Raw genomic sequence first — 57,671 nt, 5'->3', positions numbered from 1 at the left:
TATCCTTATTCTATACAAGCTAACAATTGAGCACCATATGCCTTTTTCTCCAGGTACGCTCAACGGTTTGTAAAATCACCTAGAATCAATATGCAGACATCTACGAGACTATTAACAATCATGGAGTTGCGCCAACTACCACCAACGAGCCTACTTAACAAAGTGTGACGGTAGTCTCTATTGCTTTCTTTTACACCGCCTTAGCACTTTGACGGCGTTGCTATCTTGGCAAAATCAAATGGACTAATCTCTTTCTCTCGATTCGCATCCAGAAAATCAGCCCACCACTACAGTATCAGTCTACGCTCATCAAGATGCTCGGCCTTATGAATATAAGCCGCCCGCACAGAGTTACGCTCCAGATGGCTCATCTGCCGTTCTACTGTATCCCTCGACCACAATCCCGACTCAATCAACGAACTACACGCCATTGCCCTGAAACTGTGGCCGCAGACATCAGCTTTAAAGGGTCATAGCATGTCGGTAAAGTTCAGCCCAAGGCTCTTATTTCATCGAAACCAAAAAAATAAGTTCCCGCGAAAACCAACAGCGCCAGCATCACTGCTGGCACTGCCGGTCCCCTTCAGAAAAACCACATCAACCTAAGCACGACACCCAAACTCCCCATGCACCACATTCCCATCACGCTCCAGATTATCCATATAGTCCGCATACCACTGCAGCATCTCTCGCCGTCCATCCAGATACTTCGCATGGTTGTAAGTACCACGGATGCTGTTCTTATCCACATGGGCAAGCTGTGTCTCAATCCAGGCCGAGTTATACCCTTGCTCATGCAGGATTGTGCTCATGGTGTGGCGGAAACCGTGGCCAGTCAGTCGTCCCTTGTAACCCAATAGCTCGATGACCTGATTGATGCTTTCCTTGCTGATTGGCTTACGCTGATCGTTTCGGCCAATAAACACCAAGGGATAGCCTCCAGTGATCGGCTTGAGAGAGCTGAACAGTTCAACAACCTGCGTTGATAATGGAACAACATGCGGCCGCTTCATTTTCATCACTTCAACCGGTATGTTCCACAGCCCCTTGTCGAAGTCGATATCCTGCCAGCGCGCAAATCTCAGCTCCTGAGTTCTTACACCCGTCAGCATGATGATCTTGGTTGCAGTTTTAGTGATGACACTGCCTGTGTAACCAGATAGATCTTTGAGGAAATATGGCAGTTCCTGAGCCGTCAGGAAGGGGAAGTGCTCCTTCTTCGGCGTCGCCAAAGCACTAGCGAGATCGGGAGCAGGGTTGTAGTTAGCTCTACCGGTGATAATGGCAAAACGAAACACTTCTCCGCAGCGTTGGCGAACCTTACGCATTTTCTCCAGCGCCCCGCGTTTCTCCATTTTGCGCAGCGCTTCCAGCAACTCCATCGGCTTGAGATCGGCAATAGGCCGCTTGCCAATATAAGGGAAGATGTCTTTCTCGAAGGTATCAATGATTTCATCACGGTAGCGCAGTGACCAGCGGTCGGCCTTAGTCTGATGCCACTCGCGGGCGATAGCCTCAAAGGTGTTTTCCGCATTCAGCTTCTGAGCAAGCTTCTCGGCCTTTTTGGTTTCACTAGGGTCACCGCCTGCCACCAGGATCTTTTTGGCCGCATCGCGCTTTTCACGAGCATCTGCCAGTGAAACATCGGGGTAAACGCCAAAGGCAAGACGCTTCTCTTTACCGGCAACCCGGTATTTCATACGCCAGTAACGCGATCCATTCGTAGCCACTTCAACGTATAGCCCCCCGGCGTCACCTAAGCGGTACGGCTTATCTCTGGGCTTTAATGCCCGAACTTTTGCATCAGTTAATGGCATCGTTGTTTCCTCCTGAAAGCAAGAATGCTTTGACGGCCTGAGTTTGCTCCGGCGTAAGCGATAGGGTTTGTTTAGTTGTTTTGATAATCAGCCCACCGGGTTCGGTGAGCGAAAGCTGGAATGCTTGTTTGGCCCGTTCCTGGCGACGTTGTTCTCTCTCCAGAGTTTTATCAATCGCGGGATCATAACCATCATTGAGCTTCGCTCTGGCCTCTTCCCTTAACATGATGGCTTCACTAATCGTGACAGCAGGGAATGTGCCGAACGCCAGGCTCTTCTCCTTCCCGTCAATGCGGTACTTCAGACGCCAGTATTTTGAGCCTGTGGGCTTCACCAGCACATAGAGCCCCCTACCGATAGCAAATTTGTAGGGTTTACTACGGGTATCAAGTGACGCTATTGTTTGATTGTTAATGACTTTTAGCTGTTTTGGTGGCATGTAGTTTTACCCACAGTGGTCGGTGTGCCCAATAGTGCCCCCAGGGGCATATTGATACCAGTAGACTCCTGTTGACTCCGGAATACAAGGAAGGCTTGATACACAAGGGATTAACGGGGATTTAGTTGACGTTGGGAGAGTTCAGAAGAGGTCGAATGGCGGAAGATCACAGGAGTCGAACCTGCCCAGGACCGCTGGCGGCCCCAACTGGATTTGAAGTCCAGCCGCCCCACCGGGGACGAGGATCTTCCTCTGGAAACAGGAAGCAAGTCGCAGATTATAGCGCGAATCCCCCTAGCTGCTAAGAGGGAATTCAAGTTTCCGCGATCCCCTTCGTACACTTGCTCTCCCGCACAAAACTCCCGCCTTTTATCTGCTACCCTAGCCGAGCCCGGGTTATTAACCCGTACATTGCTGGAGATGCTATGACCAAGAAAGTTGCCGTCCTGCTGAGCGAAGGATTTGAAGAGGCCGAGGCGGTTATCGTGATCGACGTGTTACGTCGTATGGAGATAGAGGTAGAGCTGCTGTCCTGCCAGGATAGGCTGGAGCTGCGCAGCTATCACCAGATACGTATGTTTGCCGATGCTCTGTTGGAACGCCGCATGGACCAACTGTACGATGCCGTGGTGATCCCCGGTGGGCCGCAGGCTACTGCCGCAATGGCGGAAAACGAGCTGGTCGTGGAGTTTATCCGCCGCCACGATCGTGCTGCCAAGCTGATCTGCCCGCTGTGTTCTGCCGCTGCTCGCGTGCTGGCTGCCAACAAACTGCTGCAAGGCCGCCGTTATGTCTGTTCTGGCGATCTGCATCAGGAGATCGAAGATGGTACCTACGTGGCTGAAAGGGTTGTGGAAGATGGCAATCTGATCAGTGGCCAAGGGTTGGGGGCAGCGTTTGATTTTGCCTTCACCGTGGCCTACCGCCTGACCGGCGATCGCACTACCACGCAAGAGCAAGCCGTACATATCTATCACGAAAACTGGCAAGCCCCACAGGCAGTGCATTAATCGCTACTGCTGCTAACTAGGCGCGGCACAGTTTGCGTTTTCCGGCTCCGATGCCGAAAGCGAAAATTGTTACCGCGCTTTCTGTTTTTTACGGCTACTCCTCGCTATCTAGGTACAACGTTTTGATCCCGCTTTTGCTGCGTTTAGCGGCAACCAACGCATAACAATGACCTGTAACTGTTTTACCAGATTAGGCGAAGCCGTGGGCAGTAATACCACGATCTTCAGCACGCCGGTAAAAATCCCCCCTAACCGGCCCATCATTTTTGTTAACCACACAATAGAAGTGCGGGAATAAGCTGCATCTTTGGCGAAGATTATTCATATTGATAACAACGTGGCTATTTTTCTGAATTTTTCGGGGCAAACATATTCGACCGTAGGAGCATAGTTGGTTGAAATAATCGTGACATCACTAATACTTGTTCCCCTGTAGTGGTGGGTAGTACATAATTACACCATGCAATGCCTTCACGGGATCTATGCTAAAAAAGAGAGGGAATTCTTTATGGGTATGCCACAAACAAAATCTGAATTAATTTCATATCTTAATAAAAACATCGCTGAATCAATAAATGACCTGAATACAAGTTCGCCGGAGCTTGCCTCAGATAAATCAATGGAGGGATATTCGAAAAATAATAACGTCAGCTTAAAATCAGTATCGGAGTGAAATGATTATTATGAAAAAGAAAAACAACACGCCAACGCCCCACGATGCCACATGCAGACAGTTCCTGACCCAGCCAGAGGTTGCCCGTGATTTCATGGAACTACACCTCCCGGCAGAGTTACGTGCCATCTGCGACCTTAACACCCTGAAACTGGAATCAGGCTCCTTTGTGGAGGACAACCTCCGCCAGTACTTCAGCGACGTGCTCTACAGCCTGAAAACCACTGCTGGGGATGACGGTTATGTCCACGTGCTCATCGAACACCAGTCCACCCCGGATCAGCACATGGCTTTCAGGCTCATCAGGTACGCAGTAGCGGCCATGCAGCGCCATCTGGACGCGGGCCACAAAAAGCTGCCTCTGGTAATACCGATGCTATTCTATACCGGTAAGCGCAGCCCATATCCCTATTCCACCCGGTGGCTGGATGAGTTTGCTAACCCAGAGCTGGCCGGTAAACTTTACAGCACTGCTTTTCCGCTTGTCGATGTCACCGTCATCCCTGATGACGAAATCGCAGGCCATCGCAGCATGGCGGCTCTGACACTACTGCAGAAGCACATTCATCATCGGGATCTGGCAGAACTGGTGGATAGGCTCGCTCCCATCCTACTGGCCGGATATCTCTCTTCATCCCAGGTAGTATCGCTGGTACACTATATTGTACAGGCGGGCGAAACGTCAGACGCCGAAGCCTTTGTACGCCAACTGGCACAGCGAGTGCCGCAACATGGGGACACACTGATGACCATCGCACAACAGCTTGAACAGAAGGGCATCGAGAAGGGTATTCAGCTTGGTCGGCAGGAAGGGCATTCAGAAGGCGAGCGCGATGCTACACTGAAAATTGCCCGTACCATGCTGCAGAACGGTCTCGATCGCAACACCGTCATGAAAATGACCGGTCTGACTGAAGACGAGCTGGCACAGATCCGCCACTAATCTTATTAGAACAATGTTCTAGCCTTGCTGTCGGACCTTGCCAGTAGTCTGAATAGTCGCAAAGGGACTATTTTATGGTGGGACTATTACCTGATGATATAGCAAGATTTGACAAATAACGGCGGTATGAAGAATTGCCGTGTAGTCTCACCGCCAGGATATTACAAAAAATTGAACGTAACGCATTTAATTAAAATGAAAAACTAATACTGGCAGGGTCTTATATCTCCCGAAAAGGGGTGATTCGCTGTATTTTATTTGTCACCGTCATAAAAAGCCTCCCCACCAAGGAGAAGGCTTAACGATAAAGGAGAATTTTACGGCTGTAGCAGGGCTTTCACATCCAGCAAAATAAACTCGTTATCATCCGCCACGTTGGGTTCGCGGCTGGAAGAGAATGGGAAGTTATTGTCGTTCCCCACGATGATATGGCTGCCATCCACCACATCGACATTCTCGATAGTGAAGAATGGGAAGGTCAGCACGCTGTTATTCAGCGGCTTGCGCGCCAGCTTCTGCGGGTCCTGAATGTTCAGCAAATCGATGTACGCCAATTTTTCTACCGGTTTGCCGACGTTGGCGTCGGAAAACGCTATTTTGTAGACCCGTTTGAATTTGGCGATCTGGCTGAAGCAGTTATCCGTTGGCGCGCCTGCCGCACAGGCTTTATCGGCGGTGCCTTCACCATTATCACGTTCGATCACCAGCCCGTGGGTGGCGTCGATCATATTGAAATCACCAATGGCGTTCTGATTGTCTTCCAACACGTACTGCCAGCTACGGCCAGTCCATGCCTGCAGTTTGACGTCAAATTCCAGCACCCGCAGGTAGCGTTTGCCCGCCGCGTTCTCAAACTGTTCGCCGTCCCACAGCGCCCCTTCCAGCAGGGGATACAGCTTGCTGCCATCCGGTGATACCGCCATTCCTTCAAAGCCCTTGGAGCGCGCGACCTGGAAGTTCTGCTTGCCGTCCGGCGCACCTGGCAGCGTCAGCGTCGGGTTATCCGGCGATTTCACTACCTTGCCGTCAACCTGGGTATCAAACACCGCCAGCACCTTGCCGTTCAGATCCGCTTTAATCAGGTAAGGGCCAAATTCGTCGCCGATCCATAGGGTATCGTCGGTAAACTGGAAGCTTTCCGGATCGAAATCGCTGCCGGTCAGGTAACGTTTGTCGGTGCTTTCATTGACGATATGGAACGGGACTTTTTTATCGGGATCGTGCAGGAACAGCGTTTTTAGCGGCGTTACCGTGCCTTCCTTGAAATCGATACGGTAATGGTTGAGATACAGCATGGCGTCCGGCGAGTTGGCTTTGCCACCAAAGCCGTTATCGGTCAGCACCCAGTAGGTGCCATCCGGCATATGTTTGATACCGGAGTGCCCTTGCAACGGCTGGCCATTGATGGGTAGCCCGATGCCGGTCAGCCGATCGGCAGATTTCCCCGCTACGCTGCCCAGTTCGGTGATGCGTTTACCGCTGGTGTATTTACCGCTCTGTTGCAGATCGATTGGTGCATCCTGGGGGGCCGTGACGCTGGACTTCACCGGTAATACGGCGTGCCCGGCCAGCACGGCGGGGACTTCCTGAGCCTGCGCCCATAGCGTGGTGCTGAATGCCAAGCAACTGGCCAGCAGTGCCAGGCGGGAGGGTAATTTATGCATATTATGAATTCCCTGGTTATGGTTTTGCCCAAAAGGTAAAAAGCAACGCCACTATAGGGAGCCGTAATGACAGAAATATTATCTGCCGCGTGACACCTTGTCAGCCCCTTCTCCAAAACCAAACCCAACGTTTTGAGCCAGCGGGGCGTTTAGCAGTCTCCAAACGTTTTAATAGCCGACCTCCCCATAACGATCGCGGTGCTCTTTGGGTGTCATGTCGTAGCCTTTCTTAAACACCGAATAGAAGTACTGCAGCGACGGGTAGCCACATATCTGTGAAATTTCGTTGATCGACAGTGACGTCGCGGTGAGCAAATTACGGGCGCGCTCGAGCTTCTCTTGGTGGATGGCATTATGGATCGTCTGGCCGGTTTCATCCTTGAAGCGTTTTTCCAGATTGGATCGCGACATTCCCACCGCATCCAGTACCTGCTCCACCTTGATCCCCTTGCAGGCATAGTGGCGGATATAGTGCATGGCCTGGATCACCGCCGGGTCGCGCAGTGAACGGAAATCGGTAGACCGCCGTTCAATCACCTTCACCGGCGGCACCAGAATGCGCTGTAGCGGCAGCTCGCGCCGATCAAGCAGTTGATGCAACAGTTTGGCGGCACGGTAGCCCATTTGCCGCGTGCCCTGAGCCACAGAAGACAACGCGACGCGTGACAGATAGCGCGTCAGCTCTTCGTTATCGATACCAATCACACAGAGCTTTTCCGGTACCGGGATCGCCAAATGTTCGCATACCTGTAGCAGGTGGCGTGCCCGTGCATCGGTAACGGCAATAATCCCGGTCTGCGGCGGCAATGTCTGCACCCAATCTGCCAGGCGGTTCTGGGCGTATTGCCAGTTCTCCGGCGCGGTTTCCATCCCCTGATACACTACCCCCTGATACTGTTCCGCCGCCACCAACTGGCGGAAAGCCTGCTCACGCTCCTGCGCCCAACGCTTCCCCCCCTCCACCGGCAGGCCATAGAACGCAAAGCGGTTCAGCCCTTTTTCTTTCAGGTGCATAAACGCCGCTTCCACCAGCGCATGGTTATCCGTGGCAATGTAATGCACCGGTGGGTAATCTTCCGCACGATGGTAGGAGCCACCAACGCCGACAATCGGCACCTTGACGTTTTGCAGCAGTTGCTCAATATCCCGGTCGTCGAAATCGGCGATCACGCCGTCACCCAGCCAATCTTTGATGTTGTCGATACGGCAGCGAAAGTCCTCTTCGATAAAGATGTCCCAGTCACTCTGCGACGCCTGTAAATACTCGCCAACGCCCTCCACCACCTGGCGGTCGTACACTTTATTGGCGTTAAATAACAGCGTAATACGATAGCGCTTCTCGAACATACTCACCTCGATAACCTTTCACTCCCTGAACCATATCGCCTATTCCCTATACAGGATGGCGCCTATTTATAGGTTCATTTTATCTTTCGTTTGTGACTGTCATCACGTTAGCCATTTTTCATAACCTTAAAAACAAAATGCGGAATAAAACTGCTACCCCATTAGCGCTATCGTAACCTCAACATGAATAAACCCGGCAAGGTGAGGTAGTGTGATGGAAGAGTATAACTTTGATAACAAAATATCACGCGACGACGCTTTCAGTGCCAAATGGAATGGTAAACAATACTCAACATTGTATCCCACCATTCCCCTTTCGGTGGCCGACATGGATATTCCCTTACCGGAAAAGGTAATAAACCGGCTCGCTCATCTCAGCCAACAGGGAATATATGGTTATACCTTACTCAGCCCAGACTGGGAAGAATGCGTGGCGCAATGGATGCTGCGTCACTACCAGTGGCCCATCAACCCGCAGCACGTGGTGTTTTGCCCCCGGGTCATTCAGGCCGTCTCGCTCTACCTGCAAAACTTTACCCATGCTGGCGATGCCATCGTCAGCCTGACGCCTGCGTACCATCCGATCAGCAATGCGGTCGTGGTCAACCAACGCCAATTACTGGAAAGTGAACTGATCTATAGTGATGGGCGCTACAGCATAAACTTCACCGATCTTGAGGAGAAATTCAAACAGGCGAGCTGCTTTATTTTGCTCTCCCCCCATAACCCAACCGGCACAGTTTGGGATCAAGCCGCACTAACAAAAATAGCGGCCCTGGCCGAACAATATCAAGTATTTATTATTTCAGATGACGTTCATGCTGATTTTGTTTTTAGTAACAGCCAACACCAGGTTATTTCTTCATTCAATCGTTATGTCGAACAAAACTCGTTCATTTGTACCTCACCAGCCAAGACGTTTAATATGGCCGGCCTCGAAGTGGCAAACATTATCATCGCCAATGATAAACATCGGCAAAAATTCCAACGTTGCCTGGAGGCCGCTGGCATACATAACCCTGGCTACTATGCCGTCCCGGCATTGTTAACCGCCTATCGTGACTGCGACGATTGGCTACAGGCCTTAAAACACTACCTTGCCGCCAACAGAGAGCTGGTCTGCACCACGCTGAAGGCGCATTTCCCAGGCTGGGTTGTCACCCGTAGCGAAGGGACCTACATGCTGTGGGTGAACTACCAGTCCAGCAACCTGACCGAAACCGAACTCAAAAGCTGGTTCCTCGAACGCGCGGGCGTAGAAATGAGCTGGGGTTCCGGCTTTGGCGCGGCAGGCAAGGGATTCTTCCGGATCAATATCGCCACCCCAAGAGCCATTCTGGCCGAAGCATTAGCACGCATTGTCAGTACTTCCCCCTATTCACACCAGGAGTAGTACCCTATGAACAACATAATAAAACCAAGAACACCGACACTGGCCGAATCCCTGTTACCCATCGTGGCCATGGTGCTGCTACTGGGTGTCGGCTATGCCGCGTTCGATCTCCCTCCAGAACCGTTAATGGTGCTTTCAACCGTGATTGCCGCCCTGCTGGTTAAACGGCTTGGCTACAGTTACAACGATATCCTGACCTCCATCTCGCAAAAGATCGCGAAAACCATGCCAGCGCTGCTGATCCTGATCAGCGTCGGTCTGCTCATCGGCACCTGGATGGCCGGCGGTACCATTCCGCTCATGATCTATTACGGCCTGAAGATGATCGACCCCGCCATGCTCTATGTGACGGCGTTGCTGGTGACTTCCGTGGTCTCGGTCTGTACCGGAACGTCCTGGGGCTCAGCGGGTACCGTCGGCGTGGCCTTTATGGGCGTCGCCATCGGTATGGAGGCCAACCTGGCCGCTACCGCCGGGGCAGTGGTAGCCGGTGCCTACTTTGGCGATAAGCTATCCCCGCTTTCCGGTGACACCAACCTGGCCGCCATGGCCGCTCAGGTCGATCTGTACGAGCATATCACCCACCTGCTGTATACCACGCTGCCTTCACTGATCCTCTCCGCCGTAGTGATGTTTGTTTACGGCATGAATGGCGATCTTGCCGGTGCCAGCGTCCCCGATAAGGTGCTGATCATTACCGAAGGGCTGCAAGGCATCTACCACTTCAACCTGCTGCTGTTGCTGCCTATCGCCATTGTGTTGTATGGCTCCATCACCAAGAAACCGACCATTCCGGTAATGCTGGTTTCGGCTTTGGTGGCCATGCTGAATGCCAGTTTTATTCAAGGATTTGCTTTACACGATGTGGTTAAAAGCGCGGTCGATGGCTTTAACGTATCGATGCTGGGTGAACGGGAGATTAGCCCGCTGTTGAGTAACCTGCTTAACCGTGGTGGAATGAACTCGATGATGAGTACTCTGCTGATCTGTTTCTGTGCGCTCTCCTTTGCCGGTACGTTGGCCCTGAGTGGTGCACTGGAAGTGATCGTCCACAATCTGTTGAAGCTGGTGTACTCAACCGGCTCGCTGATCCTGGCCACGCTGGCCTGTGGCCTGACGATGATCAGTGTGACCTGCAACGGGCAGATCTCCATTCTGATCCCGATTGAAATGCTGCGCGACGCCTATATCGAGCGCGGCCTGCACCCGAAAAACCTCAGCCGTACCGTTGAAGACTCCGCCACCATTTTTGAACCCATCCTGCCGTGGACTGCCGCTGGTGCCTATATGGCGGGCACGCTCGGCGTTGCCACACTCAGCTACCTGCCTTGGGCCGTGCTGTGCTGGAGCGGGATATTTTTCGCCACGCTGTGGGGATTCACCGGCATCGGCATCGCCCGGCTAAGTAAAGAACAACAGATACAGATGATGGCGCAAACTGCCGACAATTCAAACTAAGGGAGAAACCACATGTCCTATTTCGATCAACTGGATCGGGTGCGTTATGAAGGCACCAGCAGCAATAACCCGTTGGCTTTTCGCCACTACAACCCCGATGAAATCATCCTCGGCAAGCGTATGGCCGACCATCTGCGCTTCGCCGCCTGCTACTGGCACACCTTCTGCTGGAACGGAGCTGACATGTTCGGCATCGGGGCCTTCGATCGTCCCTGGCAACAGCCGGGCGAAGCGCTGGAGCTGGCTAAACGCAAGGCCGATGTGGCATTCGAGTTTTTCCATAAGCTGAACGTGCCTTACTACTGCTTCCACGATATCGACGTGTCACCGGAAGGGGCCACGCTAAAAGAGTATCTGAACAACTTTGCGGTCATGACCGACGTGCTGGCAGAGAAACAGCAAAGCAGCGGCGTGAAGCTGCTGTGGGGCACCGCCAACTGCTTCACCCATCCGCGTTACGGTGCCGGGGCGGCGACCAACCCGGATCCGGAAGTTTTCAGTTGGGCAGCGACTCAGGTGTTCACGGCCATGAATGCCACCCACAAACTGGGCGGTGAAAACTATGTGCTGTGGGGCGGGCGTGAAGGCTATGAAACCCTGCTCAATACCGATCTGCGCCAGGAGCGTGAACAGATTGGCCGCTTTATGCAGATGGTGGTTGAGCACAAACATAAGATCGGCTTCCAGGGTTCGCTGCTGATTGAGCCCAAACCCCAGGAACCGACCAAGCATCAGTACGATTACGACGTCGCCACCGTCTACGGTTTCCTTAAACAGTTCGGCCTGGAAAAAGAGATCAAGGTGAACATTGAGGCCAACCACGCTACGCTGGCCGGGCATTCGTTCCACCACGAGATCGCCACCGCCATCGCGCTGGGGATTTTCGGCTCGGTCGATGCCAACCGGGGCGATCCACAGCTAGGTTGGGATACCGATCAGTTCCCGAACAGCGTGGAAGAGAACTCGCTGGTGATGTTCGAAATCCTCAAGGCCGGCGGCTTCACTACCGGCGGGCTGAACTTTGACTCCAAGGTGCGCCGCCAAAGTACCGACAAATATGATCTGTTCTACGGCCATATCGGAGCTATGGACACCATGGCGCTGGCGCTGAAAGTGGCCGCCCGCATGATCGAAGATGGCCAGCTACATCAGCAGGTTGCCAAACGCTATGCCGGTTGGAACGGCGAGCTGGGCCAACAGATCCTGCAAGGGAAGCTGTCGCTCGAAGCGCTGGCACAGCACGCCGAGCAACAGGTGCTGGCCCCACAACATGTCAGCGGGCATCAGGAAAAGCTGGAGAACCTGGTCAACCGCTACCTGTTCGGCTAACTCTCTACGGCGCGGTGGGTCCGCTCACCGCGCTTCAAAGGATCCGTGCTCATGTACATTGGAATCGATCTCGGTACTTCCGGCGTGAAAGTCATCCTGCTAGGCGAGCAAGGCGAACTGCTGGCCAGCCAGAGTGAACCACTGCCCATCTCACGCCCCCATCCCCTATGGTCTGAACAAGACCCGCAAGATTGGTGGCAAGCCACCGACCGCGCCATGTTGGCATTAGCTAAGCAGCATAGTCTGCAACAGGTCAAAGCCATTGGCCTGACCGGCCAGATGCATGGCTCAACGTTACTGGATAAACAGCAACGGGTATTACGCCCGGCCATCCTGTGGAACGATGGCCGCAGCTTTGCGCAATGCCAGGCACTAGAACAAACCGTACCCAACTCACGTGAAATCACCGGCAACCTGATGATGCCCGGTTTCACCGCCCCCAAGCTATTGTGGGTCAAGGAGCACGAGCCACAGATTTTCCAGCAGATCGATAAGGTATTATTGCCGAAGGATTACCTGCGCTGGTGCATCACCGGCGAGTTTGCCAGCGATATGTCCGACGCTGCAGGGACAATGTGGCTGAACGTCGCCAAACGTGATTGGAGCGACGCCATGCTTGATGCCTGCGAGCTGACGCGTGAGCAGATGCCTGCGCTGTTTGAGGGTAACCAGATCACCGGGCAAGTGCATAGCGAACTGGCCCAACGTTGGGGGATGGCACCGGTGCCGGTGGTAGCTGGCGGGGGTGACAATGCCGCCGGGGCGATCGGCGTTGGGCTGTATCAGACCGGGCAGGCGATGCTGTCACTGGGTACCTCTGGCGTCTACTTCGCCGTCAGCGACGGTTTCCTCAGTAACCCGGCCAGCGCGGTGCACAGCTTCTGCCATGCGCTGCCGCAGACCTGGCACCTGATGTCGGTGATGCTCAGCGCGGCGTCCTGCCTGGACTGGGCCTGCCAGTTAACCCATGTCGATAGCGTTGCCACCCTGCTGCGTAACGTTGAGCAGGCCGCTCCTGCTGAAGCGCCGTTGTGGTTCTTGCCCTATCTTTCCGGCGAGCGTACGCCACACAACAACCCGAATGCCAAAGGGACCTTCTGGGGCTTCACTCATCAACATGGGCCGAACGATCTCGCGCGGGCGGTGCTGGAAGGCGTGGGTTTTGCACTGGCGGATGGCATGGACGTGCTGCATGCCAGCGGCCTACAACCCACGGCTATCACCTTGATTGGCGGCGGCGCACGCAGCCCGTTCTGGCGTCAGATGCTGGCAGATATCAGCGGCCAGCGGCTGGAATACCGCACCGGCGGCGACGTTGGCCCAGCATTGGGAGCCGCACGGCTGGCACAGATTGCGCTGAACCCTGGGGTACCTTTGAGTACCCTACTGCCGGAATTACCGTTAGAGCAGGTGCATGAGCCGGATGCCGCACGGCATCAATATTACACAGCCCAACGCAATACCTTCCGCGAGCTTTACCGCTGCCTGCAGCCGCTGATGTAGAGCGTATTATCCCCCAGCACCCGATCCCTGCGGAGAGGGTGCTGCCAAGTCAGCCACAAAATTTGTGTTGCTGCTTTATTTTCCAAGATTATTCCCCCGATACAGATAACTAATACTCTCTCTGCCAGGCGTGTGATGACCTTGTAGATCAGCAAAACTTTCACAGAGCTAAACAGCGGCCCCCGCAATTGTCTTGGTTGCAAAGCTGAAACAACGCCGCGAGGGGGAGCCGTACTGACAAAAATATTATCCACCGTACGTCCATCGATGCCTGAAGCATTCCGGTAACTCATCTCATCAAAGCAAGGAAACGTCTCTTCTTTGATCATAATGAACCAAAGAAATGACCCCACCTGTCATACATGAAAACAATATACGACTATATTCTACGAAAAAAACACATCATTTGGAGTTATATACTTTATTTGCATAAAAAATCGAATTATTGGTTAAAAAAATGGACATGAGCGACACAATGCTCCAATATATGACCAATGCGATTAATCTTATTAATCAGACATAAAACCCACAAAAGAAATAAAATATAGCATAATAAATTGTAAGATAAGGATTTTTTAGAATTTAAGGAATGGAAATGACTAGAAATAAACCTCAAGATAACGATATTAAAACCAGATTAATCCAAATATTATCTGGAATTTGTACCAACCGTAACATTTCACCTTGTTCTGAACCAGGATCCTGGCCTAGTACGCGTGATATTGCAGATGCTTGCGATGTGAATATTTACCGAGCACGCTATTTTTTATTAAAACTCGTCGCTGAGAATCAGGTGGAAACAACAACCGAGTTAGTGGAAAAAAAACGCCGCTGGCGAATTAGAGAGAATTGATTTTACACGAGAAAAATCATCATACTCGAGTAAGATTAAACATTTATCCCTACTGGCATTAATGAACATGCTAGCTATCCGTCAGCGATATAAATAACTTCAACGAATTAAACAGTGAACATCCCATCAATCTAGAACGATAATAGTGGTATCTCTATGAGTAAAAAACATCTGACAATATTTTCCTCAGATCAGAACACCTATTTCACCTATGGGATAGGTTTGATTCTTGAAGAACACTTTTCCGAAAAAGAAATTTCAATGAATTTCACGACGGATATAAAGAACTATAAATCTGCAGATATTGCTTTCGTACCCGCAAGCCCGACGGAAAGTAAACTCCCCCAGTTTCTTTGCGCTTGGTTGAAACTTTCCTGCCCAATATTGTTTATTGTCGCAGATAGCAATCTCGAAATGATCATAAAAACGCCCATTGCCAAAAGGAAATACCACTTTTTTAGCAAGACCCAGAGCGTCGAGACACTCAAACAGCGAATAGACAATGCCCTTCTACAAGATGAATTGCTCCAGGATATACCTCTGAGGTTCTCCCCGCAGCAACATCTGACGGCAAGAGAGATTGAAGTCATGCAATGCATTATCACTGGAATGAAACTCGGCCATATCGCTAAAAAATTGAATATCAGCGTTAAAACCGTGAGTCATCACAAGCGAAACGTCATGAAGAAGCTTAACTTTAAACGTAATGCAGAACTCTTTTATTGGCTGCAATATGGCGGCTTACACGAAGCCATGCTTTAACCCTCAAGAGATCACCATAAACATGAAAAAATATGCCACTTTACTCGCCTTTTCTTGTCTGATTTCAGGCTGCCAGGTAGTCCCCAATAAAGACAAGATAAAAGCACCAGAAACTAGCGAAATAAAGCCTGTAACAGAAAGCCCGGAGGTAGCAAAACTTCGGCAATGCCAGCAGGAAATGGAAGCGCTTAAAACAGTTAATGCCAAAAAATACAGCGATGTAAAAAACCAGTTCGACGCGCTAATGAGTGGTGCTGCACAATATTCTGGGCTGCGATCAAAGGTCAACAACGATATGCAAACTACCGTCGATGCTTTATATCGCTATCGTGTCAGCATGGTGTGCTCCAAAGTTAACCAGACACTGTTGCTCAGTTTGGCAGAGAAAGGGGAAGCAGTTAAATGAAAAAGACCCGTTTGCGTCTTTTGCGACTATGTCACCTTGGCCTGGCAGTTTTCACTGCCCAGGCAGCGGCGAACACCGCAAGCAACGATAATAGCGTCCCCGAACTCTTGCGGTTCGCGCAGGAATATAATCAGGATAACCAACCGGCCGTCGATCAGGCCAAGCCAGCCACTAAAAATACCCAAAGAGAGCAGGCCCAACGCCCTGTGCGAAAAGGGGTTCTGCAACAGAAAGAAGAGGCCCGGCAACGTACTCTTCAGCAGAAAATAGCGGTCGATAAGGAAATAGAACGCCAGCGAGAGCTCGTTGCCCAACTGCGTAAAGAAAATGACGCGCTCAAACAGCAGCAGTCCGTGAATCCTCCGCCGTTGGAGACAGTTGGAAAAACGCCTCAGCAAAAGGTCGATCTGCAAGAAGTTGTACAGAATTTAAGACAGGTTATCACGATCGCCCCTTCACCTACACAGCGGGAAAAGGAGCTTGCTCAACTCAAAGCCGCCAGGTTAAACAACCAGAAATTGGCAGATGAGAACCAACGCCTGGCAAGCAAAAATGAAACTCTGCAAACCGCATTGAAACTTGCGCATACCGAGAGTAAAGCGTTGGTTAACACCGCCACACAACGGTCCAAGGCCGAGCTGCAAGCACTAGCAGAGAAAAACCAGGCAATCACTCACGAAATGGCAACACTGCAGCAGCAGAAAAACAGCCTATTTGCAGAAAATCAGTCAATAACGGCAAAGCTGAAAAGCACAGAGGCCGAAACAACCGCCCTGAGCCAGGAACGAGACGGCGCAGTCAGTGCCCAACAGCAACTTACCGATAAATATAACAATCAGGCCTCGCTACTGGCGGCGTTAACCCAAGAGAAAAATGCGCGGGAAGCTGCAGAGAACAATAAACCGACCGCAACAACGCTCAAAGATGCAAAAGTTCGCCGCGACTATATCATCGGCCTATCCCTTGGCAGAGACATTATCGAGATGCAGTTGGAAAGGCAGCAGTGGGGAATCACTTCCAATAAAGATACCCTGCTAGCGGGCATTACCGATCAAATTTACGGTAATAATCTCATCGACGACAAAAGCGCCCTTGCCGATTTAGAAAAATATGACCAGGAATTTGCTGTAGCCAAAGAAAAGACGCTTACCCAGCAAAGTAAAGAGGGTGAGAAATACCTTGCCAACTTCAAAAAATCCCAAGGGGCCAAACAGGCACCATCAGGATTCTGGTACCGTATAGAATATGCGGGTGACGATGTTATCCCAGATACCGCCGCTGTTGACGTAGTGGTTAAAGAATCATTAACCAATGGTAACGTCATACAGGATATGGAAAGTAACAATGCGGTGCTTTCCCAACCGGTAGAGTCATTCCCACCGATATTCAAAGAGGCCATCAAGCTGCTGAAAAACCACGGTTCAATTACCCTGGTAGTGCCACCTGAGCAGGCATACGGTGACAAAGGCTATCCGCCTAAAATACCGCCGAATGCTACCATGGTTTACCATTTGCGTGTCGTGGAGTCTTATCCCAATAAGACAAAATAGAGTCATCTAAATGATTACGATCAATATGACATTAACCCCTGAAATTAATGTATATGAATGAGTGACTGCCAATAACATAAGTTCCACCCAACCATAATTGCAGCGTTTCCGCTGATAGGATTGTGGTTAATAAATTACATGGAGTAATATGTAATGATGATGATCCTTTTGACATTACTGTTCACCCTATCTATATTGAGTTTTTATCTTCACTTTAAGGCTATGAGTAGAAAACAACTATCAAAAAAAAGGAGAGTATAAGCATTACGTTATTTACCAATGACAGTTTGAAATACCCCCCCAAAATTACCTTACCCTTGCTGTATAACGATTACCCCATTTCATTACAAAATGACCGTTATACAGCATACAATAACCCCGTATATCTTATTAGGATAGTAAACCCTATACGACCACACCGACTGAATCATGGATAACCGCCACTTAATTGAGACGTGAGTAGGTATATTGTAGATATTCAGTCTGGAAAAAAGGAGAATCCTATTTAAGCGTAAAAAAAACCCGCCAATAGGGTGGCGGGGAAGAGTGAAAAGCGCGTCTCGCTAAATTATTATGGGAAATAATTAGTGCGTCTTAAATGCTAAAACAATATATTATTAATTACAATAAGTTAACATGTGGCACGTTATATAAAAAATCAGTTGGTATCAATTGAAATAAATAGGAACTACATCATATCCATAACCAAAGTATTTGATCCAGAATAGATACCTGCAGCATTAATTTCACTAAGCTTATCGGTTACGGTCAATGTTGTTTCGCCAGCAGGAAGATCAAAAGTACTACCTACTGCCTTGCCATCGATGAATATAGATGACTTCCCCTGTGGCGTTAAATGCATGAAAGCTTCTCCTGAGACCAGACGTAAAACAGCTTTAGACTTAGCACTACATTGAATGGTAACGCTAGAGTTCGCCTCATCATTGTTAACTTCATTCAAATTCTTAATGCCGTGATCCAACATAATACTAGCCGAATTAAGCTGACAATTAACTACGGGCTTGGGAACTCCCATGCAAGGAACGATATATCCGTTATAACTACCATCGGCTAAAGTAACGTAGAAACCAACGCACCTTGATGGGTAGCCCGAGGTGTTGCCAGGATGTACGAAGGTGATGAGATTGCCTCCACGCATCATGGCTAGAGCAGAACTTCCTATCGTACCCTTTTGGGGTGCCGCTAAAAATGGGTACACTTGTTTTTGACCCGCGAACCCCTCCACAATCAACTGCATAGTATCCCCTCGGCTTGGATTAAAAGGCTTATCCGCTATTGGACCTATTTCCATAGATGTGACATGAGCTTTAAAATATTGAGAAGCCCACCCAAGATTACTAGGTGGAGTATATGCTGGGGTGTAAGTTACTTCAATACTTGTAACTACTGGAAATAACCCCGCACTTGCCCCCCTTATATTTATGAGCACACATATAAGAATCAGTATTATTTTCATTTTTCACCTAATAAAAAGATAGATATGAAACACGCACGTTCATTCATATTCAAGATTAAACGTCGCGACAGAAGTAAATGCCCCGCGGCCGATGGTTTTACCGCTAATCGCCTGTGGTTCCCCCTGAACATAGGCTTTCAGAGTGATCAGATTGTTGTCTGCGACCAATGGGTATTTATCGCTGGCATGCGACAATGGCAGTGGTTTGCCCCCCTCGGTTTCAAGGCCAATTGCGATGCCGCTGGCGGTACTGCCGCCGGCCAGCGCTAACAGCCCCGGCAGCCTACTATTTTCTGTGCCGCTAAAGGTGATTTTCACCATCCTGCCCAGGCTTAAATCACATTGGCTCAGGTGCAAGGTGAAAGGATTGCCAAGGGTGCGGCCATTCAAATACAGATATTTATCCACCACCGTACCAAAATCCAGCTCCACCGCCTCATCACCCGGGGCAATGACACAGGGTTCAGCGACCAGCGCGCCATGGAGCTTCATATTATCGGCACCGTAGGCGGACATGCTCAGCAGCAGAGACAGCCCGATTAACCCATATCGCCAGCCACGGCAGCGCTGTTGTTTTTCCATTCCTTTGCCCTTTTTCACTGGTAATCCGCCTGCAGCGTCGCGGTGGCGTTAAACGCCCCTTCGGTTAACGTCGAACCGGGGGTCTTGACTGGCACCACCTCCAGCACCGGCAAACTAGCTGGGTCTACCGCCACCGCCGTGCCCAATACAAACGGCGTGCCATTTCGCAGAACCCGGATGCCCAGATTTTGCACATCGGTTTGTACCGCCGCGCCGTCAAAACTAGTGGCCGTTCCGCTGAGCTTCAACTGCATTTCCCACGGGTTAGAGCCAGGATTGCAAGTGATGGTATAAGGCACCGTCTGTTTATAATTACTGCCATCGACTTTTTTAATACCGACACGGCTGCCAAAGTCGACGTCAACCACGTTGCCGCTATTGATGCTGCACGGCGGCGGTTCGATCAGCGTGCCGTGCAGCGTCATGTCGTTGGCCCATAATGGCCCGCCGATCGCCAGCAACGCTGTGGCTAATAAGAGTCGCCTCATCCTGCTCTCCTGTTATTGGTAATCCACCATCATGGTGGCAGTAGCGTTAAATGCCCCGCCGGCCAGCTTCGTACCGGCTTTTTTTACCGGAACCGCTTTAATCACCGGTCGCGCCGGGTTGGTGAAGTTCAACCAAGTATTGATCGGCAATGCCTGGCCATTGGCCGATAGTGCAATAGCCAGATCCGCCTTATCGGTCAGCAGTTTTTCCCCATCGAAGCTGGCACCGGTGCCCTGGATCTTCAGGCGCAGCGTGTTTAATATCGGGTTATTGCACACCATGTTGTAATTCACCGTCTGGATATAATTCGCCCCATCTACCCGGGTGGTCATCACCGTGCTACCGAAATCCACGTCTATCGGCGTACCACCGTTAAGTACGCAGGGTGGCGGCTCAAGCAACGTGCCGTGGAATTTCATATCGCCTGGCGCGGCAAACGCGGATGGGCTAAGTAACATCGGGGCGGTTAATAAGCCAGCCATCAGGGAGGCCTTAATTATCGCTGTAACATTTTTCATTGATAATCCACCTTCATGGTTGCCGCGGCAGAGAATTCCCCCCCCACCAGCCTTATACCTGCCTTTTTTACTGGCGCAGCTGTGAGGACCGGCTTATTAGGGTAAGTAAAATTAAACCAGCTGTTCACTGGTTGCTTCGTCCCCCCATTGAACAGAGCAATGGCCAGATCCGATTTATCGGTTTGCAGCGCCTCCGCGTCGAAAGTCGACCCGGTACCGCTTATTTGCATTTTCATCGCATTAGAAGTGTTGCCCGTGCAGGTCAGCGTATAATTAATAGGTTTCTTGTAGTTACTGCCATCCACCTCCGTGGTTAACACCGCGCTACCAAATTCCAATTCGATCGGGCCGTTATTGTTAATGACGCAAGAGGGGCCAGCGTTTACCGTGACCTTCACCGTTATCGCAGCGGTATTAGCCGCTCTCACGGGCGACGTCAGGACACCACTGAGCAAAAACAACCAGCACAGACGTTGAACTGAACTCTTCATATTCCCGCCTTAGTCATAATTCAACTTGAAGTTAATCTGTGACCAGAATGCCCCTGCCCGCAATGCCGCAGGAGTACGCTCCAGTGCAACAGCATAGGTCAGTTGATTTTGTCCCGGGGTCAACATCACCGGTTGACCCCTCATGCCCAACGCCACATCATGATTTGCGGGGTCAGTCAGGCGCAGACCAATGCCGGAAGCTCCATTCACCCGTACCAACTGCGGATTGTGTATATCGGCAGGGGCAGTAAAACTGATGGTCATCGAAGGCTGATTGGCGCTCCATAGCAAGGTACCGGTGCGTTCATCAACATTTCTGGATGAACCACGCAGGCAATCGCGAAGTTGCAGCTGGAATTTCACCGGTGTTGCACGCGCACCGATATTGCTTAACCGCCCGGTGCCCACCTCTCCCAGATAAACATCCTGAAACGCCGAGCGCATATCCAGGCGGCAAGCGCTTTCGGTCAGTGCACCACGGACCTGCAGCACGCCGGTGTTGCCGTCTACGCCATCGGCTACCACGCTTTCTGCCGCGTGAGCGATGGAAAGAGACATGCAGCCAGTTAACAGCGCAAGCGCCGCTAGCCTCCACTTTTGTTGTTGCATTTCTTGCTCCTTATTCCCGCCACTTCCTGTTATCAATCAACCCTGGCCTTTCACCGGTTTAGCGGTACAAACGCTGGCACTGCAGGTGAACTGCAGCTGTGGGCGACCACCGTAATCATTGATGTAGGTCAGCACCGGGCTATTGCCCAACGCACTGGCACTGGCGTTCAGCAGCGCATTACTTTTTGGTGCCAACATCAGAGGCTCAAACTCTTTCAATGCATTTCCCTTCGGGCTGTTGCTGCCGTCCACCAGGATGACGAAATACGGGGTTGGGTTAGTGACCCGATATTTATCCCCGCTCTTGGTCAAGGTAATCTGCTCCTGCCAAGGGGTTTTCGAGGTATCAACCTGCAGGGCTTTTGGCCGGTAGAACAATTTAATTCGCGTCTGCAACGCAATTTGCAACGTATTAGGTTTATCGCTGCGCGGTGGGATTTCTCGCAGGTTAAAATAGAACAGCGACTCACGATCCTGCGCCAGCAGATTGGCCGCTGGCATCCCCTGGATTTTCACCTGGCTCTTGGCACCCGGCTCAATACGCTGTACCGGCGGCAACACCGTCAGTGGAGAAGAGATCTTGTTACCCTGCTCATCTTCAATCCAGCCCTGCGCCAGATATGGCAGTTGCTTGTTCTCATTGCTGACGTTCAGGCTTATCGACTTTTCACCGCCATCAAAAATAACGCGGGTACGATCCAGCGCAATCGCCGCGTAGGCCGACTGGGTGGTAAGTACACAAAGTACGGCACCTGCGATAAGTTTCTTTTTCATCATCTGGTTCACTCGCTTAATTTTAATCTTGTTAACGATTGCTCATTCCGCTCGCAGCACTACTGTGCTTGCGTGCCGCTTAACTGACGGCACGGTAATAACAAACCGTTTGCCGGTATTTGTTGTGGCAGCGTCAGTTCACACTGCGGTTGACCATTCCAGTGCACCGTCATTTTTTCACCCGCCACGATACCGCTGAGGTAAACATTGCCACCGTCATTGACGATACCCACTTCCTGTTTTTTACCGTTCAACACCGTGGCACCGAACGGCGGCGTGGTACCGTCCGCCAGGCGGAGTACCGCCATGGCTTTCTCGCCAGAGACAACATCAAAGCGTCGGTAGCCTATTGCGCCTTCGGTCAGAGTCGCCTGCACCACCGAGCGTGTCGCTTCGGCGTTATCCGGCAAAGTATCCAAATCAATACTGACCCGATTGCGGTAATAGCTGCTCACGTCCGCAATCACCGCCTTGCCCCAGCGGTTAGTTGTTACTGGCGAGCCGTTACCTCGGATCGGCACCCCGGCTACGCCATCGGTATCTACCAGAACCCGTGTGCCACCAATAGAGCCGCTACGGTGCAACGCAGCGCCCTGAGCGGTCGCAGTCGCGCCGCCCTGCAGGGAGAGGCCAACGGAGGTGTAGCTCCCTTCCTGATAGTTGGCGTTGGCACTCACCTGCGCCAAATCACCTTGGTGGTTAAAGTTGCCGTTTACCAAGGCACCACTGCGCGCCACCCCGGTACTGACCTGGTAGGTATCACGTTCATTCAGACGATCGTAGTAACCAACCTGATTAGAGCTATTTTCTTTATTCAGTGTGCCGTTATAGCTAATGGTGCCACTATTACCCCACGGCAATGACAGTGAGACATACATACCATCATCGTTTGTGCCGTTATATTTATTGCGGTACCCCGTCAACGAAAGGTTGACGTTTTTAAAGCGGCCGATATCGAAATAACGTGAAATACTGAGGTTATAACGATCGTTAGCCGGGCGATCCCAATAAGTCTGGTGGCTATAGTTTAAATAAGTGCTAAAACCTAAATCCTCGAACTGTTTATTGAAGGAAATGGTGTACATTTCTTTGCTACTTTGCGAGCGCATACCGTAAGTGCGATAGTCCAGGTATTCGCTCATGCTCATGTAATTCTTTTCAGAAAAGCGATACCCGGCAAAGGTAACCTGGCTATTGTAGTCATCAAAGCGCTTGGAATAGCTCAGGCGATACGAACGCCCTGAAAGCAGCTCATCTATTTGCGGCAAGCTGGCGCGCGACTGCGTCACATCAAATGACAGCGCACCAAACATCATCAAATCGCGGCCAATACCCGCGGCAAGAGCATTATATTTATCACCACCCACACCTCCGCCGTACAATGACCAGCCGTTGGAGACCCCCCAAGAGAACTCACCGGTAGCGAATAACGGGCCGTTGGTACGATGCTGCCAATCTGTCGGCCGCCCCATAGCAATTTTATAACGCACCATACCTGGACGAGTCAGATACGGAATGCTGGCGGTATCCACGCGGAACTGCTGCACGCTGCCGTCCTGTTCTTCTACCCGTACATCCAACTGGCCAGATACGGCGTTATTAAGATCCTGAATACGGAACGGCCCTGACGCCACCTGGGATTCATAGATCACCCGGCCTTGCTGGCTGATGATTACCCTGGCGTTGGTACGCGCCACCCCGGTCACCTCCGGCGCATAACCGCGTAGGTTCGGCGGCAGCATATTGTCATCGGTTACCAGGCTCGCCCCCGCAAAGCGGAAACTGTCAAAAATATCGGAGGAGAGGTAGTCTTCCCCCATGGTGAACTTGGCCCCCAAGCGTGGAATGGCCCGGTAGGCATAATAACGCGTCCAGTCCAGGCTGCTGTCTGATGCCTGTTCCGAGCCGGTCTGGTGCTGCAGACGATATTGCCAGTCGGCACGTACCCGCCACGCGCCTAGATTGGCCCCCACCACCCCGTTGCCGCTCAGGTTATACCCGTTACTGCCATTCTTCTCCTGGCGCTGGGTTTGTGCGTTCACGTTGTAGTCCAATAAAATACCTGGAATACCTTCATCCCAGCTGGCAGGTGGATCCCAATCATCGGAGGTGTATTCCAGATAGGCCTGGGGAATGCTGACGGTTAATGAGGACGAACCGAGGTCAGCTTTGGCAGAAACCCCTTTCAGGCTATCAAGGTTGAGACACTGCGCCTGATGCCACCAGGTTAACTTTTCTCTGGCCCCAGGTTTTAAACCGATTTTATCTACCAGCGCAGGGCTGATACAGGCGGCACTGCCTTTAGGATCGTTTTCCGGTGCATAAAAGGGGATAGATTGCTCAGGCAATTCTTGTTTATTGATACGAACAACCATGGAGTAATTCCCCGGCATAATAAAACCGCCACGGGAGAACTGCCCAAGGTCTATATTGGCGCGATCTTTGACATCCAGTACATCCGTGTTGAATTCAACTTCATCTGCGAATACGGGGCTAACTGATGCACAGATGAAATATGCAATAAGCACCCCTAATAAATGGGGGCGCGAAGGCAGTGGCCCTGAATAAGAGGAAATCATAATCCGCAAACCTTTTATTTATCAGTTAAGCGTTATCATTATGCTGATAGGAGGATATCCAACCACCGCGCTTAGCCTGGATTAGTTATAATTCAGATAAAATCAAATAGGGGTAAAGGTGGCGATTAGTAATAATCCATTTTAAATCGCACGGTGGAATAATAGTCGCCGGCTTTTAACACTTGTTGATTACTGACCAGGCGCAAAGAGTAAGTTAACGCCATATCATTCGGTACAATCGGTGCCGAAGGCATCTGCTTGCCAGGGGTAGCTACATTACCCAGAGCATCCGCAATTTGTAATGCCACACCTTTCGCCTGCCCTTCTACCCCAAACTGACCACCGTCATTCAGACCATCAAAAGTGATACGAAAGTGGCTCCAGTCCGGCAACTTGGGATCCAGCCTTTTTAGCGTACAGTTCACCAGCTTAACGACAAAGGGATGCGCTACCCCTTGTACATCGTGGGCAATCTGGCTGGCAGGAACAGTGGCCATCGTGATCGTCTGGTCCCGGCTAAGGGTATCGATGGCGCAGGCCGTTTCCAGAATCTCCCCCTTCATACTGACCCGCCCCCAACCTTGCGGTGCCGTGGCCCAAGCATTACCTATAGCCAATGTGGTCAGTAATAACGTAAACGTGACGGGTGTTTTACAGAACATAGGCACAATCCAAGATCAACGGTTGAGTAAAATGCATGCGGAAACCCGCATGCATACACTTATTAGGCTGATAACTTAGAGGTAAGCCAGGGTGAAGTCAGTGATACCGGTGAAATCGCCTGGGACGATATCAACAGAAGTACCTTCGCCTTTCAGGTAAGCAGCAAAGCTCAGGGTATTCTTACCATTTTGCAAGGTCTGTGCTGCAGTCGCAGTACCCAGCTTAACCGGTGCGCCTTTACCATCGGTGATGATGATGCTGGCACCTTTGGCAGTACCGGTGATGCCCAAACCATCGTTAGCACCAGCAGAACCGGTGAACGTAGTGGTCACGGTTTTCAGCGTGCTCAGGCTGCAGCTTTCCAGCTTGATTTCAAAATTCTTTGGTGCTGAGGTACCGCCATCCTTCAAAGCAACGTTAGAAATCTGGCCCAGTTGCACGGTCTGATCGACGCTGTCTGGAGAGATAGAGCATGGCGCATCAATGATAGAACCTTTGAAGGTCACTTTGCCATGGCCAGCATCTGCAGCAGTAGCAACGTTTGCAAAGGATACAACACCCATAGCCAGGGTAGCAGCCAGCATGATTTTATTTAGTTTCATCTTTAATCCTTAAGATCTTAATTTAAAATAGCAGTGTAGTGACAACCAGGACTCTATGAAGAGAATGACAGGCAATGAGAAATCATTTATCCCGATGGAGATCGTGCGTTCCAATAATGAGGGGAATGGCTTATGATAAGTGCACCACCCTAATACTGAATACGTATTGGCCTTGGTGAAAACATTAAGCATTCCATTATCAGTTGAAAACGATCTCTTATCCTACTCTCTACAATCCATCGTCCTTCTCCCAATCATTGCAGATTATTAGTTGCCATGTCGGGATAACGCCAGTATGTCAAAACATTTCTATTACACCAAACTATTAATTAGTGAGAAATTAAATACAAAATAAAATACCACCCCTGTATGACAAAGAAATAGTTTACGAGTCGCCAACTCGTAATGCATAGACTATTAAATATATTATATCGTGAAAGTAACTCCATCAGCACAACATCACACCAAGAAGATAAAAATACTTATTTATCATGGTGTTATTCTTGATGCTGCTTTATGGATTTTCACGTCGGTCTCGATAATCCGTGTTAAGTAAGGAATGGATACTGGCATTCCCCTCCTTTGCTCATTGCCTCAACGGGTCTGTATCACCACATTAAAGTTCCAAGGCGCATTATAGGGTGGCAATGAGGACTGGGATCATTAACTGCGAGCCATTTAGCTCATAACCATAAGGACTACACTAATGTAGTCCTAGCCTTACATGAATATTAAACCTGAAATGACGGCCATGACACCCTTTCAATTTCAAATCACCAATAACAGCCCGTACAATCAATCTCAGCTACTTTAGGTATCTACGATGCCTTTTCTATACTTTACTTAAAGCAACCTCAGGGAACGAATGACTGTAATCCGTCGCATTATTGCCATGGTCCTCATGCTGGAAATAAATACCTGTCTGGCCGAAGGCAATAAAATATACATCATTGTAGACAATGCTTATAAAGGACGTATCTCACTGGACTTCTCCGCGCCAGATACCCCCTGCATTACCGCAGAGCTGTTGCGGGAGTGGGGTATGCGCTACGGCGACGTCGCAGCTATGTATTTTTCACCTGAAAATTGCGTCCAGCCGCAGGCGTTGGCGCAACGCAAAATCCTGCAGTTTTATGATCCTGACGCACAGCTACTGACGCTGGTGTTTCCCCCAACGCTTATCAGCAACAAGGAAAATGGGGTGACCACCAGCCGTTGGGATGATGGCATCAATGCCGCATTTATCAATTATTCGACCAGCTATACCCATTACTCCGGTAAGCAGTATCGCCAGGTGGCGCGGCGTAAGGACATTAACGTTAACCTGGGGAGTGGTATCAATATCGGAGCCTGGCGTTTACGCAACCAACGGATTTATCGTCAATCCCCCTGGAGACCGGCAGAATGGTATAACGATCAACTGGTCGCCTTTCGTGATATCAAGCCATTACGCGCCCAGTTTGCGGTGGGTGACAACACCACCCCTTCGGCACTGTTTGACAGCGTGAAATACCGCGGCATCAGCCTGGTTTCTGACGACCGGATGCTCCCCGATGGGCTACGTTCCTTCTCTCCCTGGATCCGTGGCTACGCCCACAGTAACGCAGAGGTGAAGATTCGCCAGAAAGGCATCGTTATCTATCAAACCTTCGTTTCTCCAGGCACCTTTATTCTCAAAGATGTTTATCCGCCGCAACCGGATGGCGATATTCAGATCACCATCAAGGAGAGCGATGGGACGGAAACCGAACGTAAAGTCCCCTACTCTGCCATGCCGAATCTGGTACATCAGTTTCATTGGAAATACGATGTGACCTTTGGCCAATATCAGCCATACCACGGCAGCAATGAATCACAACCAGCCTTTGGCCAATTCTCAATCAGCCACGGTTTGCCGGAAGGTTTTACGCTGTACGGCGGGGCCATTAGTGCCAATATCTATCAAAGCGCCTCTTTTGGCACCGGTAAAAGCCTCAACCAATGGGGTGCCGTGTCACTCGACTATAACGTCTCCACGGCCCAGCAACCCCGCCGTACAGTACCTGATACTGGCAGCATGCTGCGGGCGCGCTATGCGCTGGCGATCCCGCAATGGGAATCTACTCTCAGCCTGTTGGGGCAATACTATCCAAGACAACGGTACCGAACGTTTCGCGAAACCATTGCACAACAGATGACCTCCCGCTGGGACTGGGAAGACGGGGTTTATACCGGTGACTTTGATCCAGAAAAGAAATACCGGCTGGAAGCCCGCTATAACCAATATATTTCTGATTCCGACAATATTTACTTCACTGCCGCCACGGAAGCGTTGCGGGGTAAAAACAAAGGGGAAACCAGCCTTGAATTAGGCTATACCACTTCACGTTGGGATACCGATATCTCATTTTCCGTTCAATTTGAACAAGATGCTGATATGAAAGATCAAACCCTGTTTGCTGTCTCGCTCTCAATCCCCTTGGGCCCAGTCTCATTACCACGGTTGAAGCTCAACTATGACCAACGGGTCGCCAGAAATGGTGAGAATATCCGCCAAATTGGCATCAGTGGCACAGCACTCGAGGATTACAGTCTGGGGTATAACGTCAGCGCCAGCCAGCGCCAGCTCACGGGCAGCAGCCAGGATCTGAGTGGTTCATATAAATATAACGCTGGAGTGATGAGGATGGGCTTCTCCCGTGGTAATGGTTATCAACAGGAGACCGCTTCAGTGGCGGGCAGTGTCATGTTCCATCCTGGAGGGGTTAGCTTCGGCCAGGCGCTTGGTCAGACAATCGGGATTGTTTCGGTGCCACACTCACCGGGTATCGGCGTGGATAACCAGTATGGTGTCACCACTGACTGGCGTGGATATGCCCTGATCTCCACCCTGACGCCATACCGTGTCAACCGCCTGGCACTTGACAGCTATAACCTGCCTGATGGCCAGGAATTACCCCAAAGTGAAATTGAGGTAGTTCCGACCAGTGGCGCCATCATGTTCAGTCAGTTTGCACCAGCCAGAAAGGTAACGAAGAAGAAAACAGACTAGCTTGAGGCCAATGAAGGTCAAAATGATGCTACTGACCGACAGATGTTTTCTTCTGGTTATAGAGTGGCCTCTTTTTAAAATCGCCAGGTGAAAGAAAGATTACCGGCCATGGCGTGATAGCCGGCTCTTGCCATCTCTGTGGACAGCACCGCCCCCATGGAAACAGTTGGCGACAGGCGGTAAGACAACCCCATACGCATTTCCAGGGTATCACTGGCAGAAAGAGTATCGTGGCTGCTGAATGGGGTATCTGGCGCGTCGCTGAAGTAGGCTCGCTGCACAAAATCCTGGCGGAAAAGCTCGTGGTTCCAGAGTAATTGTACCTCTGCCTCGGTATTGTTTAACAGATTGGATTTGGCGCTCAACCCCAAACTTGAACGCCAGGAATCGGCATGGCTGGCCGATAATGTCAGACGTGATGCGTCGCTACCGGACTCTTGTACCCCCAGATTGGAAATATGGTCATAACCGAGTGAGAACTGCGGGCCAATGCTGAGGTTGTCCAATAACGTCCAATAGTAGCCGCCACCCAAGGAAACAGCATTCGTCACACTGTTCCAGCCAGCCTGAAGTTGGGCCGTATAGCCAGGCAATACGATACTCCGAGCCATGTGGTTACGTTCAACCCCTAAACGCCCCACGCCATACAGATAAGGACCGCTGGCAGGATCGGCAGCAAAACGGGCATGTAATCCCAGTTCCACAGCGTCCCCTTCACCGTGAGCCGAATCGGCAAGACCGCGACTGACCGACCGCTTGCTGACCGCACCATGGATACCGACCAGCAAGGCAGGATAGTGCCTGTTCAGCTTTTCTGCACCAACGATGATGCCATAGTGGTTGCTACGATAGCCCAGACGACCCGGTTGTTGGGGTTGGCTCTCACCACCGCCAAAAGGCATCACAAAACCATGCCACTCCTCTTTCTCGATCGGTTGGTTAGGGGTAACGCCATTTCTGGCCACCAGCATGTGGGTGATTTGCCGCTCCCGCGCCAACGAACCTGCTACCATGGCACCATAGGAAGAGGGGGAAAGCTGCTCTAAAGCGGTGCCGATCTCATGCCCATCGGCGGCAGAAAAGTCCAAGGCGGTGAAAAACGGCTGAATGCTGTTATTTGGCCGCTGCGCTAGCCGATATAGCGCTTGTCCCACCTCCCTGCCATTAGCGCTGGAAGCATAACGGCTATAGGCATCCTGTTGGCGAGTAAACGACAACTGATAATGTTGATTTTCCAAGGGTGTAGTGACTAATGTTAACGTGGGTGAAACTGCCACGATGCTGATGGCGGAAAAATCCCCTTGCTGGCTGTCTGCCTGCAGCAGTTCGTCGCTGTCCAGGCTCCAGTCTTCGTTGTACCAACCTCGTTGGGGTATCAGCGACAACCGTCCGTCAATCATGGCATTTCCCTCAATCTCCAGAGCACCATGATCGCCTGCAGCGGTCACCCCAACCAGCAGTGTTCCCTGCGCCCCTTGTTGAAAGTCACCATTAATCACCATATGCCCCAGGCCACCGCCGGGCAAAACAGTACCGTGATTGATAAAAGCCCCTTGCGGATCCAGCGTATACTCCCCTTTGCCGGTCAGCATAGCCCCTGGTGCCACCTCAAGGCTGAAAATATCCATCGTGCCGTTAAGTGAAGTGACCCCTCCCTTTAACCAGATTGCCAGACTCTCTTCGCCATCGATGTCATCTTGATAATCAAAGCGAAAATCATCATCAACCCGATCCGTTGCCTGGCCATGCTCGTCAGCCTTCAAACCGAACGTAATGTGAGTCAAGCGGGGGGAGCCGTCGCTGTCTTGCTCTGCATATTCAGAAATAATATCGCCTGCAAGCTGTGCACCAGCCATGAAATTGATACGCTTAACCCAAGCTTCTGAGGCGATAAAAATCGCCGCCCGTTTGCCAGCAAGACGGCCTGTGATATCAACCAGCTCCAGCAGTGTTTTGCTCTGTTTATCTGCTAACGACGGGTCTTCGCTTTCACGCCGATCGCGATCTGGTTCCTGGCTGTCATTACTGTCAGCAAAGAAGCTGGCCGCGATCCCATTCTCACCAAGTGCCTGAACATCCCCCCTCTGCACAAAGCGATGGTGGTTTCCTGAGGCGAACAATACCCCACGGCCATTCAAGCCATCGGCATAAATACGGGTACCGGGCAAAATCGTTAAGCTGTTGCCCTGTCCTTCAACACCGATCCCTACACCATCCACGCCATTAACCAGCAAATCTGCCTGTTGTAGGACAGTATGATTTCTGCCATCGATATAGCGCCCCGTCTTAGCGTGCTGGCTATCAGAAGAGAGCGGTTCAGGTTGATGACTCAAACTAAAGTTGCACTGCGCACAAAATGAAGGGAAGGGTAAATCGGCTTGCCACCAACGTGGCGGTATTACACCATTTCTGATGGTATTTTTTTGCCGTTGATACAAAGACTCACCAGACGTTTCCCACACCGTAGCCGGTAACTCTGGAGTGCCTTGAATTTGATGTTCAAGAAATTTCTGGTAAATAGGTAGCCAATTTTGAGTCGTGCTTATTGTCACCTCAGAGGCAAACGTTGGCAATGTATAAAACAGCAATGTGTAAAACGTGAACCCTTTCATCGCCTCTTTCACATCGGAATGTTCTAGCAAAAAACCATTCAATCTAGATAAATTTGGCCAAGCCATCAAAAATAACCACTTAGGAACTAACTAGCGAAAAAAACACCCACCAATACATTAATCAATGCGAAATTTTAACCCTGAGGTATTGCGATGACATCATTAACGATGTGAGCCACCATTTAACATACCATTGATTTTTTCCAGCTTATAGGGCGAGTTATTTTTCTGGAATTCAGGATATTCTAGTTGTGAGAGAATATCGTTATACGCCTGATAGCAAAGCTCATTATCCTTCGCATGATTACTATTGAATAACGCATCTGGCACCCCTCCCTCTTTGACAACCTTGCCAATGAAGAGTCTGATGGCTTCGGAGATGGTCATGCCCATCGCTTTGAATACCGCCTCTGCGCGCTCTTTCGATTCCGCATCGACCCGAGCCTGAACAATACTGCTACGCATGATAAATACCTCCCGATGACGTGACATATACCTTATTTATTAATAGGCATTATCCCGCCTGGGATGCCACATATAAATAAGAATGCCGATCTGTCCCGGTGGGTATAGGTGGTTTTTTATGAAAGGTTAGACTACATAGCTTGTAAGCTAAGGATGACACCCTTTCCGGCCTGGCATCGAACTCGGCCACACGGCTCCTGAGTTAACGCATTAACGCAGAGAGAGCAAACCGTCGTTTAGCCCTGCCAGCAGGGTTTCAATATTTTTCAAACCCTGGTCAATTCCATCAAGGTTATTCTCTGCCAAACATTGTTTTTCCAGTACCAGACAATCTGCGGCAATACCATTTGCACAGATGACTTGTGCTGACCCTCTTAAACGATGAAGGGTTTTTGCCAGCCCCGGCCACTCACCAGCACGTGCGAGCCCTTTGGCGATAGTCATTTCTTTCAGATTCTCTTCATTGGCTTTTAACAGCAGCGTTTTGATAAAGAAAATGTCATCCCCAGTGACTTCACGCAATCGATTTAAATCAATATAAGCTGAGAGTAAACACAAGTTACTATCCAGCAGTTGCCGTTCTTCGCGATCGTTACACATATTTCACTCATAGTATAGAATAACAAAGAGATATTATCTGGTTGTCAATGTCTCTATATTAACTCACATTATTTTTTATGCAAAAGTCATAAAGCTCTTTGGTATTACTCAACTCCAGCTTGACCATTATTCTGCGTTTATAAGTCCCTACTGTTTTATCGCTGACACTCATTTGCAAGCCGATATCGACCAGGCGCATCCCTTTGGCCAGATAGCGTAACACCTGCAACTCTTTGGCGGAAAGGTTGGCGATAGCCTGATTATCCTTATCTTCCGCCGGGTCCAGCGCATGTTGCCTGGCCTGCTTTAACGGGAAATAGCCATAACCTGCTTCGATCGCCCCTACTGCACTGTGCAAATCAATCAAATTATTCGCCTTACTGATAAAACCATCAGCCCCCGCGCTGACACAGTTTTTGATGTAGTACGGTTCATCCTTGCCCGAAAGCACCAGGATACCACCGCTATACTGGCGCTTACGCAAGCGCTCTACCAACTCGATTCCGCTGATGGAATGGATGTCGATATCAACGATGACGAGGTCAGGAGAATGTTTCTTAACTAATAATAACGCCTCCAAACCATCACTGGTTTCCGCTACAACCTTTAAACCCTCTTTCTCTAATAAAATCTTAATAGCAAAACGGGTAACTGGGTGGTCATCGACAATCAAAACGTTCTTCACAGGTAACTGCCTCATTATTGTAGTGACTCAATCTTACTTAGGCTTACCTAACAGCATGATAATGATGAGTTGTAAATCCCTGACCATACATCAAATTTGCGTTCAATCGCGTTAAAAAAATTAACCATTTGAAAATATTGGTATTTATCAAATCATTTGGCGCCAAATTGTACTATGGCTACCAAACCATTTCTATAGTGCCTCCTTTCGCTCACACCATTGAAGCCTATCAACTTCCCTAACGCCTCTACAGATTATCTTATTGATTTATAATAAGTTGTACTTGCTCACCTGACCAGCCAACCGCTTGGTGATCAAGGAAAATCAGCCTTATTCACTTAATTGTAAGGGAAAAACTACACTATGCAATCGGTAAGATGACAAAACAAAGCGCTTTCCCTTACAAAAAATCGAGGATTTTCTGAAGGCCAATTGAAAAACCCATGCTACAGAACGCCTGAAATTAGCCAGTAGTGTGATGACCAATTTTTATGCGGCAAGCCCATTTTCTCCCTACAATAACCCTATTTTGCCAAGGGCAATTATTTTCAATCCTCTAACCCGATATAACATTTTCCTGATAGGCTACCGACAGGAAAAAAGTGTAAACAAACAAATCGAACTTATTTCCTCAATCTTATTGGTATATAGTTAGTGCGTTTTTAGCGGTTATATAAGGTCATGGTAATGACATCAAATGGTCCGTTTTCTATTCCTTCAAAAGGCGTATCAGGCTACCTTTTGTTGTTTTTTTTATTATTTATCATGATGTTGAGCGCACCAGCAGTGCGCGCCACATACCTGAGCCCAGAGGAAGAAAACTGGCTTGCGGCGCACCCCACTCTGCTTGTCGGGACCTATGATAATGGGCTTCCTCCGTTGGAGGACGTGGCCAAAAATCAATTAACCGGTTTAGCGCCAGAGATATTAGGCAAGATCGCCACCCGGTTAAATTTAACGGTAAAAATAAAAGAATACCCGACCCGCCTTGATTTGATGCAAGGGCTGAAACAGGGAGAGGTAGATGTGATCATGAATACCTCTCCTACTTTTATCGACGCCAAACTTCTGCGCTATAGCCTTGCGTATGGCGATAACGATCTGATCATAATAAGTTCCCGCGACAATCGCCGTATTCTGGATCATACCGATCTGGCCAAAGCCTCAGTGGCTGCCGTAGCCGGTTCGCCGGAGGCGATTCTGATTGCGGAGAGCTACCCTGCAGCCAAACTCCGTCTGTACCCCGACCAAACCACCGCCTTACTGAGCGTTGAGCGGGGTGATAACGATGCCTTTATCGGCAACCGTTATGCGATTCGCTACTATATCGCACTAAACAAGAGCGAGGCTTTCCGTTCTGTTGGCAATGCCTATCTACCACTGCAAACATTAAGATTTGCCTTCCCACAAAGTCATCATCTGCTGGCCAGTGCTTTTGACAAAATCATGACTGAAATCGGGCCAAGGGAACAGCAAGCAATATTTGAAAAGTGGGTTTCCCCCTACCCCTCACCGATGCGAAAATCGGATCGAATCAACCTGTCACCCAATCAAATTACGTTTCTGAATCAATTACCTCGCCTGCGGACCAGCAATCTGGAGTCCTACCCTCCGTTTTCATTTCGCAATCAGGTTGGTGAACCCAGCGGATTGGTTGAGGACTATTTCGAGCTGGTGCAGCGACAATTGCAGCTAAAAGTCGAGCGCATCAGAATAGGCTCACTCAGCGAACTGCTAGAGCAGGTCAAAGAGGGAGAGATAGACGTTATTCCTGGTTTACCTGCAACGGAAGAACGTATGCGGTATCTGGTCTTCAGCCAACCTTATGCGCGTTTCCCTTTGGTGATTGCCACACGTAAGGAAACGACCAACATTGAAGGACTTGAAAGCCTTGGTAAAGCACGGGTCGCATTTTCAGAAGGCACTGAACCGATACCGACCTTGCTGCGTAACAAGCCGGAGCTGACACTGCTAAGAATCGATACCGCCGAAGAGGGGCTGAAATTGTTGGCCAACCACCAGGTCGATGCCTATATTGGCAATCTGGTAGTCACCGATCGTATCATCACCGATCAGTACCCCAATCTGTTAAAAGTGGCTGCGCCGACGGGTTATTACGCCGAGCTGGCGATAGCCGTAAGCAAAAAGTACGCCAACCTTATCCCGTTGATTAACCGGACGCTGGCAAACATCAGCCCGGCTCGCAAAGAGCTTATCCGCAGCACCTGGTTTCCCATCACGTTTAGCGAAAACGTCAGTCTGCTGGTAATTATCAAACAAATTCTGCCGGCAATATTGGTGGTTTTCATCATTCTTGCCATTCTGATCATTGCCCATTGGCGATTGCGTAAAGAGATCAACCAGAAAGTACGTATACAGCAGATGCTGACCGATATTACCGAATCCTTGCCGGTCACCGTTTTCCAGTGCTGCCTTTCACCAGATGGCAATTTACGATTTACTTACGTCGCGGGAGCACCGGTAGACACTTTTGGCCTGTCGGCAGAATCGATGCAGGAAGATCATGACAGTTTCTATAATTTGCTGAATACGGAAGATCTCCCGGCCGTTCAGCAAGCACTTTCCCGCATGCAAGAGTCTCTGACGCCATTCCAGGCAGAGTTCCGAATGCAGGTCAAAGGTGACATGTGCTGGATACGCGCTACAACGGGCACCGGCAAACGACAGGGTAACGGCGATGTGCTGTGGGGAGGATATTTTGAAGATATCACCCAATCACGTCATCAAAAACAGCTGCTTTATCAGGCAAAAGCCAAAGCGGAAGCTGCCGCAGAAGCCAAAGCCATCTTTCTGGCTACCATGAGTCATGAATTGCGTACCCCGGTACACGGCATGCTTGGCTGGTTAGAGCTATTGGGAAGAGCCCAATTAAATACCGAACAGAGCAGAATGCTGGCCACCATACAAGGTTCGGCACAACATTTGACGCAGGTAATTGACGATATTCTTGATTTTTCCAAGCTGGAGGCGGGCCAAGTCTCGTTGGAGAACATTGAAATTGATCTTAGAGAGCGCCTTTCAGACCTGATGCAAACCATCAGTCTGCAAGCATTAGCCAAGGGTCTGACACTATATTTACATATTAGCCACCAGGTAGCCCATAAGGTGAAGTGCGATCCGATCCGGCTGGATCAGATTTTAATGAACTTCCTCAGCAACTCGCTGAAATTCACGCATACAGGCCACATTGCACTGCGAGTGTCGGTACTCCGTGATGAAAAAACATGCCAACAATTACAGTTTAGTATCTCTGATACTGGCATAGGTATTCCCTTGGATAGACAACAACAGCTATTCCAGCCGTTTCAACAGGCAGAAGCATCGACCACGAGACGGTTCGGCGGTACCGGACTTGGGCTGGCGATTTCCAAGGGTTTGGCCGAACAGATGAACGGCCAGCTAACAATGCTCAGCCAGCCTGATAAAGGGACGACTTTAAGCCTTGATGTTAGCTTCGAGGTGCCGGCATCCCCCGCTGGCACACTCGAATTCCAAGGCAAAAATGCAGCAATCTGGTGTAACGAGGTAGGCCTCGCCGATGACCTGCAAGAGATGCTGCTGGCATTAGGTTTCATGATAACCCGGGTATCCAGCATGCAAACCCTGCCGCAAATCCTGCAAAATTGCGATTTATTGTTCATGGAACAGGACCTATTGGTTGACCAACATTTTGATCCCATAGACAAAGCAAAGGTGATCGGTTTAAGTAACACCATCCAGACCGATAGCCAGCAGGAAAATACGCTTGCCGTTAATCCGCTATCATGGCGACGTATTACAATGCTTTGCAATACCCTGCTATTTGCGCAGAACACCGAGGAACCCCATAACGAGGTACCTGTAAACACCACCACCATGGATGCTGGCCTGAAACGTCAACACGCTTTAGAGAACGGGACATTGATTCTAGTGGCAGAAGATCACCCCATCAGCCGCGATCTGATCATGCACCAACTGCAAATCCTGGGCTATTGTTTTGATATGGTTAACGATGGCCAACAAGCTTGGCAAGCTATTGAAAACACAAGTTATGGTTTGGCGATTGTCGACTACCATATGCCTTATATTGATGGCCTGGAATTAAGCCTCAGGATCCGTGAGAAAGAACGTATTGAAGGCAGAAAACGGCTGAAAATCGTCGCGCTGACAGCGGGTGCGCTGGAAGGGCAAAAGGAACAATGCCTTGCCGCTGGTATGGACGCCTATCTGACTAAGCCTATCAATATAAAAGGGTTAAAGACCACTATTGAGCACTTACTGGCTCTGTAACGTTAACCTCCAATGGTCGGTCAACGAAAGGATAACCCATTGTCACCTACCTGGTTCATTGCGGGTAAGCAGTATCAAAGCGTAAGGACACGCAATTGCTGGCATTTATTCTGGCTAGCAATTGCGCCATAAATAACCATATTTGTCATACACTCGCAAACTAAACCGGTACAGCTAATCGTAAACCCAATAAAATAAAGATGATAAAAGCGTATATTGAGAAATATGATAATCCATATCCTCAACTCCAACCTATTAGGCTACAATTAACTGATAAGAGCTGCCCCTCTTATTTACTTACTCTAGCTATCAGCGATAAAACTTGATAACCGCAACAGAGCCACACCATTATTTAGCATATTATTGCAGCAAGGTGTTTTATGAGTTCCTGCTTAATAGTAGACGACCATCCCGCAATTTGCTTTGCGATAAAAACGATCATAAATTCACTTGGTTATACTGCCACTACGGCCAACAACGGTATCACCGCCATAGCCAAGGTAAAAGAGCAGACACCCGACTTGGTCATCCTGGATATAATGCTAAATAAAATGGATGGTCTGCAAATCCTCAAACATATCCGCTGTCTCGATGACCATGTGAAGGTCATCATTTATACTTCTTTGCCAATTGATATTTATGCGGAAAGATCGCTACGGGCCGGGGCCTGTGGTTTTTTCAGCAAGGATAACGATATCAGCCAGCTAGGCCATATGTGCGCGCTGGTAATGAACGGTTACCTGTGCTTTCCGCAAAAAGCCATTTTGCTCGCCACGCAGCCAAATGACACTAACGCTAAATCCAGCATTTTCGATCGCCTTTCAGATCGCGAAATCACCGTACTGCGTTACTTATCTTCCGGGCTAAAAAACAAAGAGATTGCCGAGAAGCTGCTACTCAGCAACAAAACCATTGGCACCTATAAGTCGCGTATTATGGAAAAGCTACAGGTAAGGACTACCGATCAACTGCTCAGCATCATTAACAACCAAGATAGCCAACATGATCGGTAAAGCCGCCATAATGTGCCTGATCCTGCTGAGTTCCAGCCTAATGGCGGAAGAGAACAGCCTCCCCGTAGGCAAGCAATTCAATCTGGTAAGCCGCGAGCAGACAACGTTGCCTGAACCGACCCTTAGTGGCAGCGACTGGCAATGGCTGCGGCATAAACGTACGCTGATCTTTGGCACCAGCGCGCCTAATGATCCTCCCTATGACATCAACACCGGGTGGCACGACTACGACGGTATCAATGCCGATTATCTGGATATGATCGGTAAAAACCTCAATATGCAGATCCAGGTTATTCACTTCGAGGATTATCCTGCACTCATCGCCGCCCTGAAACGTGGGGACATTGACCTGATCGCCAATGCCAGCGAAGAAGAACAAAAACAACAGGGGCTATTGCTTACCACGCCTTATCAAGCCTCTACCCCAGCCTTTGTGGTACGCGCCGATAACAGGTTACCTACCAAGTCACCCAAAGTCATTGCCATAGACCGGTTTTATAGCCAGCAGAACAGCATAAAACAGCGCTTTGCCGATGCCAGCTTTGAAGAATATGATTCCCCTAGACGGGCTTTAGAGGCCGTATCCTTCAACAGTATGGAGGCCTTTATCGGCGATTCCATCTCCATCCACTATATTATGAACCAGTCAAACCTGAGTAACCTGCGCCTGCAAACGCTTCAGGGTACAGGCCTGACAGGTTTCTCCTTTGCACTGGCAGGCAACAACCTGCGTTTGCAACGTATACTCAATGCCGTGTTGAGCCAGATCCCAGACAGCACCAAAGTCACCATCCAGAAACGCTGGAGCGGTGGTCAGTCCCAGTTTGCTGACAATAAACATCTATTTTTCACTTCGCTGGAACGTAAATGGATTGAAGAAAATCCCGTGATCCTGGTGGCGATCAATGGCGATTTTACCCCATTGAACTTTTTTGACGAGCAAGGAAATTTCCGCGGTTTAACCGCCGATGTGTTCAATACGTTAGCCCAGCGCACCGGGTTAACGTTCAAATTTATCCCTGCCAAATCGCTGCAAGATTCCCTGAACAAGGTGAAAGCAGGAAAGAGCGACGCGGTTGCCGGCATCACCCTTGATGCCACCTGGCTAAACGGTCTGCTGACCACTCGCTCCTATCTGTTTAACTCATGGGTATTGATCGGCCCTAAGTCGCTACAGCAAAACCTACTGCCGCAAAAAATCGCGCTGGTTGAAGGACACCCCCTAAATGCCCTGTTACGGAAAGCCTACCCCGCCAGCAAGATTATCTGGGTCAAAAACCCTCAGGCGGGCATTGATGCCATCAAGGCACAACAGGCGGATACGCTGGTCTTGCCGTTGATCAGCGCTAATTTTTTGCTTGCACACCAACCCGCTGCAAACTTGATGATCCTCAAGGCGCTAGATATAGAGCCTGCGCGATTTGTGATCGGTGTTTCGGATAACGAATACCCATTAGCCACCATCCTCGACAAAGCGTTACTGAGTATTCCGCCCGAAGATCTGCATGCCATGACCAGCAATTGGTATCACAGCGCGCCGCAAAACCTGGGTTATCGCGGTGAAAACCAGGCAATGGAATACTATCAGCCGAAAATCATCATTTTGTTATCAATGTTATTAATGCTGCTAACCGTGCTGGCAATCGCCTATGTCAAACACCAGCGGCGTTTGGCGCAGCAACGGCAAGCTGATACGGCGCAACGGCAACAATCACTGATTGACACCATCCCAATACCTCTCTATCTTACTAATTTAAAAGAAGAAATAACTCAGGCAAATGCCTCGTTCATTAATGCCCTGAATGAAGATGCCAGTAAAGTGATTGGCAACAAGCTGGATACCTATAATCTGAGTCTGGTGACGGCGGAGGATCACACTATCTGTACCACCGCCAGCGATCCCCATGCCTTGTACGTGACCCGCCAACTCACCCTATCGGGCCAACAACGAGCGATTCAGCAGTGGAACACTCTATTCCTACCCCAAGGTGACCATGCTGAGGGGAAAATAGGGGGTTGGTTTGACATTACCGAACGCGAACAACTGATTGTCCAACTGCGGCAATCCAACGCCGAGGCTGAAAATGCCAGCCGGGCGAAAAGTACTTTCTTAGCCACCATGAGTCATGAGATACGCACTCCCCTAAATGCGGTGATTGGCATGTTGGAGCTGGCATTACGCCAACAGCAACAAGGCGATGAACCGCGATATGATTTATTGCAGACGGCATATGATTCGTCACATTCCCTGCTGGCCCTGATCGGCGATATTCTTGATATTTCGCGCATTGAGTCCGACCGCCTGATCCTTGCCCCGGAAAGAAGTGCATTGCGCGACCTGATTGAATCAGTCGCCACCTTGTTTGAAGGGCTTGCTCGCCAGAAGGGGTTGATTTTCAAACTGGAAATCGATGCGGAAATCGCCGGTGACGTGCTAATCGACCCATTGCGATTTAAGCAGATACTCTCCAATCTGGTTAGCAACGCCATTAAATTTACCTCACAAGGCCAGGTTGCCCTAACCGCACTGGTCGACAATATCAGCGACGAACGCCTGGATTTTCATATCACCATCACTGATAGCGGTAAAGGTATCGATCCGCAAACCCAGCAACGGCTATTCAAACCTTTTGCCCAGGGGCAATCTGCCTCTGCCAGCAGCGGTGCTGGTTTGGGCCTGTATATTTGCCGCAAACTGGTTGAAATGATGGGGGGAACGATAATGTTGACCAGTGAGCCAGAGTTAGGTAGCAAGGTCACGATTTCACTGTCTATCCTGCGTCTTCCCAAGCTCGACTCATCGTTGCAGCCAGCCCTCATACAGGCCACCGATTATCGCTCACTGCACATTCTGGTGGTTGAGGATAACCAGGCAGGCCGCTTGTTACTCGTACAACAACTGAGCTTCCTTGGCCACCGCGTGAGCGAATGTGAAGATGGCGTCCAAGCATTGGCATTACTTGAATCACAGCCGGTGGATTTGATTATTACCGACTGCCAAATGCCCCATCTGGATGGGTTCGCATTCACTCGGCAATTACGCCAAAAGGAACACGAGCAGCAACAATTGGCTACGCCGATCTGGGGGTTAACGGCTAATGCCCAGCAGAGCGCAATCGAAGAGTGTCTACAAGCCGGTATGAACAGCTGCCTGTTCAAACCGGTAGGGTTGAGCACCTTAATGGAAAATTTGCGTACATTACCGAGCTCGTCCCCATGCTCAGATAAGAACCAAGAGCCTGTATTTGATCTTATGCAGCTAGCCGAAGAACTCCGCAAGCCAGCGATTTTACGTCAACTTTTCGATACATTACTGGAGTGCTTACAAGCCGATCATTTGCAGTTGGAGAGCGAAGCCACATTCCAACCACTGCGAACAGAGCCCATTAGGCAGCTTGCTCACAAAGTCCTCGGCTCGGGGAGATTGATCCATGCCAAACCTCTGATTGATGCTTGCCTCGCCCTAGATGCTACCCCTGATAATGCGAACATGACCCTGCTGCTTTACCAAATGGAACACCTGACAACGGCGCTACAAAACCACCAGAGGCTTACATCAATGTAAGCCAATCCTACAATGACTTAGCGCCGTTTTGACGTTCTTAAGTAGGCATGACATCCCCTAAGATTATCGCCAGAGATGAGGAGCATCCGGCTCTCATCATGTTTCAATTAAAGGATTACCAAATGAACATGAAAACTAAAATGACCGTACTGGTATTGGCTCTGGGTATGGGTATCTCATCAATGGCTTCAGCTGCACAAAGCTGTGACGCTAAACGTTCTGCTCTTGAAAACCAGATCCAGCAGGCACAAAAATTTGGCAACAGCCATAAAGTTGCTGGTCTGCAGCAGGCCCTGAATGAAGTGAACGCGCATTGCACCGATGCCAGCGTTGCTAAAAATGCTCAGAAAAAAGTTGCCAAGTTGGAGAACAAACTGAGCCAGAAACAGCGTGACCTGAGTGAAGCCCAAGCCAAATTGGCAGAAGCGCAGGCAAAAGGCGACTCTCGTAAAATCGACAAGGCGCAGAGAAAAGTGGAAGAGAAGCAGGCTGATATCGCAGAAATCAATGCGGATCTGCGCCAGGCTCGTGCCGATCTGGCGGGCTAAGACATTTAAACTGTAGAGGGCTCATCCCCCTTCTTTACAGTGAGCGAGCCGCTTATTGCGGCTCGCTTTTTTCCTTGGCTATTCCCCTGTTCTTACTCCTACCTGCAATAAGCACCCACCAAACTTCATTCCGTCCGTTGTTGCCATCATGATGGCCGTTTTTGACCTTCTTTCTGGTCTTACACAAGCGCAGTATGGTGTTATACCAAATTAAGGAGGGCCGAAAATGTCACATAGCGCACTATTGATCATCGATGTTCAACAATCCTTTCAGCATCGTCCGTTCTGGCAGGAAGACGATCTGCCTGCGTTTCAACAGGCGCTGACACGCCTGATCGCGGGTTGTCAGCAGCAAGGGGTGCCGCTGGTCGACGTGTTCCATGTTTCGCCTGAGGGGCCGTTCTCTTTGGCGTCTGGCTACGTGAAACGCCTGCCGTTTCTGAGCCATCAGGCCGACGTTACGGTGCAAAAGCGAGTGCACAATGCGCTGACCGAATCTGGCCTGGATGCCTGGCTGCGTGAACGCCAGATCGACCATCTGATTATCAGCGGCATTCGCACCGAGCAATGCTGTGAAACCACCACCCGCGTCGCCTCCGATCTGGGCTATAAAGTGACGTTTGTGACCGAAGCCACGCTCACTTTCCCAATGCATCACCCGGACGGTGGCCTCTTTACCCCCGAGCAGTTAAAGCGGCATACTGAAACCGTGCTGGTCGACCGCTTTGCCACCATTGCCAGCGTCGATGAAGCATTGGCGCAACTTTTACATGCTCAAAGCTAATGCCCGAACCTGTTGCTGATTTTTTTGGGGCTAGCGTTTTGTCAGTCATCCGGCCACTGTGTTTTCCCCTCACCCCAACCCTCTCCCACAGGGAGAGGGAGCTGGTACGGTGTGATAATTAGGTACAAGAGTTAGCTTGTAGCAAGTTAAGTCCCACAAAGCTGAGTTCCCGCGCGAGAGTAAAATTGTGAATTGTGGCGCGCTAAATCCCTCGAAGCTGAGGTCCGGAGCGGGAGCAAAGTTGTGGCACGTTCAGTCCCCTCTCCCTGCGGGAGAGGGTTAGGGTGAGGGGCGATCACTGAACCAAAGCCATACCTCACACCATACACATGACTACGCATTTCTTTGCCTAACAGGATGGTGTTATGCCCAAGGCCGTTTACTTTCTGATGCTCCCCAACGTGCTGTTACTGGATGTCAGCGGCCCGGCAGAGGTATTACGGCTAACCGGGCAGTTCCAGCTGCACTATGTCAGCCCGGTGCCGCAAATTTCCAGCTCCATCGGCATGACCATCGGCCAGCTAGCCCCCTTGCCACAGCGGTGGAAAGAAGGGGATATTCTGGTGATACCGGGGGTGGCAGACTCAACGCATTACTTTGCTAGCGAGGAAGCGGCTCTGGCACGCAATTGGCTCCAGGCATTGCGCCCGGCTTTGGCCCAGCGGCAGATAGATCTGGTATGCGTCTGTTCCGGTGCGCTGTTGGCCGCCCAGGCCGGATTGCTCGACGGCTATCATTGCACCACTCACCACGCCGTGATCGAGCGCTTGCGCCAGCAGGCACCGGCAGCACAGGTGAAGGAAAACCGTATTTTCGTTGAGGATCGTGGGGTGTTTACCAGCGCGGGCATCACCGCCGGTATCGATTTGGCCCTGCACCTGGTCAATCAGCACTGTGGGGCTGACCGTACGCTGGAGATTGCCCGTGAGATGGTGGTTTATTTCCGCCGCTCCGGCGACGATCCGCAGCTTTCCCCGTGGCTACGCTATCGCAATCATCTGCATCCTGCCGTGCACCGGGCGCAGGATGTGATGGCCGCCGAGCCGGAGGCCGAGTGGTCGGTCCCTCAGGTAGCGGAGAAAGCCCACGTCAGCAGCCGCCATCTGGCCCGGCTGTTCCGTCTGCATATCGGCCTCAGCGTGCGGGAATACCATGAGCAATTGCGGCTGGCGGTAGCACAGCAACGCCTGCAACAAGGCTACGGCCTGGAAAAAGCCGCGCTAACCGCAGGCTTCTCCTCTGGGCGCCAACTGCGGCGGGCACAGCAGCGCTGGCAGGCTTAAGACACCAGCCGCCGGGTATCCACTTTCTGTAACCCCATCGACAACAGCAGGCTCACGCCAAGCGCCATGCCAAACACCCAGAAGATATCCAGCAGCGGGTAGGCCGGAAACTCCCAGTGGCGATTACGCATCACGTTGACGATCAGGGCATGAAAACCGTAGATCGCCAACGAATGACGGGAAATCACGCCTAGCCAGCCGATCGGATTCGGCAGGCAATTTTTGCACCACACCAGCAGCGAGACCGCCGCCACAAATACCAAGGGGCCGGTGTACATATAAAACGTATCGGCAAAGCTGCCGTTGATAAACATCTGGCTTTTGGTGCCACGGATAATCAGTATCACGCTAGCGACAAAGCCCAGCACCGCCAACAGGCTCATACCGCGCCGTTGGGTAGCCATCATGCCAATCGCTCGCCCTGCCAAGGCATACAGCAGGTAATAGAAGGTATCGCCATAGATGTACAGGTTCACCGGCAGTAGCTGGACATTATCCAGGGTCAGTTTGCTGGTATTAGGGTTGGCGATAATCGCCAGAATGACAATCACCCCGGCCAGATAGCGGCCAGAAACCGGTTTGACGCTGATCAGCGGCGAAAGCAGGTAGACCACCGCAATGGCGTAAAAGAACCACAGGTGATAAAACACCGGCTTTTGCAGAATGGCGCGCAACGAGGGCCAAAAGCCGATACGGGTAAAGCAGGCAATATAAATCAGGGCAATGGCGCTGTAGAACAAAATACAGCAGGTAATGCGGATAAAGTGTTTTTGGTTGGCACTGCGCTCACCAAAAAACAGAAAGCCGGAAATCATAAAGAACAGCGGCACCGAAGCCCGTGAAATCGAGTTCAATACGTTAGCCATATCCCAGTTATGTTCGCCCACCGCCACACCATTGGCGACGTAGTAGGTGGTAGCGTGGATCATCACCACCATCATGCACGCCAGCGCACGCAAGTTATCTATCCAACCAATTTTATTGCTCATTGCTGCCCGTCAGTTGCCTATAATTCTGTCATATACCCTATGGATTTCGAGCTGCAGCTAGGCGCCCAGCTATCTCATCCCCAGGAGCTTACTTTAGTAAGTGACTGGGGTGAGATAGTGCAGGTAACAACGCTGCAGCTTGAAAGACGACGGGTATAGAGAAATGTTAATCAGAGGTTATCGCTCAGGGGGTCGCAGCACAACGCTTAAACGCACTATTAAGAATGAGCCTGAAAATCACCTTATGATTGCCAAGGTGAACGATTGGCGGCAAAATAGCCGCCACAACTCGCTCAGTTTGCGCTCTCCCGCCCTGGCAGTTCCTTATTTCTTCTTTACTATCAGTAAAATAAAAATGAAAACATCGTTACCCCCTGCGGCACTTCTGGGCCGACAGGCGCTTTTATTCCCACTTTGTCTGGTGCTGTTCGAATTCGCGACCTATATCGCCAACGATATGATCCAGCCCGGTATGCTGGCGGTCGTGGCCGATTTCAACGCCGGTGTGGAGTGGGTACCCACCTCAATGACCGCCTATCTGGCTGGCGGCATTTTCCTGCAGTGGCTGCTTGGCCCACTGTCAGATCGTCGTGGCCGCCGCCCGGTGATGCTGGCCGGGGTGCTGTTTTTTATCGTCACCTGCCTGGCCATTCTGCTGGTCACCAATATCGAACAGTTTATCGTGATGCGCTTCCTGCAAGGGATCGGCCTGTGCTTTATCGGCGCGGTGGGCTACGCCACCATTCAGGAGTCGTTTGAAGAGGCGACATGTATCAAGATCACCGCGCTAATGGCTAACGTGGCGTTGATCGCCCCGCTGCTAGGGCCGTTAGCCGGGGCCGCCTGGGTTCACGTTGCGTCCTGGCAGAGCATGTTTGTGCTATTTGCCGCCCTGGCTGCGATTGCCTTTGTTGGCCTGTGGAAAGCCATGCCTGAAACCGCCACGCTGCGAGGGGAAGCCTTCTCGGCGGCCAACCTGTGGCGCGACTATCGCCAGGTGTTGGTCAATCGCCGCTTTATCTGTGGTTCATTGGCTATCGGCTTTGCCAGCCTGCCGCTGTTGGCCTGGATTGCCCAGTCTCCGGTGATCCTGATTAAGGGTGAGTCGCTCTCGGCGCTGGACTATGGCCTGTTGCAGATCCCGGTGTTTGGCGCGCTGATCCTCGGTAACCTGACGCTGGCCCGCGTGACTGGCAAACTCAGTATTGAACGCCCGATCAAGCTGGGCGCATGGCCGATGCTGCTGGGCCTGCTGCTCGCCGCGCTGGCCACGGTATTTTCCGCCCATGCCTACCTGTGGATGACCGCCGGGCTGAGCCTTTATGCTTACGGCATTGGTTTGGCGAACGCCGGTCTGTATCGCCTGACGCTGTTTTCCAGCAACGTGAGTAAAGGTGCCGTTTCGGCCGTGATGGGGATGCTGAGCATGTCGGTGTTCACCATTGGTATCGAGCTGGCCAAGGTGGCCTATGTCTGGGGCGGTAACGGGTTATTCAGCCTGTTCAATCTGGTCAGTGGCCTGTGTTGGCTGATGTTGACGGCGCTGTTCCTCAGCAAACATCGTGGTGGCGCCACCCCCGCACCGAGTACCACAGTGTAAATACCAGGAGTGAGTGCAGTAAGCCCCTCACCCCAGCCCTCTCCCACAGGGAGAGGGAGCAGTCCAGAGCTCTTTATTAGCCCGTGCTGCTTCAGAAAGTAGGGTATAGAAACAAGAAAGGCAGGTATTACGCAGAGCAATCAACGAGCTCGATCGGTTCCCTCTCCCTGTGGGAGAGGGTTAGGGTGAGGGGTCAGAACAACCCCATCGGTTTCTCGGAGTAGCTCACCAGCAAACATTTGGTCTGCTGATAGTGCTCCAGCATCATCTTATGAGTTTCGCGCCCGATCCCCGACTGTTTGTAGCCGCCGAACGCCGCATGTGCCGGGTAGGCATGGTAGCAGTTGGTCCAGACGCGGCCCGCCTGAATGTTACGCCCCATCTGGTAAGCAATGTTGCCGTTGCGGCTCCACACCCCGGCCCCCAGGCCGAAATCGCTATCATTGGCCAGCGCCAGCGCTTCATCCATATCCTTGAAGGTGGTCACCGCCAGCACCGGGCCAAAAATCTCTTCCTGGAATACCCGCATGCTGTTCTTACCGAACAGAATGGTAGGTTCCATGTAGTACCCTTGCGCCAAGCCGCCATCCAGCGCCTTGCGGCGTCCACCGGTCAGCACCTTGGCCCCTTCCTGCTTGCCGATTTCGATGTAGTTAAGGATGGTCTTCATCTGCCCTTCGGAAACCTGCGCCCCCATTTGGGTGCTGGCGTCCAGCGGGTTGCCGCTACGGATGCTCTCCACCCGTTTGATCGCCCGCTCCATAAAGCGCTCGTAGATCGATTCCTGCACCAGTGCCCGGCTCGGACAGGTACACACTTCTCCCTGATTGAAGGCAAACAGCGCAAAACCTTCCAGCGCCTTGTCGAAGAACGAGTCCTCTTTATCCATCACATCGGCAAAGAAGATGTTGGGTGACTTGCCGCCCAGTTCCAGCGTCACCGGAATGATGTTCTGGGTGGCGTAGCCCATGATTTGGCGGCCCACTTCGGTCGAACCGGTAAAGGCCACTTTGGCGATACGCTTGGAGGTGGCCAGATATTCCCCGATTTCACCGCCTGCGCCGTTGACCACGTTGATCACCCCTGGCGGCAGGATGTCCTGGATCAGTTCCATCAGCACCAGCACCGATAGCGGCGTCAGCTTGGCCGGTTTCAGCACGATGCAGTTACCCGCAGCCAGCGCCGGAGCCATCTTCCAACAGGCCATCAGCAACGGGAAGTTCCACGGAATGATTTGTGCCACCACGCCCAGCGGTTCGTGGAAGTGATAGGCCACCGTCTCTGAGTCGATCTCACTAATCCCGCCCTCTTGCGCTCGTACGCAGGCAGCAAAGTAGCGGAAATGGTCGATAGCTAACGGAACGTCGGCATTGACGGTTTCGCGGATCGGTTTGCCGTTATCCCAGGTTTCTGCCGCCGCCAGCAGGTCGATATTCTGCTCCATGCGATCGGCGACCCGGTTGAGCAGGTTGGCACGCGCCTGTACCGACATTTTCCCCCAGGCCCCTTTGGCATCGTGGGCCGCATCCAGCGCCAACTCGATATCCTGGAAGGAGGAGCTGGCCACTTCGCACAGCGTCTGGCCGGTGATCGGCGTCAGGTTGGTGTAATACTCGCCCTGTACCGGCGCCACCCAGGCACCACCGATAAAGTTGTCGTAACGTTTTTTCAGCTTGAGAGGAAACCCGGTGTTTTCAGGCGTGAGGTGACTTGCCGTAGTGGTATTCGCCATTTGTATCTCCTTTTAACGAGGCTGCAACCTTACCGCCCGGAGACGGTAAGCAGGTTCACGGCACCATGGCCGCAGATCCGGTGATCAAACTTAAGAAGCGGTGAACTATCTCTAGGCGGAATGATAGGGGTTTATGCGGAGAAATGGCGAAACAATGCTCAAACGCATGAGGGGTGTCACAATCTTTTAAACTGGGCGCAACAATATGCACCCATAACTTCAACCACCAAACAGCCCGCGATCCCGTAGCAGGTGCTGATTCCCCTTGCGCCGGGTAAAGCCGCTGCGATCGAAGAATTCCAATACCTGGATCGCCAGCTTGCGGCCAACCCCCAGCCGATCGCGGAAATCACCGGCATTGGTGCTACCTTGCGTGGCGTCCAGCTCGCGGATCATTGCGGCAAACTGTTCGATACGCTGGCTGAGGTAGTAGCGATCGACCACCACGGCGGTGACGTAGCCAAGCTGTGCCGCCTTGCGCAACGCGGCGCGAACGCTGTTTTCCTCTTCGCCCAACGAGGCGGCCAGATCGCGCACCCACCAGGGATCGTCACCAAACAGCGGCTCAATGCGGCTCCACAGCGCCTGTTGCTCGCTGCTGAACGCCAAGCCGTGGTCTGGCAGATGCAGCCAGCCGCGCGTATTGCGCAGCAAACCCGCCGCCAGCAGCCGATCGATCATCATAAATACCAGCGGCTCATGCAGCGCCGGTAACGCCATACGGCGCAGACGAGCGCGCCCCAGGCCTAGCTGATCGGCATGTTGCTGATGGTATTCGGCCAACACCTGTAACAGGCGCTGTTCATGCGCTTGCACGTTGGTTGGGGCCAACGCCATGTCGCCGGAGATCATCAGGGCATAACCCGCCAACAGTTCCTGCAGGCCCTCATCCGTCAGTTGCCGCGCCCAGGCAAACGCGGCCAAATCCAGTGCGCCACCCGGCAAGCGCAAATCCAGCACCTGCCCATCGCTGGATGCCTGAGCCAGCGCGGCCAGCCAGGCCAGATACTCCGGCTGACGCTTGCCCCGTTTCGGCGAGGAAAGCCCCAGCACGCGTGCAGCCCCCAACGTTTGGCGTGCGCTGATATCCCGCAGTACCAACCGATCGTTTTCCACCAGCCACAGCGGACGATCGAGGATCAGCTCCGCCAGGTTATCGGCCAGCAGCGCAATGCGCCCGGTAATATGGCTGGCGGCATGGTGAATATGTAGCGACTGCCAGTGCTGGATCGGCGCATCGGCCTCTATCGCTACCAGAATACGTTCTGCCGCCGCTGGCGGTTGTTGCGCCAACAGCCAGTCGCCCCGCGTTAGCTGGTCTTTGCTGACGTCACCGCTGATATTCAGCGCAATGCGCTGCCCGGCAACCGCCTGATCTGTCGCCTGATTCTGCGCATGCAAGCCGCGCACCCGCACTGGCACGTCCGCACCGGTCAGCCACAGCGTATCGCCTACCGCTACGCTGCCGCCCAGTGCCGTCCCTGTCACCACCAGCCCGGCACCCTTGACGCTGAAGGCACGATCCACCGCCAGGCGAAAACGGCGTGATAGTAAGTGCTCACCGGGTTGCAACGCCAACAGATGCTGGCGCAGCTCATCAATACCTTCCCCCAAGGCCGCCGCGGTAACAAACACCGGCACATCATGCCAGCCCTGCTGCGCCAATTCGGCCAATACCTGGGTTTGCACTTCGGCGATTCGTGCAGGCTCCACACGGTCGGCTTTGGTTAACGCCACCGTCAACTGCGCTCTGCCGCTCAGGCGCAGGATCGCCAGGTGCTCGCGGGTTTGCGCCATTACGCCATCGTCGCAGGCCACCACCAGCAGCGCATGGTCGATGCCGCCAATGCCCGCCAGCATGTTAGCGAGGAATTTTTCATGGCCGGGAACGTCGATAAACCCCAGCACGCGGCCATCTGGCTGCGGCCAATAGGCATAACCAAGATCGATGGTCATGCCACGGCGTTGCTCCTCCGGCAGGCGATCGGCATTGATGCCGGTGATCGCCTGTAGCAGGGTGGTTTTGCCGTGGTCGACATGGCCAGCGGTGGCGATAATCATGCGCTCAGCGCCTCAACCAGTGCGCCCTCCTGTTCCAGGCAACGCAGATCGAGCCACAGTTTGCCGTCGTTGATACGGCCAATAACCGGCTGCGGCAAGCTACGCCACTGCTGGGCCAAGCCTTCTAAAGTTGCGCCACGGCCATCGAGTGGAGTAAAGGTCAGCGCGTAGCTCGGCAAGCGATCTACCGGCAACGAGCCGCTGCCAATCTGTGACCAACACGGCTCGCTGCGCAGCTCGAAGCTGCCAGCAAACCGCGGAGCCAACTGGCTTTGCAAACGTTCGGCCGTTTCCTGCATCTGTTGCTGTGGCCGGGTTAGTAAGCGCAAGGTAGGTAAATGTTCTGCCAGTAACTCAGGCTGTTGATACAACCGCAGCGTGGCTTCCAGCGCCGCCAGCGTGATTTTGCCGACGCGCAGGGCGCGCTTGAGCGGATGCTGTTGCAAACGGGCGATGAGATCTTTTTTGCCGACGATAATCCCGGCCTGCGGCCCGCCCAGCAGTTTATCACCGGAGAAGGTCACCAGATCGACACCTGCAGCGATCAGGCGTTGCGGCATCGGTTCGGCTGGCAAGCCGTATTGCGCCATGTCGATCAGCGAGCCACTGCCCAAATCGGTCGCCACAGGAATGCCGTGTTCGTGGCCCAATACCGCCAGTTCGCTTTCATCGACTGCAGCGGTAAACCCTTGAATACTGTAATTACTGGTGTGCACCTTCATCAACAGGCCGGTTTGCTCGTTGATGGCGGCACGATAATCTTTCAGATGTGTACGGTTGGTGGTGCCAACTTCCACCAGTTGGCAGCCCGCCTGGCGCATGACGTCCGGGATGCGGAACGCGCCGCCAATCTCCACCAGCTCGCCACGTGATACCACCACCTGTTGGCCCGGTGCCACTGCCGCCAGCATCAATAGCACCGCCGCCGCATTATTGTTGACGATGCAGGCATCTTCCGCCCCGGTGAGCTGGCAGAGCAAGTCCGCGATGGCCCGATCGCGATGCCCACGGCCTGCGCCATCCAAATCGTATTCCAGCGTCACGGCACTGCTCATGGCACTGACCACCGCATCCACTGCCGGTTGCGCCAACAGCGCTCGCCCCAGATTGGTGTGCAGCACTGTACCGCTGAGGTTAAACACGGGTTGCAACGCCGGGCGCTGCTGTTGTTCCAGGCGTGCCTGTAGCGCCTGCGGCCAGTCCAGACACCAGGCGGGCAGCTGTTGCTGCGTCTTGATGGCTTCACGCGCCTGTGCCTGCATCTGGCGCAGCAGTTCGCTGATAAGCGTCTGACCGTGTCTGGCGACGGCGGGTTCAACCGCAGGGTCGCGCAGCAGGCGGTCGATGGCAGGTAACTGGCTGTATAGGTGCTGGGATTCAGTGCTCATGGTCACTCGGTTTTCAATGTCCGGTTATCGGCAAACTGGCTTGTTGGCGTGCCGAGCTAAACCAGTCAGGTTATTTAACCTGCATGGTATCAATAATTCGCTGTACCAGGGCATGATGTAGATCCGGTGTTTTAGCTGGCGTTAACAGCTGCAACGTCACGACCCGTTTATTGAACACCGTCAACACGATGGTGGAAACCAGTTTTTGCCCGTTGACCGTCTGTTCGGTATCCAGACGATGGAACTTCTGCTTACCGACGGTGAAATTCTCTTCTTTGGTTTTCTTGATGTTCTGATAGCGGTCAGACAGCTCGGTAATAATGCTTTGCGTCAGCTCTTTGAGCATCGCATCGCTGGTATTGATCTTCATGTCTGCTGGCGGGATCACTTCCGAAGCGACGGTGCGCTGGCGCGATTTGCTGTCGAGAAACAGCTGAATGGTCGACTTGTCGTCGTTGATGATGCCGCTCAGCTTGGTCTGATCGCTGAAACCCGGCGGCAGTTCAAAGGTGATTTGGCCTTTTTGCAGCGAGACGTTCAGGCCAGGGGCGGGTTTGGGTTCTTCCACCGGCGGCGCGGGGACTGGCGTTACGGGCTGTGTCACGACCGGTTTTGGCGCGGGGGCGGGGACTTCCGGCTTTTTGCTGTCCTGGTTATCGCAGGCAACCAGCCCGGTAAGCAACACGGCTAGCGCCGCGCCTTTGGCAAGGGTCTTCAACATCATGTCTTCCTTTCGCGTTACGCGTCTTGACGTAACGGTAGCAACTCGCTTCCCGGTTTGCCAGATGTCTATTCTGATATTGGCGGTAATCCATGGGCAGGTTCAGCAGAGGGAATAAGCTGCTCTTCATACCGGTTAGTGCTCATTTGGCCCTAACAATCCGCTTGATTACGCATAACGCATCATTAATGTGCGCAATCCACCTTGCGTATCACGCACATTAATGAAAAAATCACCGGATGGAAACCGAAAAGAAACTCCCCAAAGAAATCGATCCCACCGTGGGTCGTAACATCAGGCACCTTCGACTCAAGAAGGGGCTAAACATTGCCGATCTCGCTAACGCGGTGAGCAGTGATGTGGGCAATATTTCACGCCTTGAAAGAGCGAAGCAGGGCTATAGCGATGAAATGATCAGAAAGATTGCTGATTTCTTTGGCTGCCCGGTTGCCGACCTGTTTAAGTCCGATCTCCCCTTCGGGCACGCATCAATAGAATCTGATGTGCAGCCCACCAGACTAAAAGCGACGGTATGGGAAGATGGGGAACAAGACAACGAAGAGTTTGTAGAAATACCGCTGATCGATGTTCATTTCTCTGCTGGCAGCGGATGTATGGAGCTGACTGAAGAAGAAGAGTTTGCCCTGATTTTTCGCCGCTACTACCTACACAAGCTGGGCATTTCAACCACAGCAGCCAAACTCGTTCGCGTGATCGGCAATAGCATGGAACCGCGCCTGGCCGATGGCGACGTTGTAGGAATAAACACCGACGATACCAGGATCAGGGATGGCAAAGCCTACGGCATACGCCATGGTGATTTATTACGCGTTAAATACCTGATAGAACAGCCTGATGGCGGTGTGGTGATCCGTTCGATGAACCGCGAAGAATTTGCTGACGAACAACTCTCCTATCAGCAAAGAAAAGAGCAGTTGGTGATCCTTGGCCGCGTTTTCTGGTCATCTTCCACCTGGTAACCCCTTTTTAGCCCCCCATAAACCTACTCACTTAACCCAGCAAGGTCTCTTGCTGGGTTTTGTCCGTTATACGACACCAAGTATAGACCCTACGTCCAATCAAAAATCCACGCATAAAACCACGCAAAAATAGTTCATTAAACATTTCAATATGTTAGTTAAATGCACATCAAACCCGGCAAATATGCATTTGACGCATTTGCGTGCAATGCATATACTGTATGCATAAACAGTGCTTTGGTAGGAAACCACACAGGCAGACGCATCGGGTGAGCGACGTAATCACCCACCGACCCCGAACAGGGACCGATCGGTAAGCTCTTTATGGAAAAACTGTTTTAAGCAGCCACCGTCGATACGAGGTGGCAAAGGCAAAGACGTGCAGATGGGTCAACAACCCCTTTGCACCCTCTGCATTTAGTGTCAATTGCTGCCCTTCGGCGGAGGGAAAATGAATGAATAACAGCTCTGAACCCGGCTATTTGACTCCGCGGCAGTCACTCCAACCGGACGATCTGGCGTTGGAGCAATTACTGAGCCGATGGGTTTGCGGCGTTTCAGGGTTACCGCCCGAGTCGGTACTTTTACGTTGGCAACCTGATCAACCCCCCCAGCCTCCCTCCTATGTGGATTGGTGCGATCTGGGGGTGATGACGCTGACTACCGATAACGCCCCAGCCTTGGTCAATCAGTCCGATGACAGCATCGAACTATGGCGGCACGACGGCGCTGAAGTGGAGATCAGCTTTTATGGCCCCAATGGTCAGCGCTTTGCACGCCTGTTCCGTGACGGCCTGGCCCTCCCGCAAAACAATGTCGAACTGAATGCTGCGGGGCTGTCATGTGAGTCCTACGGCGCTGTGGTGTCAGCCCCCCAGTTGGTCAATGGCCATTGGGTACGTCGCTACGACCTGCAAGTCCAGTTGAACCGCAAAGAAATCCGCGAATACGGCGTTAAATCGCTAGTGGCCGCGCCTGTTAAATTTTTTGGAGAATAAAACATGTCACTACAGGGATTACCCGTATCCAATATTGTCAATGCGACAATCAATATGAGCACCCGTGCCGCGCAGTCGCGTAACTTTGGGGCGTTGTTGGTGGTCGGTTCCTCACCGGTGATCGATGCTGGTGAACGGATCCGCGCCTACAGCGATATTTCGGGGGTAGCCGCCGACTTCGGCATGAACACGCCGGAGTATGCCGCCGCCAACTTGTACTATCAGCAATCGCCACGTCCGGTCACGCTCTATATTGCGCGCTGGTTGGAGTCTGACACGGCTGCCGTGTTACGCGGGGCTCTGTTAACTACGGAACAAAAAGCCCTCAGCCGTTTTACCGCGGTAAAGAATGGGGCGATGAAAATCACCATTGACGGCACCGCCAAAACGCTGAGCGCACTCGACTTTTCAGCAGAAACCAACCTTAACGGGGTCGCAGCCAAACTGAGTGCCGCGCTGGCTACGGCGACGGTGACCTGGAACGGCAACCGGTTTATGGTCGCATCCAAGACCAATACCGCTGCATCCGCTGTCACCTTTGCTTCCCCAGGCACTGCGGGAACCGATTTATCCGAGTTACTGGGGCTGACGCAAGAGACTGGGGCACGTTTGATCCCCCGCCAGGAGAAAGAAACTATTCAGGCCTGTATCGCTGAACTGGCAAACATTTCTACCGCCTGGTACGGCCTGGTTATCGCGGATACCGACCTGAGTGATGATGATGTGCTGGCCGTAGCCGCATTTATCGAGGCTGACGGCGTTTCACGCATTTATGGTCATACTCTGCTGGATCCCGCAGGGCTGGAAGCCTATCTGCTCACCGAACGCAGCCTGGTTATCCAGGCAGAAGATGAAAATGGCCTGCTGGTAGAACCTACCGGCACGGGCACCCCAGCCAATCTCTCAGCCTTTAGCGCCGGCTCTGACATTGCCAGCAAACTGAAAGCGGCCAAGTTTTCACGCACCTTGGTGCAATATTCCACTACCACCCCTTATGCTGCCGCTTCGCTGTTTGGCCGCGCCTTCAGCGTCAACTTTAACGGCAACAACACCACCATCACCCTGAAGTTTAAACAGCAGCCGGGCATCACCGCCGAGACGTTAACCCAAACGCAGGCGAACGCACTGACCGCAAAAAACTGCAACGTCTTTGTCAACTACAACAATGACACAGCCATTATCCAGCCAGGGGTGATGTGTAACGGTGACTTTATCGATGAGCGCCACGGGCTGGACTGGTTGCAGAACTTTGTCCAGAACAACCTGTTCAACCTGTTGTACACCAGCACCAGCAAGATCCCACAGACCGATGCCGGCGTAACCCGTTTGCTGACCAACGTAGAGGCCTCACTGGCGCAGGCCGCCAATAACGGTTTGGTGGCACCAGGCGTCTGGAATGGTGGCGCGGTGGGTATTGTGCAACCTGGGGATACCCTGACCAAAGGTTACTACACCTACGCAACCCCAATCGCCGAGCAGGCACAAGCCGATCGTGAAAAACGTCTCGCCCCAGTGATCCAATGTGCGATCAAGCTGGCTGGCGCAGTGCATTTTGCCGACGTGATCATCAACGTAAATCGCTAAGGAGCGAACATGTCCACTTACAGCTTTATTGACGTTTCAGCCAGCCTGGTTGGTCCAACAGGCGTAATCGACCTCGGTTATGGTTCAGCCACCTCGGATGAGGGGATCACCATTTCGATGGCTGAGGCCAAAAATACCATGACCTCCGGTGCTGACGGCGAGGTCATGCACAGCCTGCATGCAGGTAAGAGCGGCACGCTCACGGTCACCTTACTCAAAACCTCACCCACCAACAAAAAGCTCTCTCTGGCCTATAACGCACAGAGTCAGTCGTCGGCATTATGGGGCAATAACGTGATCACGGTACGCAACAGCGCCTCTGGTGATACCACGGTAGCCCGCAGCGTCGCATTCCAGAAACAGCCCGATCACGCCAATGCCAAGTTGGGTAGTACCGTTGCCTGGGTCTTCGACTGCGGCAAGATTGATCAACTGCTTGGGGAGTTTTAACGGTGGAATTTGAACTGAAAGAGCAGCACTACCGGGTAGCGAAAATGGACGTTTTCACCCAGTTCCGCTTATCCCGTAAGCTCCTTCCCATGTTGATGGGCGTGGTGGGGGATCCGCAGGGCACAAAAAGCGGCAGCACTAGCATGGAGAGCCTACTGCCAAAAATGGCCGAGGTGATTTCAAGCATGAGCGACGAGGACTGTAACGCCGTGATTTATCCTTGCCTATCTGTTGTCTCGCGCCAGAACGGTAAAACATGGTCGCCGGTGTTCTCACAGGACGTGCTGATGTTTGACGATATCGACATGATGGACATGTTGCAAATTGTCGGCCGCGTCGTGGGGGATGCGCTGGGGAGTTT

General features: G+C 51.6%; 47 protein-coding genes, 1 tRNA gene and 1 pseudogene (1 of these 49 cut by a window edge). 23 read left to right on the top strand and 26 right to left on the bottom strand.

Annotation, left to right across the window (positions count from 1 at the left end):
• Positions 1 to 200: 200 nt before the first annotated feature.
• The 4 genes and pseudogenes from ACX9GU_RS00785 to ACX9GU_RS00770 all read right to left on the bottom strand — a co-directional run.
• Positions 201 to 458, bottom strand: a pseudogene (locus tag ACX9GU_RS00785) (tyrosine-type recombinase/integrase); the annotation flags it as partial.
• Between the two features lie 144 nt (positions 459 to 602).
• Entirely contained in the window at positions 603 to 1,817 is a 1,215-nt protein-coding gene (locus ACX9GU_RS00780) for a tyrosine-type recombinase/integrase (protein ID WP_473193550.1), read from the bottom strand.
• Complete coding sequence (locus tag ACX9GU_RS00775; RefSeq protein WP_473193549.1) at positions 1,804 to 2,256, bottom strand: Arm DNA-binding domain-containing protein; 453 nt, start codon at positions 2,254 to 2,256, stop codon at positions 1,804 to 1,806. The genes ACX9GU_RS00780 and ACX9GU_RS00775 overlap by 14 nt, the downstream gene beginning before the upstream one ends.
• 156 nt (positions 2,257 to 2,412) lie before the next feature.
• A tRNA-Sec gene (locus tag ACX9GU_RS00770) sits at positions 2,413 to 2,507 on the bottom strand.
• Positions 2,508 to 2,681: 174 nt separating this feature from the next.
• Between ACX9GU_RS00770 and ACX9GU_RS00765 the strand changes: the two genes are divergently transcribed.
• Together ACX9GU_RS00765 and ACX9GU_RS00760 are read left to right on the top strand one after the other, a co-directional pair.
• Positions 2,682 to 3,266, top strand: a complete 585-nt coding sequence (locus ACX9GU_RS00765) for a DJ-1/PfpI family protein (RefSeq protein WP_021181316.1) — start codon at positions 2,682 to 2,684, stop codon at positions 3,264 to 3,266.
• A 683-nt stretch (positions 3,267 to 3,949) separates the two neighbouring features.
• Positions 3,950 to 4,882, top strand: a complete 933-nt coding sequence (locus ACX9GU_RS00760; RefSeq protein WP_473195249.1) for an Rpn family recombination-promoting nuclease/putative transposase — start codon at positions 3,950 to 3,952, stop codon at positions 4,880 to 4,882.
• 317 nt (positions 4,883 to 5,199) lie between these two features.
• On the opposite strand, the gene ACX9GU_RS00755 is transcribed toward ACX9GU_RS00760, so the two are convergent.
• Positions 5,200 to 6,546 (bottom strand): esterase-like activity of phytase family protein, encoded by a 1,347-nt coding sequence (locus tag ACX9GU_RS00755; RefSeq protein WP_473193548.1) that lies wholly within the window; start codon positions 6,544 to 6,546, stop codon positions 5,200 to 5,202.
• Positions 6,547 to 6,714: 168 nt separating this feature from the next.
• Positions 6,715 to 7,893: a D-xylose utilization transcriptional activator XylR gene (gene xylR / locus ACX9GU_RS00750; protein ID WP_473195248.1), complete on the bottom strand. Its 1,179-nt coding sequence runs from the start codon at positions 7,891 to 7,893 to the stop codon at positions 6,715 to 6,717.
• Between the two features lie 214 nt (positions 7,894 to 8,107).
• On the opposite strand from xylR, the gene ACX9GU_RS00745 reads away from it, so the two are divergent.
• From ACX9GU_RS00745 to xylB, 4 genes are read left to right on the top strand one after another with little or no spacing between them, the layout of a single operon-like run.
• Positions 8,108 to 9,286, top strand: coding sequence for a MalY/PatB family protein (locus ACX9GU_RS00745; protein WP_473193547.1), 1,179 nt, complete (start codon positions 8,108 to 8,110; stop codon positions 9,284 to 9,286).
• A 6-nt stretch (positions 9,287 to 9,292) separates the two neighbouring features.
• The gene (nhaC, locus tag ACX9GU_RS00740) at positions 9,293 to 10,744 is read left to right on the top strand and encodes a Na+/H+ antiporter NhaC (RefSeq protein ID WP_473193546.1); all 1,452 of its coding nucleotides are present in this window, start codon (positions 9,293 to 9,295) and stop codon (positions 10,742 to 10,744) included.
• A 12-nt stretch (positions 10,745 to 10,756) separates the two neighbouring features.
• Positions 10,757 to 12,073, top strand: coding sequence for a xylose isomerase (gene xylA / locus ACX9GU_RS00735; protein WP_473193545.1), 1,317 nt, complete (start codon positions 10,757 to 10,759; stop codon positions 12,071 to 12,073).
• 51 nt (positions 12,074 to 12,124) lie between these two features.
• Complete coding sequence (gene xylB, locus ACX9GU_RS00730; RefSeq protein WP_473193544.1) at positions 12,125 to 13,576, top strand: xylulokinase; 1,452 nt, start codon at positions 12,125 to 12,127, stop codon at positions 13,574 to 13,576.
• Here xylB and ACX9GU_RS00725 read toward each other — a convergent pair.
• Entirely contained in the window at positions 13,549 to 13,905 is a 357-nt protein-coding gene (locus ACX9GU_RS00725) for a hypothetical protein (RefSeq protein WP_473193543.1), read from the bottom strand. The genes xylB and ACX9GU_RS00725 overlap by 28 nt on opposite strands.
• Before the next feature lie 266 nt (positions 13,906 to 14,171).
• Between ACX9GU_RS00725 and ACX9GU_RS00720 the strand changes: the two genes are divergently transcribed.
• The 4 genes from ACX9GU_RS00720 (at position 14,172) to ACX9GU_RS00705 (ending at position 17,147) form a co-directional block, all read left to right on the top strand.
• Positions 14,172 to 14,429 carry a FaeA/PapI family transcriptional regulator gene (locus tag ACX9GU_RS00720; RefSeq protein ID WP_473193542.1) on the top strand — a complete coding sequence of 86 codons (258 nt, stop codon included), beginning with the start codon at positions 14,172 to 14,174 and terminating at the stop codon, positions 14,427 to 14,429.
• A gap of 156 nt (positions 14,430 to 14,585) precedes the next feature.
• Complete coding sequence (locus tag ACX9GU_RS00715; protein WP_473193541.1) at positions 14,586 to 15,191, top strand: LuxR C-terminal-related transcriptional regulator; 606 nt, start codon at positions 14,586 to 14,588, stop codon at positions 15,189 to 15,191.
• Positions 15,192 to 15,213: 22 nt separating this feature from the next.
• Positions 15,214 to 15,597 carry a hypothetical protein gene (locus ACX9GU_RS00710; protein WP_473193540.1) on the top strand — a complete coding sequence of 128 codons (384 nt, stop codon included), beginning with the start codon at positions 15,214 to 15,216 and terminating at the stop codon, positions 15,595 to 15,597.
• The gene (locus tag ACX9GU_RS00705) at positions 15,594 to 17,147 is read left to right on the top strand and encodes an FKBP-type peptidyl-prolyl cis-trans isomerase N-terminal domain-containing protein (protein WP_473193539.1); all 1,554 of its coding nucleotides are present in this window, start codon (positions 15,594 to 15,596) and stop codon (positions 17,145 to 17,147) included. Before ACX9GU_RS00710 ends, ACX9GU_RS00705 begins: the two co-directional genes overlap by 4 nt.
• Positions 17,148 to 17,835: 688 nt before the next feature.
• Here ACX9GU_RS00705 and ACX9GU_RS00700 read toward each other — a convergent pair.
• The 10 genes from ACX9GU_RS00700 to ACX9GU_RS00655 form a co-directional block, all read right to left on the bottom strand.
• Entirely contained in the window at positions 17,836 to 18,624 is a 789-nt protein-coding gene (locus ACX9GU_RS00700) for an MrpH family fimbial adhesin (protein ID WP_473193538.1), read from the bottom strand.
• 39 nt (positions 18,625 to 18,663) lie between these two features.
• The gene (locus tag ACX9GU_RS00695; protein WP_473193537.1) at positions 18,664 to 19,206 is read right to left on the bottom strand and encodes a fimbrial protein; all 543 of its coding nucleotides are present in this window, start codon (positions 19,204 to 19,206) and stop codon (positions 18,664 to 18,666) included.
• A 14-nt stretch (positions 19,207 to 19,220) separates the two neighbouring features.
• Positions 19,221 to 19,694, bottom strand: a complete 474-nt coding sequence (locus ACX9GU_RS00690; RefSeq protein ID WP_473193536.1) for a fimbrial protein — start codon at positions 19,692 to 19,694, stop codon at positions 19,221 to 19,223.
• A gap of 12 nt (positions 19,695 to 19,706) precedes the next feature.
• Positions 19,707 to 20,213 carry a fimbrial protein gene (locus ACX9GU_RS00685; protein WP_473193535.1) on the bottom strand — a complete coding sequence of 169 codons (507 nt, stop codon included), beginning with the start codon at positions 20,211 to 20,213 and terminating at the stop codon, positions 19,707 to 19,709.
• Positions 20,210 to 20,704: a fimbrial protein gene (locus ACX9GU_RS00680; RefSeq protein ID WP_473193534.1), complete on the bottom strand. Its 495-nt coding sequence runs from the start codon at positions 20,702 to 20,704 to the stop codon at positions 20,210 to 20,212. The genes ACX9GU_RS00685 and ACX9GU_RS00680 overlap by 4 nt, the downstream gene beginning before the upstream one ends.
• A 9-nt stretch (positions 20,705 to 20,713) precedes the next feature.
• Positions 20,714 to 21,313 (bottom strand): fimbrial protein, encoded by a 600-nt coding sequence (locus ACX9GU_RS00675; RefSeq protein WP_473193533.1) that lies wholly within the window; start codon positions 21,311 to 21,313, stop codon positions 20,714 to 20,716.
• Between the two features lie 36 nt (positions 21,314 to 21,349).
• Positions 21,350 to 22,090 carry a fimbria/pilus periplasmic chaperone gene (locus tag ACX9GU_RS00670; protein ID WP_473193532.1) on the bottom strand — a complete coding sequence of 247 codons (741 nt, stop codon included), beginning with the start codon at positions 22,088 to 22,090 and terminating at the stop codon, positions 21,350 to 21,352.
• Between the two features lie 56 nt (positions 22,091 to 22,146).
• Positions 22,147 to 24,666, bottom strand: coding sequence for an outer membrane usher protein (locus ACX9GU_RS00665; protein ID WP_473193531.1), 2,520 nt, complete (start codon positions 24,664 to 24,666; stop codon positions 22,147 to 22,149).
• Between the two features lie 125 nt (positions 24,667 to 24,791).
• Positions 24,792 to 25,328 carry a fimbrial protein gene (locus ACX9GU_RS00660; RefSeq protein ID WP_473193530.1) on the bottom strand — a complete coding sequence of 179 codons (537 nt, stop codon included), beginning with the start codon at positions 25,326 to 25,328 and terminating at the stop codon, positions 24,792 to 24,794.
• A gap of 75 nt (positions 25,329 to 25,403) precedes the next feature.
• Positions 25,404 to 25,931 (bottom strand): fimbrial protein, encoded by a 528-nt coding sequence (locus ACX9GU_RS00655; RefSeq protein WP_473193529.1) that lies wholly within the window; start codon positions 25,929 to 25,931, stop codon positions 25,404 to 25,406.
• A gap of 865 nt (positions 25,932 to 26,796) precedes the next feature.
• On the opposite strand from ACX9GU_RS00655, the gene ACX9GU_RS00650 reads away from it, so the two are divergent.
• On the top strand, positions 26,797 to 28,962 hold the full coding sequence (locus ACX9GU_RS00650) for a fimbria/pilus outer membrane usher protein (protein ID WP_473193528.1): 2,166 nt from the start codon (positions 26,797 to 26,799) through the stop codon (positions 28,960 to 28,962).
• A 74-nt stretch (positions 28,963 to 29,036) separates the two neighbouring features.
• Here ACX9GU_RS00650 and ACX9GU_RS00645 read toward each other — a convergent pair whose 3' ends face one another.
• From ACX9GU_RS00645 to ACX9GU_RS00630, 4 genes are all read right to left on the bottom strand, one after another.
• Complete coding sequence (locus tag ACX9GU_RS00645) at positions 29,037 to 31,295, bottom strand: autotransporter outer membrane beta-barrel domain-containing protein (RefSeq protein ID WP_473193527.1); 2,259 nt, start codon at positions 31,293 to 31,295, stop codon at positions 29,037 to 29,039.
• Positions 31,296 to 31,736: 441 nt separating this feature from the next.
• Positions 31,737 to 32,039 (bottom strand): type II toxin-antitoxin system RelB/DinJ family antitoxin, encoded by a 303-nt coding sequence (locus ACX9GU_RS00640; protein ID WP_473193526.1) that lies wholly within the window; start codon positions 32,037 to 32,039, stop codon positions 31,737 to 31,739.
• Between the two features lie 210 nt (positions 32,040 to 32,249).
• The gene (locus tag ACX9GU_RS00635; RefSeq protein WP_473193525.1) at positions 32,250 to 32,639 is read right to left on the bottom strand and encodes an Hpt domain-containing protein; all 390 of its coding nucleotides are present in this window, start codon (positions 32,637 to 32,639) and stop codon (positions 32,250 to 32,252) included.
• A 58-nt stretch (positions 32,640 to 32,697) separates the two neighbouring features.
• Positions 32,698 to 33,324 carry a response regulator gene (locus ACX9GU_RS00630; RefSeq protein ID WP_473193524.1) on the bottom strand — a complete coding sequence of 209 codons (627 nt, stop codon included), beginning with the start codon at positions 33,322 to 33,324 and terminating at the stop codon, positions 32,698 to 32,700.
• Positions 33,325 to 34,011: 687 nt separating this feature from the next.
• Here ACX9GU_RS00630 and ACX9GU_RS00625 point away from each other — a divergent pair.
• The 6 genes from ACX9GU_RS00625 to ACX9GU_RS00600 all read left to right on the top strand — a co-directional run bounded on the left by ACX9GU_RS00625 (position 34,012) and on the right by ACX9GU_RS00600 (position 44,807).
• Complete coding sequence (locus ACX9GU_RS00625; protein WP_473193523.1) at positions 34,012 to 37,614, top strand: transporter substrate-binding domain-containing protein; 3,603 nt, start codon at positions 34,012 to 34,014, stop codon at positions 37,612 to 37,614.
• A 380-nt stretch (positions 37,615 to 37,994) separates the two neighbouring features.
• Positions 37,995 to 38,627, top strand: coding sequence for a response regulator (locus tag ACX9GU_RS00620; protein ID WP_473193522.1), 633 nt, complete (start codon positions 37,995 to 37,997; stop codon positions 38,625 to 38,627).
• Positions 38,617 to 42,192: an ATP-binding protein gene (locus ACX9GU_RS00615; protein WP_473193521.1), complete on the top strand. Its 3,576-nt coding sequence runs from the start codon at positions 38,617 to 38,619 to the stop codon at positions 42,190 to 42,192. The genes ACX9GU_RS00620 and ACX9GU_RS00615 overlap by 11 nt, the downstream gene beginning before the upstream one ends.
• Before the next feature lie 122 nt (positions 42,193 to 42,314).
• Entirely contained in the window at positions 42,315 to 42,740 is a 426-nt protein-coding gene (locus ACX9GU_RS00610) for a DUF1090 domain-containing protein (RefSeq protein ID WP_473193520.1), read from the top strand.
• Positions 42,741 to 42,966: 226 nt separating this feature from the next.
• Complete coding sequence (locus ACX9GU_RS00605; protein ID WP_473193519.1) at positions 42,967 to 43,524, top strand: cysteine hydrolase family protein; 558 nt, start codon at positions 42,967 to 42,969, stop codon at positions 43,522 to 43,524.
• A 365-nt stretch (positions 43,525 to 43,889) separates the two neighbouring features.
• Complete coding sequence (locus ACX9GU_RS00600) at positions 43,890 to 44,807, top strand: GlxA family transcriptional regulator (RefSeq protein WP_059199228.1); 918 nt, start codon at positions 43,890 to 43,892, stop codon at positions 44,805 to 44,807.
• Here ACX9GU_RS00600 and ACX9GU_RS00595 read toward each other — a convergent pair.
• On the bottom strand, positions 44,804 to 45,796 hold the full coding sequence (locus ACX9GU_RS00595) for an acyltransferase (RefSeq protein WP_473193518.1): 993 nt from the start codon (positions 45,794 to 45,796) through the stop codon (positions 44,804 to 44,806). The genes ACX9GU_RS00600 and ACX9GU_RS00595 overlap by 4 nt on opposite strands.
• A gap of 355 nt (positions 45,797 to 46,151) precedes the next feature.
• Here ACX9GU_RS00595 and ACX9GU_RS00590 point away from each other — a divergent pair, with 355 nt between their 5' ends.
• A complete protein-coding gene (locus ACX9GU_RS00590; protein WP_473193517.1) occupies positions 46,152 to 47,396 on the top strand; it encodes an MdfA family multidrug efflux MFS transporter in 1,245 nt (414 codons plus the stop codon).
• A gap of 193 nt (positions 47,397 to 47,589) precedes the next feature.
• Here the strand turns inward: ACX9GU_RS00590 and exaC are convergent, their stop codons facing one another.
• The 4 genes from exaC to ACX9GU_RS00570 all read right to left on the bottom strand — a co-directional run bounded on the left by exaC (position 47,590) and on the right by ACX9GU_RS00570 (position 53,298).
• Positions 47,590 to 49,128 carry an acetaldehyde dehydrogenase ExaC gene (gene exaC, locus ACX9GU_RS00585; protein WP_473193516.1) on the bottom strand — a complete coding sequence of 513 codons (1,539 nt, stop codon included), beginning with the start codon at positions 49,126 to 49,128 and terminating at the stop codon, positions 47,590 to 47,592.
• Between the two features lie 219 nt (positions 49,129 to 49,347).
• Positions 49,348 to 51,189: a selenocysteine-specific translation elongation factor gene (gene selB, locus ACX9GU_RS00580; RefSeq protein ID WP_473193515.1), complete on the bottom strand. Its 1,842-nt coding sequence runs from the start codon at positions 51,187 to 51,189 to the stop codon at positions 49,348 to 49,350.
• The gene (selA, locus tag ACX9GU_RS00575) at positions 51,186 to 52,577 is read right to left on the bottom strand and encodes an L-seryl-tRNA(Sec) selenium transferase (RefSeq protein WP_473193514.1); all 1,392 of its coding nucleotides are present in this window, start codon (positions 52,575 to 52,577) and stop codon (positions 51,186 to 51,188) included. Before selA ends, selB begins: the two co-directional genes overlap by 4 nt.
• Positions 52,578 to 52,647: 70 nt before the next feature.
• Complete coding sequence (locus ACX9GU_RS00570; RefSeq protein WP_473195247.1) at positions 52,648 to 53,298, bottom strand: DcrB-related protein; 651 nt, start codon at positions 53,296 to 53,298, stop codon at positions 52,648 to 52,650.
• A 239-nt stretch (positions 53,299 to 53,537) separates the two neighbouring features.
• On the opposite strand from ACX9GU_RS00570, the gene ACX9GU_RS00565 reads away from it, so the two are divergent.
• From ACX9GU_RS00565 to ACX9GU_RS00545, 5 genes are all read left to right on the top strand, one after another.
• A complete protein-coding gene (locus ACX9GU_RS00565) occupies positions 53,538 to 54,278 on the top strand; it encodes an XRE family transcriptional regulator (protein ID WP_253249469.1) in 741 nt (246 codons plus the stop codon).
• 455 nt (positions 54,279 to 54,733) lie between these two features.
• Positions 54,734 to 55,276 carry a phage neck terminator protein gene (locus tag ACX9GU_RS00560; protein WP_473193513.1) on the top strand — a complete coding sequence of 181 codons (543 nt, stop codon included), beginning with the start codon at positions 54,734 to 54,736 and terminating at the stop codon, positions 55,274 to 55,276.
• 3 nt (positions 55,277 to 55,279) lie between these two features.
• Positions 55,280 to 56,860 (top strand): DUF3383 domain-containing protein, encoded by a 1,581-nt coding sequence (locus ACX9GU_RS00555; protein ID WP_473193512.1) that lies wholly within the window; start codon positions 55,280 to 55,282, stop codon positions 56,858 to 56,860.
• A 9-nt stretch (positions 56,861 to 56,869) separates the two neighbouring features.
• Positions 56,870 to 57,310 (top strand): DUF3277 family protein, encoded by a 441-nt coding sequence (locus tag ACX9GU_RS00550; RefSeq protein WP_094982507.1) that lies wholly within the window; start codon positions 56,870 to 56,872, stop codon positions 57,308 to 57,310.
• A gap of 2 nt (positions 57,311 to 57,312) precedes the next feature.
• Positions 57,313 to 57,671 carry the 5' portion of a phage tail assembly chaperone gene (locus ACX9GU_RS00545; RefSeq protein ID WP_094982506.1) on the top strand. Its footprint extends 49 nt past the window's final position, so the window shows 359 of its 408 coding nt (coding positions 1-359); its start codon is at positions 57,313 to 57,315; the stop codon falls past the right edge of the window.

This window comes from Serratia sp. K1WW1 (genome assembly GCF_055790865.1).
The sequence above is the reverse complement of the archived record's forward strand: the minus strand, read 5'-3'. Positions and strand labels throughout refer to the sequence as shown.

Coding starts and splice junctions, on each gene's coding strand:
- ACX9GU_RS00610 (WP_473193520.1), top strand. CDS start 42,315: ATGAACATGAAAACTAAAATGACCGTACTGGTATTGGCTCTGGGTATG.
- selB (WP_473193515.1), bottom strand. CDS start 51,189: ATGATTATCGCCACCGCTGGCCATGTCGACCACGGCAAAACCACCCTG.
- ACX9GU_RS00550 (WP_094982507.1), top strand. CDS start 56,870: ATGTCCACTTACAGCTTTATTGACGTTTCAGCCAGCCTGGTTGGTCCA.
- ACX9GU_RS00560 (WP_473193513.1), top strand. CDS start 54,734: ATGAATAACAGCTCTGAACCCGGCTATTTGACTCCGCGGCAGTCACTC.
- ACX9GU_RS00605 (WP_473193519.1), top strand. CDS start 42,967: ATGTCACATAGCGCACTATTGATCATCGATGTTCAACAATCCTTTCAG.
- ACX9GU_RS00760 (WP_473195249.1), top strand. CDS start 3,950: ATGAAAAAGAAAAACAACACGCCAACGCCCCACGATGCCACATGCAGA.
- xylB (WP_473193544.1), top strand. CDS start 12,125: ATGTACATTGGAATCGATCTCGGTACTTCCGGCGTGAAAGTCATCCTG.
- ACX9GU_RS00720 (WP_473193542.1), top strand. CDS start 14,172: ATGACTAGAAATAAACCTCAAGATAACGATATTAAAACCAGATTAATC.
- ACX9GU_RS00670 (WP_473193532.1), bottom strand. CDS start 22,090: ATGATGAAAAAGAAACTTATCGCAGGTGCCGTACTTTGTGTACTTACC.
- ACX9GU_RS00625 (WP_473193523.1), top strand. CDS start 34,012: ATGACATCAAATGGTCCGTTTTCTATTCCTTCAAAAGGCGTATCAGGC.
- ACX9GU_RS00780 (WP_473193550.1), bottom strand. CDS start 1,817: ATGCCATTAACTGATGCAAAAGTTCGGGCATTAAAGCCCAGAGATAAG.
- ACX9GU_RS00590 (WP_473193517.1), top strand. CDS start 46,152: ATGAAAACATCGTTACCCCCTGCGGCACTTCTGGGCCGACAGGCGCTT.
- ACX9GU_RS00640 (WP_473193526.1), bottom strand. CDS start 32,039: ATGCGTAGCAGTATTGTTCAGGCTCGGGTCGATGCGGAATCGAAAGAG.
- nhaC (WP_473193546.1), top strand. CDS start 9,293: ATGAACAACATAATAAAACCAAGAACACCGACACTGGCCGAATCCCTG.
- ACX9GU_RS00705 (WP_473193539.1), top strand. CDS start 15,594: ATGAAAAAGACCCGTTTGCGTCTTTTGCGACTATGTCACCTTGGCCTG.
- ACX9GU_RS00685 (WP_473193535.1), bottom strand. CDS start 20,213: ATGAAAAATGTTACAGCGATAATTAAGGCCTCCCTGATGGCTGGCTTA.
- selA (WP_473193514.1), bottom strand. CDS start 52,577: ATGAGCACTGAATCCCAGCACCTATACAGCCAGTTACCTGCCATCGAC.
- ACX9GU_RS00600 (WP_059199228.1), top strand. CDS start 43,890: ATGCCCAAGGCCGTTTACTTTCTGATGCTCCCCAACGTGCTGTTACTG.
- ACX9GU_RS00665 (WP_473193531.1), bottom strand. CDS start 24,666: ATGATTTCCTCTTATTCAGGGCCACTGCCTTCGCGCCCCCATTTATTA.
- ACX9GU_RS00555 (WP_473193512.1), top strand. CDS start 55,280: ATGTCACTACAGGGATTACCCGTATCCAATATTGTCAATGCGACAATC.
- xylR (WP_473195248.1), bottom strand. CDS start 7,893: ATGTTCGAGAAGCGCTATCGTATTACGCTGTTATTTAACGCCAATAAA.
- ACX9GU_RS00570 (WP_473195247.1), bottom strand. CDS start 53,298: ATGTTGAAGACCCTTGCCAAAGGCGCGGCGCTAGCCGTGTTGCTTACC.
- ACX9GU_RS00565 (WP_253249469.1), top strand. CDS start 53,538: ATGGAAACCGAAAAGAAACTCCCCAAAGAAATCGATCCCACCGTGGGT.
- ACX9GU_RS00680 (WP_473193534.1), bottom strand. CDS start 20,704: ATGAAGAGTTCAGTTCAACGTCTGTGCTGGTTGTTTTTGCTCAGTGGT.
- ACX9GU_RS00690 (WP_473193536.1), bottom strand. CDS start 19,694: ATGAGGCGACTCTTATTAGCCACAGCGTTGCTGGCGATCGGCGGGCCA.
- ACX9GU_RS00615 (WP_473193521.1), top strand. CDS start 38,617: ATGATCGGTAAAGCCGCCATAATGTGCCTGATCCTGCTGAGTTCCAGC.
- ACX9GU_RS00745 (WP_473193547.1), top strand. CDS start 8,108: ATGGAAGAGTATAACTTTGATAACAAAATATCACGCGACGACGCTTTC.
- ACX9GU_RS00765 (WP_021181316.1), top strand. CDS start 2,682: ATGACCAAGAAAGTTGCCGTCCTGCTGAGCGAAGGATTTGAAGAGGCC.
- ACX9GU_RS00595 (WP_473193518.1), bottom strand. CDS start 45,796: ATGAGCAATAAAATTGGTTGGATAGATAACTTGCGTGCGCTGGCGTGC.
- ACX9GU_RS00775 (WP_473193549.1), bottom strand. CDS start 2,256: ATGCCACCAAAACAGCTAAAAGTCATTAACAATCAAACAATAGCGTCA.
- exaC (WP_473193516.1), bottom strand. CDS start 49,128: ATGGCGAATACCACTACGGCAAGTCACCTCACGCCTGAAAACACCGGG.
- ACX9GU_RS00715 (WP_473193541.1), top strand. CDS start 14,586: ATGAGTAAAAAACATCTGACAATATTTTCCTCAGATCAGAACACCTAT.
- ACX9GU_RS00755 (WP_473193548.1), bottom strand. CDS start 6,546: ATGCATAAATTACCCTCCCGCCTGGCACTGCTGGCCAGTTGCTTGGCA.
- ACX9GU_RS00635 (WP_473193525.1), bottom strand. CDS start 32,639: ATGTGTAACGATCGCGAAGAACGGCAACTGCTGGATAGTAACTTGTGT.
- ACX9GU_RS00695 (WP_473193537.1), bottom strand. CDS start 19,206: ATGGAAAAACAACAGCGCTGCCGTGGCTGGCGATATGGGTTAATCGGG.
- ACX9GU_RS00725 (WP_473193543.1), bottom strand. CDS start 13,905: ATGATCAAAGAAGAGACGTTTCCTTGCTTTGATGAGATGAGTTACCGG.
- ACX9GU_RS00655 (WP_473193529.1), bottom strand. CDS start 25,931: ATGAAACTAAATAAAATCATGCTGGCTGCTACCCTGGCTATGGGTGTT.
- ACX9GU_RS00710 (WP_473193540.1), top strand. CDS start 15,214: ATGAAAAAATATGCCACTTTACTCGCCTTTTCTTGTCTGATTTCAGGC.
- ACX9GU_RS00620 (WP_473193522.1), top strand. CDS start 37,995: ATGAGTTCCTGCTTAATAGTAGACGACCATCCCGCAATTTGCTTTGCG.
- ACX9GU_RS00660 (WP_473193530.1), bottom strand. CDS start 25,328: ATGTTCTGTAAAACACCCGTCACGTTTACGTTATTACTGACCACATTG.
- ACX9GU_RS00650 (WP_473193528.1), top strand. CDS start 26,797: ATGACTGTAATCCGTCGCATTATTGCCATGGTCCTCATGCTGGAAATA.
- ACX9GU_RS00675 (WP_473193533.1), bottom strand. CDS start 21,313: ATGCAACAACAAAAGTGGAGGCTAGCGGCGCTTGCGCTGTTAACTGGC.
- xylA (WP_473193545.1), top strand. CDS start 10,757: ATGTCCTATTTCGATCAACTGGATCGGGTGCGTTATGAAGGCACCAGC.
- ACX9GU_RS00700 (WP_473193538.1), bottom strand. CDS start 18,624: ATGAAAATAATACTGATTCTTATATGTGTGCTCATAAATATAAGGGGG.